Source organism: Trichocoleus sp. FACHB-6 (genome assembly GCF_014695815.1).
GTDB lineage: Bacteria > Cyanobacteriota > Cyanobacteriia > Cyanobacteriales > FACHB-T130 > Funiculus > Funiculus sociatus.
This window is the reverse complement of the sequence record NZ_JACJOY010000106.1, coordinates 1-56,289: the sequence shown is the minus strand read 5'-3', so window position 1 is coordinate 56,289 and position 56,289 is coordinate 1. Positions and strand designations below refer to the sequence as shown.

Sequence of the window (56,289 nt, the reverse complement as noted above, 5' to 3'; positions counted from 1 at the left end):
TCGATGTCGCCCAGCTGCGTTATCATCTCGGCATCCACGTTCAGCCGATCTTCTGCACAAAAATCGCCAGCAAACTTGCTAGAACCTATTCCCCCCGCCACGGTCTTAAGGAATTGGTGCAAGAATTAGAAAAGGTGGAACTTGATAAAAGTTCTCAAAGTTCCGACTGGGGTAATGCAGAGAATCTTTCTGAGGATCAGCTGCGCTATGCGGCGAATGATGTGCGTTATCTAGTGAGCGTGCGGCAGAAACTTATTGCTATGCTGCAACGAGAAGAACGTTGGGAAATTGCCCAAGAGTGCTTTAAGTGTTTGCCCACTATAGTAGCTCTAGATTTACTGCAATATAAAGATATTTTTGAACACTGATATAGCAGTGTTCTTTTCTAGTCAGGCTTAAATATCTATAGATAGATTTCTTTCTACTGGATAGCCAACCGCCTTCCAAGCCGCTACACCGCCTCTAAGTTCAGACACATTTTCAAACCCAGCCGCACGCAGTTTTGTCGCTGCTGCTGCTGTTTCATCGTCGGTTTCGCCGTATACATAAATATCGCGATGTAGTTCTAAACTAGATAAGGCGCGGTTTACTAATTCGTTCATCGGTATGGGGATAGCTCCCATGATATGGCTGATGTTGAAAAAGCTGCGATCGCTTACATCAATAATCGTTAGCGCTGGTTCGCCCCAGTCCAGTCGTGCTTTCAGATCAAACACGCGCGACTGGGCGGCGATTGGTGGCGGTGAGGGAATAATTCCGAAAAAGTTACTCATGGCTGGCTGTGACTTTTTATAATATTCTCTGCAATTTAACAAGAACTTTTAAGAATTGCAAATTCTTATAGATAAAATATTTACATCCAGTCCAAGTTATGCCTACTGGTATAGGTGCAATTACTTAAAAAGCATAGGCATCGGGTAGGGATATCCAGTAAGCGATCGTGCGTAGCACAAAATCCCGGTGGGAGCATCCCGATGCGTGCAAATCTAGCAGACGAATTTTATTCGCCGTTTTTACAAGCATTGGCATTCTCCGGTATTAACTATTAGAAATACCAAAGTTAAAATAAAATAAAAAATTTTTAAATTATTGAATATTAAATGTATATAGTTTTTATTTACCTGCAAAATTGGACAAAGCTTTCCATCAGCAAACCAACTTTATCCTTAATGTTTGACATCATTCTTCATCGGGTTTACTCACCCTAAAATTTCTGCCGTGCTAGGATAGCAATCAGATAAATTAGCGTTGGTAGTGTGCTAGAAGATGACCCCGAATGAACTGTTAACGTTAGTGTTGATGCTCACTCCTGGGATTTTACTCTCTGTGTTGATCTTGAGTGCCTTTGCTGCTGGGGGCTGAATTGAAACAGCAAGCGATCGCCTACGTCCACAATAGGGCGATGGCTTTAGTCTAGAAAAAACCCTTGGCGCTAGCTGTTTGTTAGCACCTCAAAAAAAACAGCACCCTTAATCTCGATAGAAGCGCGATCGCTGCTAGATGCTGCTAAAAGCAGCTATTCGCTTGCTATCGCTAATTGATCGGGTTTAATCAGCGGATTTTTCGCCGCCGGAAGATTTCTTAGGCAAGGTAGAAGATCCAGTCAACGTTTCCTCTAACTCCATGCGTTGTTCAATCTGGCGCAAGAAATATCCAGTCATCATCGCTGAGGCCAATAAACCTGCTAAATTTTCTCTGTCGGTGGTAATTTGTACCTGAAAATTTTCTGAAGGTAGCATTCCCACCAGCCCTTGAACGTTCTGGGAGATAATTTGCTTAATTTCAGGAGTGACGGATTTAGCAACCCGCGCTAAAACTTCAGGAGGTTGGTGCTGAATATATTTCAGCAACTGATTGACTTGTGTATCTTCAGGTTCGCCATTGAGCAAATCGGGGTTGAATACCATTGGAATTTTCTCAGGATTTCATTGGCTTTTATCTACTTTAAACGATTGTGTTGTTTTGCAACGTCGTACTTTAGCGCGGATTGTCTAAGTCGATGGAGAGATTTTTGGCTCAAAAAAGACGTAGCAACTCTCAGGGGTAGGGTGCTTTACAGTATCCTGGTAGCGCGCCAAAGTATTCAGCAACGACGCATTACTACCGAAATTCGTCATTCTTTACGGCTGTAGGGACATCCAGCTGACTCAGTTGGGGAAGTTGTTCCACTTCAAAATACTGATGAAATTTTTCTGTTACCTGTAGCCAGTAGGAACGCCCATCATCTTGTCGGCGTTTGGTGACAAAACCGAACTCGACGAGTTCCTGAACGTGCTGATATGCTCCCGATCCGCGCAAATCTACTAACTCAGATTGGGTGATGGAACCTTTGAGGGCGATCGCTGCTAATGTCCTCAATGCGCCTATTCCTAAGTCTAGCGGCACTAAAGTCTCGACTAAAGATTGAAAAGGCGATCGCAATTGCAAGGTGTAGCCTTCAGGTGTTTCAACTACTTCCAGGGCGCTGTCACGGTGGGCGTAATCGGTCATCAGCTGAATAATCGAATCTTCAGCATCATCGCGATCGCATCCTGCATACTCGGCAATTTCCGCAATAGAGACGGGTTTACCTTTGAGGTAGAGAATAGCTTCAATTTTCGTAGCGAGGCTAGGCATCATCATTAGTCAATTGTCCGTTGCCAACTGACAAAAAATTAGTCTAGTTGGCGTCCAGTGAGTTCGACAAAAATATCTTCTAAGTTGGAGGGGCGAACCATCATACCAGTTTTGTTGGGTGCGGTGTCAAGGTAGGCGTTAGCTTGTTCTAAGTTGGGGAAGAACTGATATTCTAAGCGATCGCCTACTTGCTTCATCACCAACCCTTCACCATGTTTAGAGCGTAGCTCCTCCAGGGTGCCAAGTTCTATCAGTTTACCAGCATCCATAATCCCAATGCGATCGCATAAATATTCCACCTCATCCATATAATGCGTCGTCAAAAGCATCGTCATCCCCTGCTTATTCAAATCCAGAATAATTTCCCAGAGGCGGCGGCGGGTTTGCGGATCTAGTCCTACCGTTGGTTCATCCAAAAACAAAATCTTCGGTTCATGTAACAGCGACCTCGCAATTTGCAACCGTCGCTTCATCCCGCCAGAGAGGGTTTTTACCAAACTATCTCGCCTTTGGTGCAACTCCACATACTCCAGCCATCGATCGATATCCTGCTGACGCTTCTTGGTGGGGATGTGGTGCATTCGTCCGTGTAGTTTCATATTTTCCCACACGGTTAAATCCATATCCACACTGGTTTGTTGCAACACCACGCCGATATTTTGCTTTACCTGCAACGGTTGGCGCACCACATCATAACCTGCTACTTCAACTCGTCCATCGCTAGGTTTTGTGAGCGTTGTTAGCATCCGAATTGTAGTAGATTTCCCCGCACCATTAGGGCCAAGTAAGCCAAACATTTCTCCAGATTCAATGGTAAAGGAGAGGTCGTTGACGACGGGAACCTTGTTGTAAAATTTGTGGACGTTTTGAAGAGAAACGGCAGTCATAATTACTATTTTTTTTTATTCTGAGTTTTGAGCTAAAAATTAGAACTTAGTAGTAACAACTAAGAATTTTAAATTCTTAACTTCCAATTCCCTAATTTATAACTCAAAAATAAAAGTTAACTCCTCAATACTCTCCCATTATTTCTTCAGTTTCCCTCATTTCGTGTAAGGTTTGCCAACCTGCTTGCCACTCAGAAGGATTTTTCAAAATTTTGGCGTTAGTCCAGAAACGCACATTGGGGTCGCAGGAAGCCACCATTTCGGCAAAGACAAACTTGCCTTGGTTTTTCCGATTAACTACTTGGAAGTGTCTCCAACCCCACGTTTTTTGTTGGGCTGTCCATTTGGAACCGACAAGGTGAGGATATTTCAGCTTTTTCTGCATTTACTATTCAATCAGATATTTCTGGAGGGAAAATACTTGGCATTGCAATCCTCCATTATCTACACATATTGCCAAACGGTCAATTTTTTGCAGCCAGATCCATCTAACCGTGTTGCCAATTTTCTGTTTTTTCTGGATCAGACGTTTTTGTACCGCTTCATTAGGGCAAAGAATTTGGAAAGTGACTACCCCGCCTTCTTCTATTTCTCGAAATAGACAATCCCGAAACTTAGCACGGATGCTGCTGTCGAATTGACTGTGAAATTTCCGTAGCTTACCAGTCCATGTTGTCTCGCGACGGTGGGGGGGTATGAGGCGGAAATCATCTTGATCTTCTTCGTCGGGATACAGAGGAGACATAATCTTCCTGTGCTGGTTGGGGAGAAAAGATTTTATTTTACATATTATGTTAATAAAATTGTGAGTTAGAAGCGCGTTTTTCTTCAAATTTAGTAGGGTGGGATGAAAACCCACCGTACTGCTTTTTAATCGTCTATGTTATTGGGAATTTCAGCTAAGTAAGCACGCTCAAGAGATTCTATGCTAATTTGGGGCGGCTCGTCTCCACTTTCTTCTATTTCTTGCTGGAATTCGACAAGTGTCTGAAACAACTGTTCGGTAATTTTGAAAATTGGTTCGTCTGTCATAGTGTCCCCTCTCAATGCCAATAGACTCACTATTCATTTTTACAAATTAGCGATCGCTATTGGTTCTACCGGATGGGCTAACTCAAACCCAAAGACGCGGGAATAAAAGTAAAACTCTCCATCGATGACACGTTTGATATTCTCGGCGCGGCGGAAACCATGCTGTTCGCCCTCGAAAGCGACATAAGCAACGGGTAAACCCTTGGAACGCAACACATCAACCATCATCTCTGCTTGGTTGGGCGGGACAACTTTATCCTCAAGCCCTTGGAAGAAAATAATTGGACACGATAACTTATCTGTGAAGTGGATAGGCGATCGCTCGTGATAAATATCTTGCCGTTCTGGGTATGGCCCAATCAAGCGATCGAAGTAGCGCGATTCAAATTTGTGGGTATCTCTTAAGAGTGCTTCTAAGTCGCTGACACCGTAATAACTCGCACCCGCCTTGAAGACATCGCGGAAAGTTAAGGCGCAAAGTGTAGTGTAACCCCCAGCGCTACCGCCGGCGATCGCCATCCGATTTTCATCCACCAAACCTTTTTCGGAAAGATATTTCGCCCCATTGACGCAATCATCCACATCCACAACACCCCATAGCCCATCTAAACGCTGATGATAAGCCCTTCCATAGCCAGTGCTACCACCATAATTTACATCCAGGTATGCAAAGCCGCGACTTGTCCAGTATTGAATCCGTAAATTTAACTGGCTAGAAGTTGCTGCTGTCGGGCCACCGTGACTTTTCACCACTAAGGGCGGTAATTCGCCCTCTGGTGCCATAAAGTCGTGGTTTTGGGGCGCATAGTAGAAACCGTATGCTGTTAACCCATTTTCCGTCGGAAATTCAATCGGTTGTGCAATAGACAAATACCCAGTATCAATTTCCAACTTACTCGAACGCCGCAACACCGACCTCTGCCCAGTAGTCAAATCCAGCTGAACAATGGAACTAAATTCTGTTGGGGAACCAGCAATGAACGCAACACGGCCAGCAACAGCTTTTAAAGAAGTAATCTCAGTGTAAGGCGTTTCAATTTGCTGTAGTTTTCCGGTCGTCGTGTCGAGACTCGCTAAATGCCAAATTCCCTGCTGGGTGTAAGTACAGATGATGCGATTAGCAGATTCAAAAGCATAAGTGGACATCCCAAAAATCCACTGAGGAAGTCCAAATTCCGCCTCCATTTCGCACAAAGGTTCAGTTAACCCCAACCCTTCGCCTTCAACGGGAGGGGCTTTTTTGTAAAGATTCCACCAGCCACTGCGATCGCTAACAAAGTGTAAAATGCCATCTGGCGACCACTCTGGCTGAAAAATCGATTCATCTGCACCACCAGCCACCAATTGAGATTCCCCCAAGGAACCATCTGGATTAATTTGGGCTACCCATAATTCAGTACCATCCCAAGGCATATTCGGGTGGTTCCAAGTTAACCAAACAAGTTGAGAACCATCTGGTTTCAGGCGCGGCGACGAGTAAAAATCATTGCCAGAAACCAACACCCGAACATCTTCGCCATTTTCCAAATTGATGCTAACTAAGGTGTTGACAGCTTCTTGACCCTCGCCCGTGTGGTCTTCTCGCACAGCATACAGACGGTTTCGCTGTCGGTCAATTATTGCATCCGCATAGCTCATTTTAGCCTCCGGTGTCAGAGGTTGCGGTTGGGAACCGGGAATCAGGCGATAAAGGCGCTGATCCGCGAAGTTGGAAAAATACACGATACCATCAGCGACGCAGTAAGCACCGCCGCCGTACTCGTTGACACGGGTGCGGACATTAAAGGGAGGTGGCGCAATATCAATGGTTTGTCCGTCGGGGGTACTTCGCACAATTACAGTCCGCCCAGCTTCCGCAGGTCGCCCCTCAATCCAGTACACATCTTCGCCATCTATGGCAATTTGCCCCAATCCTATCGTTTCCGAAACCATCAAGTCTGAGGTGATGGGAGATTTCCAAGAACCATAGGGTTTTACTTGCTGCGTCATGTTTTTGTCAGTTGTTTATTGTCAGGCTAATAACTATCTTGGAGGAAATTGCTGCTCATTCACAATGACAAATTCAGCAGAAACCAAACCATAGGAGCGAACTTGGTCAAGAATTTTTAATAATTCTTTGGAATTGGTATTGGTGGAAATTTTCTGACGCGATCGCTTAGTCAAATCAACTACCTCAATCGGCCCCGGTTCGCTGGTATTCTCGCAGGCAAAAACAACTTCTGAAGAAGAAATAAATCCTAAATAGGAATTACTTTCAAATCCGTTGCAATTAGAAAATGCTAAAACATTATAATTGTTGAGCGTATCCAATATTATATGATTAACCCATGATTTATTTAAACCATCAAAAACATCTAGCCGGACAATCAAATATCTGTTATCAGGTGAAAAAGAAATAGGATTGGCTACAACATAGTAATTTTGCAATCTTTCTGACAGTCCCAAAGCCGCAGTCAGCTTTCTTTGAACTGAGCCATTGGCGTTTTCAATTACTAATTCTTCGGCAATCTTTTCTGCAATATTGGAATTACATTTTATTAAAAACTCATTGGTGTTGCGGCTTCTGTACTGACCCACCCTCCTCAAAACCATATTAATATAAACTGATTTCAGACTATCGGGTGATGTTAATATTTGGGATTGATACTTTAGCTGCGTCGAACCCTGACAGTTACCGTTTAATCTGCTAATGGTTTGCTGACTCAATTCCGCAAAAGATTGATTATCTTGAGCAGAAGCTTTATTTATACTGGAAAAAACACTGGTAACGATGGCACAATAAATTAATGATGTTTTTATTGATAAGGCAAGTCTATTTGATTTGGGAAAGCTACCATTTTTGAGGAACCGCCCAAACGCAGAGGAAGAGAGAAAAACAAGGTTCATAAATGAATTTTAATTGCTATATGATTACTACCGATTCCCTACGATATTGGCTCAAAAACCATCTGGGAAACTAGCAGGTAGCCAGCATCTGTTGCCCCTAAACAACCAATGCCTAAAAAGCGTCCATCTTCATCATGAACCCGCAGTGGTTCGCCATCACCAATCGGCGCATCTGGAGGAAAAACCCGTTGCCCTTGGCACCATGCTTTAGCGTCTTTTGCTGTTAAGGTGAGGGTGGAAAGATGGGACAGCGCTGCTACTGCTGGAATCGGGTTAAAGGCTTCTAATTTTAGCTGTGCTTCTAATTCCTCAAAAGTTAGGCTATCTGTTAGATTGAAGCCGCTACTGGAAGTGCGAGTCAAAGCGGCAAGGGTACCGCCGATGTTGAGAGATGTTCCTAAATCGCGAGCGATCGCTCTAATATAAGTTCCAGCACCACACGCGATCGCTACATCCAATTCGGGAAAATCGCCTTCTCGCCATTCCAAAATTTCTATCTTGTAAACTTCAACTTGTCGCGCTGGAACATCTATTATTTCCCCCGTCCTTGCCAAATCGTAAAGTCGTTTTCCATCAATTTGAATCGCACTATAACTGGGTGGTATTTGTTGAATCTTTCCCACAAATTGCCCAAGGGCTGCTTTCACCTGTTCTACGGTTAATTCCTGTACAGGTTCAGCGCTAATAATTTCCCCTTCCAAATCATCAGTCGTCGTCCTCACACCCAGCCGAATCGTTCCCCAATAAGCCTTATCTGTCCGCAAATATTGCAACAGTCGCGTCGCCTTTCCCAGCGCAATTGGTAAAACACCCGTAGCAGCAGGATCTAAAGTTCCCCCATGTCCCACCCGCTTGAGGCGCAAAAGTTTTCGCACCTTAGCAACGCAATCGTGAGAGGTAAATTCAGTTGGTTTGTTTAAATTTAAAAAACCTTGCACAAAATAATCCTATAAAAGTAAAGTACGCGGCGATTAGAAATTGCAATTACACAAACGAAGTCTGCGTAGGCGGACTTTATAACCCGCACAAGCGGGTTTTGTCTGTATAGCCGCGTGGCTCCATTCGCTAGACAATTTATAAATTCTAAGGTGTTGCCTGTGGAGTTGGAGAAACCCTATTTTCTGTTCTCTGTCGCCTGTTAGTTCTCATATTCAACTGTTCTGCCGTCAGCGATTGAAGCAGACTCAAAGGCAACACTTCTTGACTAATAGATTGAGCATATTGAGCATTCAGGTAACGCTGATAATCTGGCTCTCCAGCAACGTATGTTTTAAAAAAGGCAAGGCTCAATAGTTTCATATAGTCAAAAGCTATTTTCGGATCTGGCCCAATAACTGATACCGGAATCGGGATCACACCACCACTGGCAACTGATTCTGCCATAGTAGAAAAGTGGGTTCCTTCTTTGAGCAGAACCAGATACTTGTCTGGTGTAGTCAGCCAAGTAAAGGGAAGAATCTGTTCTGCTAAGGGTGGAGTGACAGTATCATTGCTGCTGGCAACGAACATCACCGGAACTTTGATATCAGCAAGCTCAGATTTTCCAAAGATGGTGCTAGTAACAGGGTTAATAGCGATCGCAGCTTTCACTCGCCCGTCCTGCAAATTATAATCAACTGGCGGCAGCTTGATTGCCCGACACTGAAGCAACAGCGACAGATTCAAAGTCTCATTCAATACCGGACAATCTTTTTGCAGTTGCTCAAAATTAATTTCTGCCCCAGCCAGCGCCAAAGCCGTGTAACCTCCAAAAGACTGACCGATAACGCCCACCTGTTGCAAATTGATTCGCCCTTGATACGTTGCTCCCAGTTGATCCAGCAAATACTTTACATCCAGAGGTCGGTCAACCGCCTCAGAAGGAGGGCCCGCCTCATTAGCCAGCCCGCTAAATAACTCTCGCACTCGTTCAGCATTACTACCTGGATGCTCCGGTACAGCAACCGCAAAGCCATAGGATGCCAAGTGTTCAGCTAAATAAGCAAACGAAGCGCGGTCATTTCCCAATCCGTGGGAAATCACAATTACGGGTGCTGAACGTCCACTCAGTTGGGGTAGGTAAACATCAACCGCGTAAGCGCGAGAGCGGCTAAAGTCATTAAGAAGCAGTGTTTGCTTTTCCCATTTCAAAGGGCCTTGTTGTTGCAAATCCTGTCCTTGGCTGGAATTTAAGGATGTCGCCATTGGTAACGGCGCAGATATCCTCTCATCTGATGGCGTAGTTGATGCTTCAGCGATCGCTTGCTGTTCCACAGATGCGATCGCTACCTGCGTTTCCCGAATCGCATTTGTCAAATCGCCAAGAATCTCAAAGCCACGCTCGGAATTGATCCGAACCCCGTAAGTCGGAAAATTTCGCAGCACATTCAGCAGCGTCAAGCCTTCCGGATCGGCCGCAGCTTGAATCAAAGCCGCTCGAATCGCATAAAAACCCGGTTGAAAAGCTTTCGTTTGGATAACTTCGCCCACCCGTCGCAGTATCACTTCTCCCTGCGGCGTGTAGAGAAATTGTGCCACAGCTACTGGACTTACATCAGCGCGAGTCAGCAAAATATTTCGTAACTGCTCCAGCTGTTCGGGCTTTATATACCTAGCATAAAAAGCTAAATCATCATTAATTTTGCCTTCCCTGGCATACACTTCCAAAGCAGAAACTGGCAGAGTCAACTGCAAAGGGCCTAAGGAAATAAATATTTGCTCAGCTCCCAACACGCGGCTAGGCATCGCCGCAATTATTGCAGGTATTGCTAACGCTAAAGATAAAATAAACTTTCTCGTTCCCAGGCTCTGCTTGGGAATGCCAACCGGGAGACTCCGCCTCGCCTCAAATCGAGGCTGAAACTGCCCTCCCCTGCAAGGCGACAGTCCTACCAAGGACTGTCCCGGCTTAAGTGGATAGCCGTCCCTAAAATTCCTCATCAAAAGGCTCAACCCCGTGCCATCCTTCATCTGTCCCCCGCTTTTGCAATCTTTGACAACGTTTAACATATAATCTAGCCGCTTTATCTTGGTTATTTTGCTGTAAAACATTACTAAAAACTTGCTCAGCTTCAGCAAACTTTTTACTGTAATAAAGATGAATGCCAAATTCAAAATGGCTTCTAGTTCCGCTTTTTACCTCTCTTATTTCCGCAGAATTACTATCAAAAACCTCAAAAACTGGCGATAAATCTTTGCGCCCTTTAATATTAACCCTATCTAAAAACCTATAATTATATTTGGTGGGATCTTCCAAACCAAGCAAAGTCTTTTCACTAATAATAATAGAAGCTCCGTAAACTTTGGTCAAATCTTCTAGGCGAGAAGCCAGATTCACCGCATCGGAAATCACCGTTCCTTCCATACGCTGTTCATCCCCAATCGTACCCAGCATCAAAGTACCGCTATGGATGCCAATGCCGATGGCTATGGGCGGAGAACCGTTTTTTATAAGTTCTACATTATATAGACTCACCTGTTTTTGCATTTCAATAGCTGCTTGCAAAGCGTCTTCAGCACTTTGCGGAAAAAGCGCCATCACTGCATCTCCAATATATTTATCAATAAAGCCGTTATTCTGGCGAATAACCGGGCTAACTCGACTTAAGTAAGAATTGATAAAATTAAAATTTTCTTTGGGCGACATTCCCTCAGAAAGAGTGGTAAAGGCGCGAATATCAGAAAAGAGAATTGTCATTTCTTTCTGTACTTGGTCGCCAAGTTGAACATTAACAATACTGTCTTCTCCCAATAAACTGATAAATTCATGGGGGACAAATCGCCTGTAAGCAATATTAATTTTAGAAAGTTCAATATGAGTTTTAATTCTAGCTAACAACTCATTTTTTGCCACAGGTTTAACCAAATAATCATTAGCGCCAGACTCAAATATTTCAATTACATTTGAAACCGTATTAGCAGATGTAACAATAAAAATCGGCAATTCATTAGCAGGAAAAGTTTTGCGAAGTTTTTTGCAAACTTCAAAACCAGACATTTTTGGCATCATTACATCGAGCAATATCAGGTCAGGCTTCAAACCATTTTCAATTGCTTCTAGTGCTTCTATACCATCGCTAGCTTGAAAAACAGTATAATTTTCTAAAGATAAATAGTTAGTCAGTATCTGAAGATTAACCGGATCGTCCTCCACAATCAGGATGGTAAAATTGCCGGAAGAGACTTTCTTTTTAGGAGAAGAAGCAACAGAAGTTTCACTTTTGGCAGGCAAGGGGCAATAGGGAAAAGGCAAATTTGAAGGATTTTCCCACTCACTAGCTACTTGCCTCAACGCCAGCAATCCTATGGGTATTCCCTTGGCGGTGGTACGCAGTTTGTAGACACTGTTTGCCTCTTGCTGGTAATTTGCTTTGAACGGAGGCGAAGCTCCGTTCAGGGATTCATTCTTGTTTCCTATGCTAAGCTGTTCCTTTGGCTTAGGGTCTAGGTTCTGTGTAGATTGAACTTGAGACAGTGGCAGAGTAAAGGTAAACCGCGAACCTTTCCCTACAGTGGAATCTACGCGAATTGTGCCACTATGCAACTCTACCAGTTGTTTTGTAACGGCAAGGCGGATGCCCGTCCCCAAATAACGTTTATTTGTAGATTCTTCCGCAAATTCAAAAGCATCAAAAATTTTCTCCAGTTTATTTTCTGGGATACCGATACCAGTATCAGAAACTGTAATAGCTAGAATTAGCGGCTGGGGACTGGGGACTGGGGACTGGGGAAGAATCGAACCAATCACCAATCCCCTATCCCCAGCCCTAATGCTAGCTGAAACTTCTATAACACCGGATTCTGTAAATTTAATCGCATTGCAGACTAGGTTATACAAAATTTGCTGCACTCGATTTTCGTCAGCTTCTACCAGTGGGACGGCTGGATCGATTTGATTAATTAACTGCAAAGATTTGTTTGCTGTGAGGGGTTTGGAGAGTGCTAAAACAATATCGGTGACTTCTCGCATTCCCACAGGTTTGATTTTCAGTTCCAGCGTTTTGTGCTTTAGCTTTTCCAAATCAACAATATCATTTACCATGTTTGCCAGCCGCTGACTGCTTTGTACAATCATGTATAAATTTTGCTTTTGGATTTCTGATAGCTGCCCGGCGGCTCCATCTAGCATAGACTCGGCAATGCCGATTATTCCATCTAAAGGTGTTTGCAGTTCGTGAGAAGTATTGATTAGAAACTCATCTTTAAGTTGATTTATTTGTAACAATGTTTTATTTTTTAATTCCAGATTTTGGGCGTAATCGTGGATTTCAGCTACCATCGAATTAAAGGCATCAGCTAGCAGTCCCAACTCGTCTTTGCTTTGAACATCAATAAATATGTCAAAGTTGCGATCGCGTACTTTTTCCGCGCCTTCGCGTAATTTATCAATTGGGTGTCCCAGCCAACGCGCCAGTAAAAATGCTATTAACAGTGAAAGAAGGAAACTAATACTAATAATAGTAATATAGATATAGCGCAATCTTTGTACCTGATTGGCTTCGATTCTCCCGTCGTACTCTAATCCCATAACTGCGATGACTTTCCCATCGTCATCTTTAATGGGAATAGCTGCTGTCAGGAATTGTCCCCATCTATCTGTGTAAAATTTTTTTCCTGCTTGTGGTTTCCCATCAAAAGCTTTTTGCAGTTCTTCTTGCTTAGTTGCGTATAACTGACCAATAATTTTCCCTTTTTTGTCTTGGCTTTCTTCGCGATCGGTATCGGCAATAAACTTTACCACATTACCATTTTGGGATTCACCTACTTTAACTATAAGAGAAGTTGATTTTATTAACGGTATATCAGATGTATCTTCTGTTAATTCCTTAAAAAAGGTCAGAGGATATACTTTTTGACTGCTACTTTTTTGAATGTTTTTCAAGACTTGCATCAGGTCTTGGAAGTCCTGAGACTGCATATATTTTTGAGCAATCTCCGGTGGCAATGATTCGGCAGTCTCTCCTGGTTTTAGCTGGGTAATTATCTCTTCTATGGGAAAAGAATCTCGCTCGATAGCCAAACTTAGCCGCTGAATCTTTTTTTTGTCTTCATCATCAACTAAAAAGGCAGCAGAACGACCTACATCTCTAAGCCGTTCTGCCATTTGATTTAAAACAATCTGTTTGGTTTTAGCATAATAAAAATAGACGCTAGTGCTAGTAACTCCTACCGAAAGAATCGAGATAGCCATTCCTATCTTCAAAGCAAAGGGAAATCTCATAACGCTATCCCATAAAATTTAGAATTATTTGAAAAATATAATTAGTTTTTTAAACTAGCCTGGTATAAGCTGTCACGTATTTTAATTGTCATATTAACCAAGTGTTTTTCTCCTTCGTCCGGGGCTTGTTGTCCGTTGCTACTGACTGAGGACAATAAACCTCTCTCCCTATCCTAGATTTAGTCCTCTTAAATGCACAACCGCTTAGTAAATAAACTGAAATTATTAAAGTGATATATTAAAAATTTTATGCGTAACAGACCTAATCGACAATATTTCAGCTTGTTAATTATTGCAACCATTTTTTTAACCAAGGTAAATAAGCTGAGGATTAGGGCAGTTTTTTGTTGATGGTAGAAACTCAAGCTAATCGCGACTGTAGCAACGCCTTTATTATGGTTAATTTTGTCTTTCTTGTATTTTATATTCCTCAGTCAATCGATTTGGGATTTTGCAGAGGTCGGAATTTTTGGGCATATGCGTCTTCGCTATCAATTTTGGATTGTTTTTCTCGTTACGAGTAAGAGACGGAAAACGCCCGTTAGGGAGGCGATCGCTTCCTCAACAACTAGAAACAGCACCGCTTACACTAACCAATTCTCAGCATTCCCAGCCAGAGACTCATAACCAGAGACTCACAGAACTGATTCGATAAAAATCTGGTAGGGTTTTAAAACGGTATAAATAACACCAAGCTGAGTCAAGACGGCGCGATACGTTGGTACTCACCGAAGCCGGTTCTGCGAGAGCAGAGGCTCCTGCTACGTATTTCACTTTAATCATCGGGTATAAACATGGAAGCATTGAAAGGACGAGATTTACTGAGCCTGGCAGACCTCAGTGCTGAGGAAATTAAGGAACTTTTACATCTGGCAGCTGGGCTGAAGTCCCATACAGTGAATCTGCGATGCAATAAGGTGCTGGGGTTGTTGTTTTACAAGGCTTCTACACGCACTCGCGTCAGCTTTTCGGTGGCGATGTACCAACTAGGCGGTCAGGTGATAGACCTTAATCCTAACGTTACTCAGGTGAGCCGGGGAGAACCGTTGGCGGATACGGCGCGGGTGTTGGATCGATATTTGGATATCCTGGCGATTCGGACGTTTAAGCAGGAGGATCTGCAAGCCTTTGCTAATTATGCCAAGATTCCGATTATTAATGCTTTGTCGGATTTAGAGCATCCCTGTCAGGTTTTGGCTGATTTGTTGACGGTTCAGGAGTGTTTTGGGAGTCTAGCTGGGCTGACTTTGACTTATCTGGGAGATGGCAATAATATGGCTAACTCGCTGCTTTTGGGTGGCGCGCTGGTGGGGATGAATGTAAGAATTGCGACACCACAGCAGTATCAACCGGATGCGACAGTTGTAGAGCAGGCGAAGAAAATTGCAGGCGATCGCGCTGAGGTTACAATTACTAACGACCCCGAAGCAGCAGCTAAAGGCGCTCACGTGCTTTATACCGATGTCTGGGCAAGTATGGGACAAGAGGATGAAGCTAATGCTCGAATTCCAGTTTTTCAACCTTACCAGGTAAACGATGAACTGTTGAGTATTGCCGATCCTAGTGCAATTGTGCTGCACTGTTTACCAGCTCATCGGGGAGAAGAAATTACTGATGAGGTGATGGAAGGTGAAAAGTCGCGGGTTTGGGAGCAGGCGGAAAATCGAATGCACGCTCAAAAAGCTTTGTTAGTCAGTCTCTTGGGAGCAGATTGATTGCGGCTAATGGAATCATTCCTAATTGCTAATTGTGCAAACGCCATTAACTACTAGACAGACGCAAGTTTTAGTAGTACGAATGTTCTATAGGACGTACATTACTAATTCCGTTAGTTTGTTTTATGGAATCTCTCACTTATGCTCAGCAACAACTTTATGATTGGCTGGTGGATTACATTGGTCAACATCAACACGCGCCTTCAATTCGGCAGATGATGCTGGCGATGAAACTAAAGTCGCCAGCGCCAGTTCAGAGTCGCCTGGAACATTTGCGTGCGAAAGGTTATATCGATTGGGCGGAGGGAAAAGCGCGCACAATTAGGATTGTTCGCTCTGGTGGGAATGGAGTGCCAGTTTTGGGAGCGATCGCTGCTGGCGGTCTTGTAGAACCCTTCACCGACACTGTAGAGCATCTGGATATATCTGACTTATTCCGTCAGCCAGATTATTTTGCTCTCCGCGTGGTGGGAGACAGCATGATAGAAGACCAAATTGCCGAAGGTGATATGGTCATTATGCGACCCGTACCAGAGCCAGATCGGGTAAAAAATGGCACCATTGTCGCGGCGCGCGTGGAAGGAGTCGGCACAACGTTAAAACGCTATCACCGCCAGGGAGAGCAGATTACGCTTAAACCAGCTAATCCCAAATACGACCCGATTAAGGTGAAGGCAACTAGCGTTCAGGTGCAGGGTGTGTTAGTGGGTGTCTGGCGCGGCTGTGAAGCTACTACGAAATCGACATCTCGAAGGCGATCGCATTAACCAAGGCGCTACTTTTCCGGAAAAGGCTTCTCTCTATGGGATGATGACACAATACAAAAGAGTCATAACTCATTAGTTTTAAGTTCTTAGTCATTAGTCCGTTGGAGTTGGAAAGTTGGAAAGTTGTTATAAGCTGACAACGTTTCAAGCTTTAAACTTGACAGCTTTTTTCTGACTAATGACTAGAGACTAATGACTAATAACTAATCAGATTGTGAGGAGCCTTTTTCAGTCGTGAAAGAAACCCAATCTTTTTTAAAAGTTTTTCAAAGCCGCAAGATGGCAGCGCTATTTTTTTTGGGCTTTTCATCAGGCTTGCCTTTGTTTTTAACGAGTAAGACGTTGCAAGCCTGGATGACCGTTGAAAACGTGAATTTGGGCGCGATTGGGTTGTTTAGCTTGGTCGGTTTGCCCTACTCGCTCAAGTTTATTTGGTCGCCCTTACTTGACCGCTTTATACCACCTTTTTTGGGGCGGCGTCGTGGCTGGCTGGTACTGACTCAAGGGGCGTTGTTGGTAGCGATCGCAGCAATGGCTCTGCAAAAGCCATCACAAGCCCTGGAACTGTTAGCCATTAATGCTTTGCTCATTGCCTTCTTCAGTGCAACCCAAGACATCGCCGCTGATGCCTATCGCACTGATGTTCTGGAAAAACCAGAAATGGGCGCTGGTGCGGCAATTTTCGTTTTAGGGTATCGCGTTGCGTTGCTCATCACTGGTGGTTTGGCGCTGATTCTGGCGGATAAAATTCCTTGGCCAGCGGTTTACTTGTTGATGGCACTTTTGATGGCAGTTGGGCTAGTGAGTGCGATTTTGGCACCGGAACCAATAGAGCGCGAAGCAAGACCAGATTCTTTATCAGAAGCGGTGAGTTTGCCGTTTATTGAATTCTTTCAACGTAATGGTCAGCTGCATGGACTTTTAATTTTGCTTTTTATCATCCTCTATAAATTGGGTGATGCTCTGGTTAATAATATGTCCACGCCCTTTTTGTTGGAGAAGACAGGCTTAAATTTCTCTCCAGCAGAAGTGGGCGCAATCCAGGGAGGTTTGGGACTGCTGGCAAGTATTGTTGGCATTCTTGCCGGGGGTGCAATTCTCAGCAAAATTGGTATTAATCGCTCCCTTTGGGTATTTGGCGGTTTGCAAGCGGTGAGCAATTTAGCTTATTTGATACTCGCACAAGTTGGTAAAAACTATCAGTTATTGGTACTTACCATCAACATTGAAAACTTTTGTGCTGGACTGGGAAATGCCGCTTTTGTTGCATTTTTGATGAGTCTTTGTAATCAGCGCTTCTCAGCAACTCAGTATGCTTTACTCTCAAGTTTGATGGCAGTCAGCCGTGATATTTTGGTTGCCCCAGCAGGTAGGTTAGCAGAAGTCACTGGTTGGCCTTTGTTTTTCCTGATTAGTATCGCCGCTGCCTTGCCTGGATTAGTCCTTTTGCCAGTGTTTGCCCCCTGGAATCCTCGTTCCATTCCAGATATGTCAATACCGGGACTCGACGAGCAAGACGATGAACCTTATTAGTTGTAGGATAGAATGAGAAAGCTTAACAATTCTTCAACTTAGTTTTCGGAAAATTCCCGCTCCTACAGCTACAAATATGGCTATCATTCGCGAATACATTGCCCCATTCCTAGCAATATTTATCTTTTTGATTGCACTGGTAGCAGTCAGCGCCAGGATATTTTTACCATCAGATATGGCAGCACCGGCACCGATTGAGGAAGTAAATCCTCAGCCGGAGAAAGCCCAGTTGCCACCAGCAATCAGCTTTTTGCTGCCAAGCGACTCCTAAACTTAAATGCTGCCTCCAGGTTACGGGTTGCGTGAAGGGTCAGGGCTAGATCGCGCAAAGCTGCTGAAGTTTATGCAGCTGACTTACCACGAACTTTTCCCAGAACAGCAAGATTTTTCTCATCTAGCTGAGACTGTTGAAAGTTACTTCTCTAGCAAAACGCCTCTGTGGTGGGTTGAACCTAAAGAGGATCGTCCTTCCCCTGTAGCTTGTCTGTGGCTGGGAAATGCCGTAGATCAGGTTACAGGCGATCGCCATGCTCACATTTTTTTGCTCTACGTCTTGCCAGAACACCGTCGTCGTGGTATAGGGAAAGCTTTGGTAGATAGTGCCGAAAACTGGGCAAGAGCAAGGGGCGATCGCCAAATGGGTTTACAAGTCTTTCAAACCAACCAACCTGCTGTAAATCTTTACCGCCAGCTTGGGTACCAAACCCAGTCTCTGTGGATGCTCAAACCACTTTAAAGAAGATACTCTAAAAAGAAAAATTCCTCGTTCCCAGGCTGAGCCTGGGAACCCTTAGATAGAGGCTCTGCCTACTCACACCAAATTAGCATTAACTTTTCGGGCGGCCGAAGCCTTTTGCCTGTTTCTTCCCTTTTTTAGCCTGAGAAACTTTTCCTGAAGATGGCTGATCAGATTTCACAGAAGATGCCTGCGGCTGCTGTGGCTCAACAGAATCAGAAGGCATAAACTGCTTACCACACTCTTTGCAAACGTACCTTTGCTTTTCCTTGTAATGCCCATTTTTCCTGATCTCAGTGGCTCCGCATTTAGGACAGGTAATCTGAGACATCTCACTTTCCGCGGCTTTCTGGTCGGCTGCGGGTGAGGGTGCGACAGCAGACTGGTTCTGGTCGGCGGCTGGGTGGAAAATAGAGGTAACTGCCTCAATTGCCGATGCCGCCTTGTCTAAAAGAGTAGGCTGTTGGGTTGCTTCGGGTTCATCTGAGGGCGTTTTAGGCACCTCCTGAACAACAGCATCCGCAGCAGTAGCCTCCTGAGTCGGTTCCTCTGACGCTGGAGATACAGAGGCAGGTATTTCGGCTTCCACCTTGGTCGGCGAGGATTCTACAGTAGCATCAGACTGGTTCTGGTCGGTTTCTGGCTTCTGGAAAACAGATAAAACTGCCTCAATTGCCGATGCCGCTTTGTCTAAAAGAGTAGGCTGTTGGGTTGCTTCGGGTTCATCTGAGGACGTTTCAGGCATTTCCTCAACAACAGCATCCGCAGCAGTAGTCTCCTCTGTTGATTGGTCTGATACTGGATCAGCCGCAGGTGTTTCGGCTTCGACCGGGGAAACTTCAACTTTTGGTGTTTCCTCAACACCAACAGAATCTGGTGTTTCGGCTTCAACCGGGGAAAGTGCGATCGCATTTTCCTCAACACCCACAGCCGCAGGTGTTTCAGCTTCGACTGGGGAAACTTCAACTTTTGGTGTTTCCTCAACACCCACAGCCGCAGGTGTTTCGGCTTCAACCGGGGAAACTTCAACGTTTGCTGTTTCCTCAACTTCAACAGGTGCAGAGAAAGCCTGATGGCTGAGGTCTTCTGGCTTTTGCCAATCAGACACTGTAGTAGCAGGCTTCCAGTTGGGGTCAGGTTGGGGAATTTTGAATGCTATAATTTCCGGCGATCGCTTCTTTTTAGAAGTAGTCATGCGGCTAATGCGATCGCCTATATTTTCTGCGATCGCATAGGTGACTGGAAGCACCGTTGGTTTCGAGACAGCCTCCCGCACCAAGGCAGCAACGTGTTCAGATGGATCGGGGGCTGCTTCCCGTAAAGGTGGCACCGTAGATGGCACCGACGACGAAAAGTTGAGCGGCGGCGGCGATGGCATCTGTGACTGGTGCGATTCGTATTTTCGCCCAAGTGCGGGTACAAACCGCATGGAACGAACCATGCGTCGATATGGCTCTAGGTGTTCTGTCACATTCCTCCCCCTGTTATCTAGCATTAAAATTAAAGGTTCTTGGTGTCGTGTACTATACCAAATTCAACTTTTTGATCGGGGTAACAAACTCATAATGTTAGTTTTCTTAACTTTCGTGCGTCTCCAGAGCAGGTAATGCTGATAGAGACTAGAGGAATTTAGATCGGTAGTGATACTTTATAGAGTTATGTATGAAGACGATGATGACCTAAGCTTACTCGATCCAGAAACTGAGCTAGAAAGCCCTCTGGACAAAATAGAGCCGCTTGATGCCCTGGAAGAAGCTAAGCCAGATCCAGAGGCGATGCTGGCGCTGCTGGAGGCACCGGGAACGCAGCAACGGATGCTGGCGGCGCGAGCTTTTTGCGAACTTCAGGATGAACGAGCTATTCCCCATTTGATTCGCCTGTTGAGTGACCCCTGTCCGTTGGTGCGGGTGAGTGCGGCTTATGGCTTGGGGCGCAATCCCAGTCCCAGCGCCGTAGAGCCATTAATTTCTCGGCTATCCCTTGATTGGAACGGCTATGTCCGCAAAGGCGTAGTCTGGGCTTTGGGAAATTGCCGCGATCGCCGTTCCTTAGCACCCCTCACCGATGCCTTAAAAACCGATATTTCCGCCGTCCGTCTGTGGGCAGCTAGTGGCCTAGCTCAAATGGCTGGGTTGGGCTATGAGGCTATTGTGGCATCAATTCCATCCCTAATTGAAGCCTTAAGGCAAGACCCGATCGCCGCAGTTCGCAGCAACTGTGCCTGGTCTTTGGGACAACTGTGCCGGGAAATGCCTTCTAATGCTGTCTACGGTACTACCATTGATGCCTTGATTGAGGCATTCGCAGAAGATGAAGAAATGGGTGTCCGAGAAGATGCCAAAGCCGCACTTTTGAGAGTCGGCGATCCACGAGGTCTTCAGCTGATTGAAACGATAGAACTGGAAGGGTTATTGTAGGGGATTGGGAACTTGGGAACTTGGGAACTTGGGACTACTGACCAATTAGCTGCAAATACTCTGACACAGATCGTTCTATGCTAAAGTCTTGCGATCGCTTCCTCAACTGGGGCGCATCAATTGGATTTTCTAGAGCAAGTTGCATCGCTTGAGCTAATGCAGTAACATCTCCCACTGGCACCAAACGACCATATTTTCCCTCTGCCAAAATCTCACTAGGGCCATTCGGACAGTCTGTGGAAACCACCTGACAACCACAAGCGATCGCTTCAATCAAAACTGTCGGCAAACCTTCCCAACGAGACGACAGCACAAAAGCAGCCGCCCGACTCATATAAGCATAAGGATTTTTCACAAATCCCGGCAGAGAAACATCGTTTTCTAAACCCAACTCGACAACCAAAGCTTGTAACTTTTTTCGCAACTCGCCTTCTCCTAAAATTAACAACCGCACCTTTTGTTGTAACCGCAAACGAGCAAAAGAATGAAGCAAAGTTGGAAAATCTTTTTGTGTTGTTAGTCGTCCAACAGCTAATAGCACAGGTGGTTGATTTGCTTGAAACCAAGGATGCTCTAAAGGTGCTTGTGCATCTAGAAATAGATTGGGATCTACAACTGGGTTGTAAATCGCCTGCACTGTCCCCGGTTTCATGCTTAAATATGTTTCAAGCTCTTGCGCCATCCCTTTTGATACAGCTATAACTGCATCCGCTTGCGCGTAAAGCGATCGCCTGAATATCCTTAGCAGGGAACTGCTACTATTGGCTAGGGGCAGGTGTTCCACTAATGCTAAGCATACCGGAACGAAGGCTAAATTCCGCGCGATCGCCACAACTACATTAGTAAACACTAAGTGAGAAATTAATAAATCCGGCTTTTCTTCCCTTAAATAACGTACTAAAGGAGGTACAAGTTTTATCGCACTTTGCGTTTTGTAAGCAATTTTAGTTTTTAAATCAACTATTCTTACCTGCTTTGGAACATCTTTTATGTATGGTTTATCCAGGGCAAAATCTAATACTAAATCTGGCACATATCCTCGTATAACCAGCCCTTTTAACAAATTTATTACTACCTTTGTCATCCCCCCACCGCCAGCCGGATTCGCCAGAATAGCTATACGTACAGGTTTAGAAATAACAGCATTCATAATTTAATTATTAGCTATCTAGTATAACCCTAATCTTTTGTAGCCTCTTGTAGGCTGGATTTCCCTATGGCTCAGCCGAATCTTAGTATCTCCTGCAATTGAAAATAGCTATAACATCCCTCTCGGAAATAGTTCCATAACCTCTTTTGCAGTAGATTTTATTTCTCCTGGTTCTTTAACAAATCTGCAAAAAGGAATAAGTTTAGTCCAACTCTCATAAAATCCTTCATTTTTGTAATAAGAATTAGGCAAAAATATATGAGGAATGCCTAATAGAATACAAAGAATATGACCGTGCAAGCGATTGGTAATAATTAGACGATGTTGATAAAATTGATAAATTCCACTATGGATAAAACTCCACGATTTGCGGTGAATAGCAGAATTATACATCCCGTTGAATTTCGCGATATATGGATGGGATTGTTGCCATTTTTGCCGGGATATCCAGTCGTCAGGAGTTTTTAAACCTCTTTGCCAGAATTCTCGAACAAGTGTAGCTATACTTTGATTAAATTTAGAGTCTGGATGTCCATACACCCACTTGAATGAAACCCAGTCTTGTACAACTAAATTTGGTATAGCGATCGCATCTGGAGAAAATTTCTCATTCAGCTCTCTGTCTTGTCTGTAGAGATATAATATTGAGTCTTTAGGTTTATAATTTAATTGTAACCCAGGCATTCCCAGCATTTCAAATGCCATGTCAGGCGCTTTAATTACCTGAGCGTTACAGAAATTTTCAATAGCGATTTTATGGCTATAATTATCGCGAGTAAATAAAATTAAATTTGGATGCTGGTTAATTACTTCCGCTGACCTTTTTAAGTTATCTGGATTAGCAAAGTATATGCTTTGAGGTAAAATTATAATTGGTTTATCTTTGTATTGAGTAATTATTTTTTCTCGAAACTTTTGTATATTAGGCCAGAGATCGCCAAAATTACCGCCACCACTGAGGAAAATAGGAGCATTTTCAACCTCTTTTTCCATTGCTTCTCCAGAAAAATTTGTGAGATTGGCGACGTATTTAATTTTTGTCTTTAAAATATCATTTAAGTAAAGTATAGTCCCCATCCATATGAGATGGTCGCCTAGATTTAAGTAGTTAGGATAGTCTAGTAAGGCACACTCTTCAAATCTTTCTAGTTTAGCCAAGGATTTATGCAGAATATCTCTAAGGTTTTCAGGAGGGGAAACATTCATATATGTGTGATTTTTGTTGAGGCACTACGTTTTGATATCGCTGTCAGGCAGGCTGGCACTTATTGTAGATGGTTTTGGTTTGCTGACTAACGAATAATATAAACCAATAAAACTTAAGTAAAAAATATATTTAATTTTTTGAATTAAAAAGATATTACTTTTAGCTAAGTAGGCAGGATTGATAGTTAACAGATTATAATATAGTAGAGTTCAGAAAGCTTTGTATCGTGTAATTCCCGTTAAACAACAGTTATTTTTTCATAATGGTTGACTTTACGGTAGCAATCTGTACTCACAACGGAGAAAATCGGTTACCAGAAGTTTTGGAAAGACTGCGATCGCAAATTCATACAGAGCAGATTTCCTGGGAAATTCTTGTAATCGACAACAACAGTACTGATCGTACAGCAAAAGTTGTTCAAGACTACCAATCTAACTGGTCTTCAGCGTATCCAATAGCCTACAGTTTTGAACCTCAAAAAGGACTGGCATTTGCCAGACAACGAGCCGTTACCGAAGCTAAAGGCAGATTCATCGGGTTTCTCGATGACGATAACTTACCGAACCCTGAATGGGTTGCAGTAGCTTATAGTTTTGGTCAGGAGCATCCAAAAGCTGGAGCCTACAACGGTTGCATCAAGGGTGACTTTGAGGTTAATCCTCCTGAAGATTTTGAAAAAGTAGCCTGCTTCCTAGCAATTGTAGATCGCGGCTCAAAAGCATTTATATATGAACGTTATAACAAAATGTTGCCTCCTGGTTCAGGATTAGTCGTCCGCCAGCAAGCATGGCTTGAAAATGTACCTAGCCAACTTATTCTCAAGGGGAGAGTGGGGGAATCCATGTTAGCTAGTGAAGACTTAGAAGCACTCTCATATATTCAGAATGCTGGTTGGGAGATTTGGTACAACCCACAGATGCAGATTGCTCATAAAATTCCCCATTGGCGAATGGAGCGAAACTACTTAATCTCTGTTGTACGCGGGATTGGCTTAGCTCGACACCATATCCGCATGATTCGGCTAAAAGTTTGGCAGAGACCTTTTGCTTTTCCCATCTATATCATTAACGATTTGCGGAAATTCATCTACCTGTTCGTCAAGTATCAAGTAGTTCAGAAAGCAGATATTGCTGCTGCTTGTGACATGGAGTTTTCACTGAGTAGTTTAATCAGTCCTTTTTACCTGTGGAGTCAATCTTTGAAGACAAGAAAGTAGGGTGGTTTCTTCCCACCCTACTTTCGCTGGTTGAGTGATGAATCAAAGATAGCTCTTGCCCAAACCGCCCTCACCCCAGCCCTCTTTTACAGGGAGAGGGGACAAGATTCGGATTGACTCCCCTCTCCCTGAGGGATAGGGATTGGGGGTGAGGGCGATAGAGTTTTGTCAATCAATCACCCTACATTAGATTCGCTTGCTTGAGAAATAATCTCAAAAAAACAGGGCAAGAAACATACTTCTGCTTCTTACCCCAATTATATTTAATTTGCTTGAGAATTCAAAACTAGCTAGCTTGGCTACGTTTGCGACGACGAGAAGCAACTAACAACCCACCTACAAGTCCCAGACCAGCAAGAGTTGTTGGTTCAGGAACGGAAGCTGAAGCTGTTTTGGCTCCTGCTAGAGCAAAGTCACTGTATCTGTAACTTCTTCCAGCTTCCTGGGGAGATGTCAATACAATGCTGGAAACTGCTGTATTTCCGAAAGGATTCACAATACTGTACAAGCCGCCGCCAGACTTATTAGAGGGGCTTAATGCGGTGACTAACTGCTCTATACCGTTCCAGTTCCACTGAGCCTGAGTAGCACTAAGAACCTTTAGGGTTCCAGTAAACCCACCTGCTGTAACTTGAGCAACTTCATTGAGGAAGTCGCCGAACTCGCCTTTCTGGTACAGGAAAGACAAATCGAGGGATTCAAATATTGTAGGTTTCTCAACCGATAAGGTGAGGGTTTCGCCGAAGTCAGTTTCTTGCTGACTTCCAAGATTTGCTTTGCTGGAATCGTTGTATACACCTACACCCTTGACCCCATTAACTTCTTTCTTGGTCAGTTTCGCACCACCGGAAACCGGGTTAGTTGCACCAGCTGTAAGTGTAATCCCGTCAGCAGTGGTGCATGAAGTAGGACCAGCAGAAGCCGTATTGTTACCGAGATTCTCCAGGGGAACAGCCGCGCAGGTTCCCAAATCAGCACCGGAATTAAAGTTAAATGCTTGGGCGGGAGCTACGGAGAGCGCGAGGGCGCTGCTAGCGAGTAAACCAACGATAGTTGAAGCTTGTTTGAGTTTCATGAGGTTCTGTTTGAGGATCGAGGTGGTTTTCAAGATTTCAATCTCCGCCTATTTAGCGTTTGAGTTGAGTGACTATTTTTTAGTAGAACCGGACAAGTTGCTTGAGTGTTAAGGATGATTGTGTTGGAAACTACTTAAGCACCTGATGGACGAAACTCAGTTATCTAAGGGATCACTCTAGCTTTGAATTCTCAACTCAGTAGGTCGCGTAAATAAGCTTGATTGCTTTGGTTATTCTCACTATAGGGGTTACTACTAGAGGTTGGCAAGAATGCGGAGGTAACTTCACTTACTCTTCAAGATGTTTCGTACTTCGGGGAGATTTTTATAAAGTTGGGGTAAAAGGAAGATGAAATAAGTCAATATTTAATTATTTCAATTTTCCTTGTTTGGGAATAAATAAAATTAATAAAAATATCCGTCAAATTACTGATGCTCAAATCATATTTTTTCGGAGAATACTGAGATATTTGCTCAACGAGTAACTGTAATTAAAAATTTCTATGGGAAAATACTTAATTAGATAGCTGCAAAAACAGGCGAAGCACTTGTACCCAAGTTTGGAGATTAAGCTCTGGTTAACTTGGTAAATGCTTCGCCCTAGCTGTGAAAATAAACTTTTTTAGGTTAGTATACGCTTGCTCAAATCGGTGCGCTCGGCAACACTACAAATGCTATTAGACAGGCTAAGAGACGGAGTTTAAAGAAGTTTTAGCTTCTTCGGCTACTTGCTCGACTTGATCATTTGCCAAAGCTTCTAATGTAGAGCGTGCCTCTGATCCGCCTAGCCTGTGGAGCGCCTGTACTACTCGGTAGCGGATTTGCCAGTCTGGATGGGTAGCATAGGGAACGATGAGGGAAACTGCTCGCGGATCTCCCAGTTCTCCTAGTGAGGAGATAGCAGCTGTTTGTACCAGGTCATTATCGGAGGTGAGGGCTTCTTGTAACAGGTCAAAAGCTCGCTCGTCGCCCATTTCTCCCAAGGCGGCAATAATGCTGAATTTGACGAGCCATTCAGGGCTTTGTTGGTAAACTTGCTGCAAGTCTAAGAAGGCATCTTTTAGCTTCAGCGCTCCCAGTGCATCAGCAGCAGCAGCTTGTACGTCGGCTTCAGGGTCGTTGAAGAGGCGATCGCGTAATATTGTTAAACTTTTTTGTAAATCTTGGTGTCCCAGCGTATCCATCTGGCTGACAGCTGCATATCGAACTCTGGTATTGCTGTCAGTAACAACAGGTTGAATTAGTTCAAATGCGATCGCCACTTCTAACTGGCGCAACTGGTTAACCGCACGGATGCGATCGCCAAAATTATCTGAACCCAGCAATTCTTTAACAGACTCAGGGGTAATGCTCATTATTATTTGTTGTTAGTTGTCGTCGATGTTTGAAGGTTGGATTAAAACGTTGGGTAGGGATTTTACTTTCCTACTCTTAGGGTGAGTAATGACTATAGGTACTACATTTCTGCCGCCATTGCCCGCACAATATCCCCACGAGTGAGGATGCCAATCACTTGCTCTGATTGATCAATCACTGGCAAACGGCGCACATTTCGCTCGTGCATTAGTGCGGCGGCTTCCCGCAAAAATTTATCAGGTGCAATTGTAATTGCATCAGAGGTCATTACTTCCCCGACTGTTTGCCCCAGCGCCTTATGCAGTTCTCGTTCGTAAGTGCCTGGGTTTTGCAGATAAATCACACTGTCTAGAAACATGATGTAAGCGGGGGGAGTCACCCCTGTTTCTTGCCACATCAAGTCGGTTTCTGAGAGTACCCCCACCAATTTTCCATTCTCATCCACCACTGGCAGACCGCTGATGCGTCGTTCTGCCAGGATTTGGATAGCCTCTTTGAGAGGCGTGTCAGTCCGCACCAAAATGGGGTCGCGGCTCATAACGTCGGCTACAGTTTTCGACATACGTGGCTAACATCTGTCACAGGATGGCTAGCTTCATTGTAGGTAATTGCGGGGATCAATAGCTATTGGCAAATTCTGTTTCGCAGTAGGCGCAAAGGATATGGGTGCAGTTAGCGATCGCTCCCAAATGAGCAATCTCGTAACCGTGCGTGTTTTGCGTCGCAAAGGAGAGACAAGCTGCACGAGCAACATGACCGAACTTCATCGCAATTGAGGCATCGCTGCCAAAACCACTCAACGTCGCCAATTGCACCGGAATAAACAACTTTTGCGCTACTTGCCGTATCTGCCAATTCAGCGTTTCATCATAGATGCCATAGCCATCCTGAGAAAGCAATACTGGCGCTACTCCGTCTGCAACTGGGTATTCCGGCGACAATGGGCAGATTTCCAAGGCAATCAAAGCATCTACGTGCTGCTTCTGGGTAAAGTACATCGCGCCAATTGCGCCAACTTCTTCTTTAGCAGAAGCCACCAAATAAACATCAACTGCTGGCTTTTTTACAGTTTCCGCCAGCGCCAACAAAATCGCCACAGATGCCTTATTATCCAGCGTATAACTGGCAATCCAATCCTTCATTCTGACCGGGCGCTTGCGATGCTTCCCGACTACCATTCGGGTTCCCGGTCGAATTCCTGCTACTTCTAGTTCTGGGAGAGTGCATTTAGTTTCCACCCAGGCATCTTCCCAACGCACCGGAGTATCTTCTTGCTGGGACTTTTGGGGGGATTCGTGGGAAATGTGACGCGATCCAAAAGAGAGAATTCCGGTAATCGTTTGCTCGTCTCCGAGTAAGTCTACAGCGCCTTCGCCATAAACCCAAGGAAACGCGCCTCCAAGACGGCGAACTTCTACCCGTCCCTCCTTGCCAACTTGTTTGACGATGCCACCAATTTCGTCTTTGTGGGCGGTGATAGCGATCGCTTTTTGTGGATTTTGTCCCGCAATCTTGGCAATTACATTACCTGCACTATCCTGCCAAACTTCCACGCCAGCCGTCTGAAATCGCCTGATTAACAGCTGGTCAATTTCTCCCTCAGCGCCGCTGGGAGAATGGTGCAGCACTAATTCTTCAATCGTTTGGAAAAGATTGTCGTAATCCAACAAAGTCATGCTTACAAGTAAAAACGCCTGACAACTAAAGTTAAGGGCGAACAAACAAAGCCTAGACGGTGCGTCGGCTTTATTCTAGCCGTTGCGTTGACAGGCTTTGTTTTTGGAGCATCGCGTTGCCAAAAATGGGATGCTTCTACCCATTTAACATTTATACTTCAGTCGCACCTACTCTGACTTTTTTCTGTTTACCTTTCAACACCGAACCCGCACCTAAAGCACCAAAAGCTAATATACCCAGCGCCGAAGCCGGTTCTGGAACGCTCTTTCCAGGTTCGGTTGGTGCTGTCAACCTTGAATAGGCTAATTCTCCCAGTATCTTATGAGTCGCAGTTGAAGGATGGATCTGATCCCAAAACAAATACTCGTTAGGATTCGTACATTGAGGGTTGAATAAACAACGGTCAGTGACATTCGTGAAATTATATTTTGCTGGATTAGCGATCGCGTCATTAAATGCCGAATTAAAATCCAGGGAAATTAGGTTAACATCGGGCGCTAAATCGTCACTCAAATTATCCAGAGTTTTGAACAAACTGGAGTTATGTTTTTTGGTTAAAGCGTTGAGCCTATCAGCATCCGGAGTTCCGGAGGTTAGTGGCAGTTTGCCCAAATCTGGCAAGTTAACTACCATAATATTTTTAGCTTCCAGTGCAGCCAGGGATCTAACCGCAGAGGTTATGTTTTCGATGGTTTTGTCAGGTTCTGTATAAGGCTTAAAACTGCTTTGTGTAGGCAAGTAATCATTAGCCCCAGCCAAGACTATATAAAGAGCATTTTTGTCAGCAGTCTGAGAAGCTGGTATCAGATTGTCAAAAAATCCAATCTGTTGCTGCAATCCTGGTAAAAGAGGAAAAATAGTGTTATCAGTTCCTGTAGTAGCACCACTGAAAGCAAAGTTTATGCCTTGAATTGGCTGAGTACCCAAAGTGGGATCGGTGTACGGAGTCAGGCTTAAACCTAAATCTTGGGCGAGATAATCTACCCATACCGGGCCATTGGAAAAACGTCCATTAGAGTAGAAAAGGCTAGGAGGAATGATTGGGAAATTGGGATTGCTGGCGTTTAGAGCCGTGGACACATTGAAAACATTACCTGTGTCCGAGATACTGTCACCAAATATGTAAAGCCCGCTAAATAATGTTGCTGCCGTTGCCTTCAGCGGCAACATGAAAGATAAGAGGAAAAATCCTGCGGCGAGAATTTGTTTTTGCATGGTCATTTATCCTTCCTTTATTTTCTGCTGGTCTTTAACTCTAAAACTTTTTCTGTGTATTTGCACACAGTAAATACATAGTTAGTGTGAATTCTCTGTAAAGTTTTTACTAATTTCAGAAAAAACCGGGGTAGCGAAAAGATTACGGAGATCGGTCACGCCTGAGCTTTTAAAACGAAACCCAGCGCACTTATTGGGTAAAGCTATAGCAGTCCTAGATGTTTCGTGAAGGCGAGATAGCCGACTTCGTAAGAGAAGTCGGCTATCTGAAGGGCTGGCTCAAAACTCTGCCGAGGATTGCTATATAACGCCTAAACAAGTTGTGAAATATATCTTCTTTTGTAGCGCTTCCGCGTCACGAGAGCGACAGGCTATGAGAGCCTATCCTACAGGTTACATAAGAAGGGTTGATTATACTGGGACTAATTTATTTAGAAATAAGTTGCTCTTGGGAATTAACATTTAAGACAAATGGTACAATTATTAACTAATTGTGATTAGCAACCATTACCGACAAGATAACTATTTAATTGGATTTGATAATATGGCTTCGATGCCCAACTACCGCCCTAAACAAATGTCCTTGGGGCCTTTGGAAAGAGAGATTTTGAGTATCATTTGGGAACTTGGTTCTGCCACCGTTAAGGACGTACACGAACGCATTTTGGCAGATCCTGAGCGAGAGTTAGCTTATACTTCAGTCACAACGGTACTGCGTCGCTTGACTGAGAAAGGTTGGCTTGCGTGTGATAAAAAAGAACGAACATTTTCTTGGCGAGCTTTAGTTTCTCGCTCCCAGGCGCAGGTAATAGAAGCTCACGATCAGTTACACAAATTTTTGGCAGTGGGAAACCCCGATGTCGTCGCCGCCTTCGCAGATAGTCTCGACTCTGCCAGTTTAGAACAAATAGAAGCGATCGCGCTTCGTCTGGCGGCTGCACGTCAAGCTAGAGAGGAGTAAAAGTAATGCACTTAGTGATGATTCTTTTTGCGCTCTTGTTGGTTTGGTTTCTGAGATGGCGATGGTCTTATCCTGTAGGAAATTGGCAAGAACGTTGGCAAACAGCGCTTTGGTCATTTCTGTTTGGGCCACTGTTACTAATCATGACAGCGATCGCGCTGCTGTGCATGGGTGCCAACGGACAAATGGGAGGGTTGCAAACCGGATGGTTCAGCTATTCTCTGGCTCTAAGCTTTCTAGGGTATGCTGTCGTTTTATGCCTCAAATTAGCAATTGAGGGATGGCGTTCTGTGCGACAAACACGCACTTATCCCCAAATCGAACTTGACGGCACAGTTCGTTTTCTCGACGCGAACGTTCTATTTAGCGCCCAGGTTGGTTTCTGGGAACCGGAATTAGTCGTTAGCCGGGGATTATTGGAAATGTTGGATACGGAGCATCTCGATGCTGTAATTGCCCACGAGCAAGGGCATCATTATTATCGGGATACCTTTTGGTTTTTCTGGCTCGGATGGATGCGATCGCTTACATCTTTTCTACCGAATACAGAAAGTTTGTGGCAGGAACTTTTGCTTTTGCGCGAACTACGAGCCGATAGATGGGCGGCACAAAAGGTAGATTCTTTAGTGTTAGCTGAATCTCTGCTTTGGGTGGGAAGCTGTCCACCGATTCAATCAGATAATTTCTGTGCTGCTTTCAGTTCTGTGGCACCACCAAATCGGTTGACGGAGCGCATAGAAGCGCTTCTCTCACAAGAACCATTGCCACGATGCCCTAATAATATGTGGTCTTGGAAGTGGTTAGTTTTGGCGTTTCTGCCTCTGGTTAGTTTGCCATTTCACACATAATTTGTAGGTCGAAATATAAGAACCTCTCCTCGCCTGCGGCTGTGGCTCCCCGGTTAGCAGCAGGGTGGTTTCATACAACCCTTAGAAAATATCGAAAATTGCGACATTTTGTAGGGGCATGGCATTGCCATGCCCCTACCGCCAACCAAAATCAACTGCCTCCTCGCAAGCGAGGTGGGGTTCCGGGTTCCAGAAAATTACGGGTAATCAACCAGACTTGATATCAATTGTCAATTTGTCAAGTTGAAACGTTCAAACGTCATTTAATAATGACTAACTAATTGACGACGCGAGGAATACAACACCAATTGAAGATATAACTAAACCAGCGAGTTGCAGAAAGGATAAACGTTGAGTGTTAAATTTCTGGGTCGCCGCACTACCAAACCGGAAAGCAGCAAAAGCAACGCCATACTGAATTAAAGTAAAACCCAGTAAGTAGGCAAATAACTCAGTCATCCCAGCACCGATAATCGCCTCACCATAAGCGTAACCGTGAAACAAACCCGCGATCGCACCCAAAACCATCTGTAAAATCCAGTTAGGTTTATTTTGTTTTACCAGCATCGCCCCAAATGCGATCGCGCTTACAGCAATAATTATCTCTGCTACTGGTAAATCAACGCTCAGTAAATGAATCCCAGTTCCTACCATTGCTGCTAGAACAAATCCCGCTGGTATCAGTGCGCCCTGCACTTGTCCAACCGCCAGTAACCCAATAGCAATCACAAAAGCAAAATGATCCAAGCCAATCAGCGGGTGCGCCAGCCCTGAGAGGAACCCTTCAAAGAAATTAGAAGGTACGTTACCGCCCATAGAATGGTGAGCATAAGCAGGCTTTTGGGCAATTAAACAGCCAACCCCGATTAAAGCAGCGACGCTTGTGTATCTTGGCAGTAGCTTGAAGAAATTAAAGTGTTTAATTTTAGTCATAATCTGTACCTCGCAGATGTATCAAATTCTTTACTGTTGATTGGTAATTAGGAATTGGGAATTTTCCCCAGTCCCTTTATCTCCCATCGGTGGGCATTCTGACTTAGAGGCTGTAACTAATGCCTCATCACAGCTGCGGGACAGCGCCGGACTTGCACCGAACTTTCCCCTTAACTCTGGTGGCTGCTCCTCACCAGAACCGATTGAGCAGAGCAATCATATCACTTCAGGGTTGGCATTTGAAAAAATGTCTGTAAAATTAACTGCAAAGACCGCAAAACCGCCAGAGAGAACGAACTTTATTTGAGGAGTGAGCGAATATGTGCGTAACTTGTCTTGTTACTTCCGCTTTAATGTTCTTTACACCAAGTGTTTCTGACGTGCCTTCATTGGCAGGGAATCAAGTTGCATTAGCTCAAAAAACCCAAGCCGCCATCACTCAGCTAGTTAAAAATCTGCCTAATTCCTCAGAAATTAGCCTACTTCGAGATGGATTAGAAGTGTTACAAGTAAAATTAGCTAAAGCCAAAAATGATGTGGAAGCTCAAGCCATCCTTGATACTGAGTTGGATGTTTTAAATAAGCGCATTAATGCCGATCCCAACTCTTGGAAAATCAATGAGGCGCTGGAGGAAATTCTGATAATTGATGACAACGATCAACTTATTAAAAGTTTAAAATTGCCTACAAGTAAAACTAAAAATTTGCAACCTGTGCCTAAATCTCAAGGCATGAATTGGGGTTGGTTGCGTTAGAAGGTAACTGAAAGGGGAGCGCACCTCAATGAAAGAGGTGGCTCCCCAACCTACATCACTATTTACTGCTGATTTGGAGAACTTAAAGGTGTAGGTGATGGCTGGCTTTGTTGACGCTGACTCTGCAAAGCATCTTGAGCTGATATTCCTTCACCTTCAGCGCCAAAGTACCACAGAGCCGCCGCCGCCTCAGCACGAGTTACAGGTTTTTTCGGCTGAAACAACGTCGTATACCCAAAAACTCGCCGGATATTCGCTAAATCTCCATTCTGGAAATCTGCCAACACCGCCCGTAAAGCCTTGGGTTCAGTTTTCCCTGCATCCTGAAATCCCCACGTTTGCTTTACCGCGTCAACTGAAGCTGTGGGTAAAGAAGAGCGCGTATCTAGAGGCACTTTCCAGAGAATCAGATTTTCGCGGGTTAGAGGTGCATCCGGGCGAAATAAAACAGCAGTAGCATCACCTGTCAATCGACTGGGAATTAACCCCGACTCCGCTAAACCTTGAATAGCTGAAAAATCTGGGTTATTTCGGGGAATATCTTGAAAAGCTGGTTGAGCGCTATCTGATGCCAAACGGATTTGTTTGCCTGGATTATTGGCATGAATTTGATTATTAACTGCAACCAGCCACCGCGCAAATTGTCGGCGGGTGATAGTTTTATTCGGTTCAAACTGTCCGCTGGCAGTTGGGTTATTTTTGGAGCCAACCGACTCTTGAGTAAGTACCCCCAATGCTGCTAAGTCTTCTACGTACTGACGTAATTCTTGGGGTGCTTTATTTATATCAGTGAATACTGATGAGCTAGTTGAGGGCGCGGGATTTTCACTAGCTGGCTGAGTGAAAATATCTTTTAAATTACTTCCCTGCGGTATTGTGGCAACGCTGGCATCGCGGCTATAGCTGATTGTAAATTCTGTGGCTATGTCTGAATTGTTACCAACAGCGGATTGAGTGGGCGTAGGCGTGGGGTTGCTAGTGCCAGAAACTGACTGGACGGACACCGTAACTTGCAGGTTATTCTGACGAGCGACCAATGTGTTTTCGATGCCACCTGTTTCGGACTCGCTGACCAAATCCCAGTTATTAGATTGAAACTGTTGCTGGTAAAAGCTTAGAACTGAGTTACTGGGGGCATCGGTTGTAAAACGGGCTGTCTGACCTTGACCAGAGTCAGGTGTCGCTGGTCTGACTTCTTGCACCTGAGCATCTGAATAAATGGGTATTTCTGCGGGAAAACCTGCCAGTTTATCGTTCTGAGGATTGTTGGAAGCAGGCGTTCCCAGAGTAATAGGGTTTTCTTTAAGTTTAGGGTCTGCTGCGAGCGATCGCTCAAGCGCTTCCCGATTAGCACTGTTGGCGCAAGCACTTAAGGAAATCAACAAGCAACCGATTAACCCGACACGTATAGCAAGACGTTTATGAAGCAACACAGCACACTAGAAAACAACTCTTTCTTCCTACGCTAACGCATATCGTAAAGCTGGTTTCCTCTGTGTGTGTTTAAGGGCAGATAAGTCAAATGCCAAAAACCGGGTAACTTTTAATTTACCGGGTTTCTAGGTTTTCGGTTTCTTAAGAAGCTTAATTTACACTCACCCTCACCCGGCGACGCTTGCGTAGTTGAGAGCCACCCACAACTAAACCTACTACAGCAAGACCTCCAAGCCCAGTTGGTTCTGGCACATCTTTAAGTTCTCCCGCCAGTGCAACGCCATCATTAGCACACTCTACAAACACATGAGCTAAGTAGTCACCGCTATCAAAGAGAGATTTACTAAACTGGAAACCAATGGTTTCAGTGCCGCTAGCAGCGAAGTGGGCAAAGTCAAGTCCAGCAGCAGTCAAAGCCCCGGCGGTGAGCATAGTAATATCGCCCACTTTTGTACCTGAGCCAATTACATTGAGAACTGAGCCTTGACCGAGATATCCATAGGCATCAGCTTTGGTTGGCAAATCGGTGCCTAGAGTATTGGTTTTATACCATCCAGCATCATTGTATTGCTGCAAACTGCTGTATCCATTATTGATTCCAGTAACGCTAGTTGCCTGGACATTTTTGTAAACGCCAGTGCTGGAAGCATTAGAATCGTTTGTCCCTGCAAAGCGAATCCCAAACAAACTTTTTGCATCACTAGCAGTTTGAAAATTATTACCCGTAAAGTTGAAGAACAAGTCGCCCCAGCCGATGTTTTTGTCAACAGCAGCACTGGCGTAAGTGCCTGTCAATGGCATACCACCAGTCAGCGCTACAAAAATGCTGTCAGCGGTTTCCTTAACTGCTATGCTTTTGATGTCATAAGCCGAGCCACCAGAGCCATCATTGAAAGCATCAATACTATAGTTCCAATTTTGATATAACGTTCCCGCATTAGCTTGTTGTCCAGTTATAGAAATCAGTCCTAGACTCGCAGCCATACCAGCAATTAAAGTAGCAATATTCCGTAGTTTCATAGAATAGACAAACCTTTGTTTGGGTTAAATTTATCTAATTAAATTTATAACCTTAATTTATTAATTAATCCATAAAGATTAAATCAAGATTGGCTAATGTTGAACTAAGGAATTACTAAAAAATAAACTGTATTTATACGTAAGTAACAAAAAAGAATATCAAGATATTTTGGGAATTTTTACTGGGGCTTGGGCAATACTGGAGGGATAGAAGCTTAAAATATTAAATTTTGCCTACGTTGAGGCACCTCAACCCAACTTACAATTATTTCTAACCCTCTCGTACTTGGCTTAAGTGAAGATTGACATACTCCCCGACCGTAAACGGTCGGGGATTCTAATTCCTGGTTCACAGAAATCCGCTTACTGTAGAAGGTTTCCCTTCTGCAATAGAGGCGGTCTTCTCCCCAGGCTTTCCCTCTTGTGAGGCAGATCCCTTTTGCCCAAAGGTACTGTTTTGCCATTCTATGCCTAGAATCCCCATACCCTTTTTGAGGATATTTATTGCTGCATTTCTATCACGGCAAATCTCAATACTACATGAGGGACATGAATGAGTTCTGGTACTTAATGACTTTTTCACTCTCCAGCCACAATTAGAACAATCTTGAGATGTATAGTGGGGTGAAACTGCCACTACCGCTTTATCCCAGATTCTCCCGTAGTAGTCTAACCATTGAGTGAACTGATACCAACTAGCATCCTGAATTGATTTAGCCAAGCGATGATTCTTGACCATGTTGGCAATCTTCAAATCCTCATAGACAATCACATCGTTAAAGTGAACTACGCATCGGGCAAGCTTTATCGCCCAATCTTTACGCTGCCTGGAGGTTTTAAGATGAACTCTACCTAGTCGTTCTCGTGCTTTATGGTAGTTGTTTGATTGCGGTTTTGCACCTTTTACAAACTTTTTACTTAACCGTCTTTGAGCTTTTTTTAGTCGGCGCTCAGACTTTCTCAAAAACTGGGGATAGATAACAGCATTATCGTTCTGGTCTTTGGTGAAGTATTTTAACCCCAGATCCAAGCCGACAACATTGCCTGTGTATTCCCCTGATTCTTTCCGGTCAGCATCAAAGCAGAATTGAGCATAATACCCATCTGCCCTACGCACAACACGCACGCGGTTAATTTTAAGGGTGTGAAGGTCAATCCTTGTTGCTTTATTGCAGTATAGAGATAAAGTCCCAATGTCGAAGCCATCCGTGAAGTTAATACTTTCACAATCTTGGGCTAGCTTCCATCCGGAGACTTTGTATTCTACAGAACGACCATGTTTTTTAAATTGGGGATAACCTTTCTTTTTATCGCCCTTTTTACATCGGGAGTAGAAGTTAGAAATAGAAGCCCAAGCACGTTCCGCACTGGCTTGTCTGGCGGCTGAGTTTAACTTTTTGGCGAAAGGAAACTTGGCGGCTAAATTTTTGCACAGTGAGTACAAATCGGCTTTACTTACACCTCGGTTATCCATCCAGTACCGGATTGCCTTGTTTCTAATGAATTGGGCGGTACGAACAGCATCATCAAGAGCTAAGTATTGCTCTTTTGTTCCGTTTTTTAACTTGGCTTCTCTAACTAACATGATGTGATTTTACGGCACAATATTGCAGATAAAACATTAAGATAAATAAAAGCCGCCTTGAAAGTGCGGGGCTTTAAACCCATTATTTTGGTAAAACAAAAAGAGTATTTGAAGGTTGAGAAATATTACAGCCTGCTGTAATCCAATGGATCTAAACCAGAGGTCGCGTGGTATGTTGGCTTTTGACCAAAATCGGTCAGACTGTTTTTATGGCTCTTAACGCCAAATATTTTTAGCTGAAACTTCTATGACATCTGAGGAAAAAGATTTTGCTACATCGAGTGCGGCGGAAGTGGAGCTTCCGGCTGTAGCTAAGGGGGATGCTGCTGCTGATGATGGAGTCAATGTGAAGCTAAGGGAATCGAACCTTGTTAAAGCAGTAGACTCGAAGGGTGTAATGCCCGGCGGAAATACGGGTAAGACTTCGCTAAAGTTGCGGATATGGCAGCAAGTGGCGGAAAACCTGCAAATTTTGCTGATTGCCCTTTGTTTGGCGCTGTTGATTCGGACGTTTGTGGCAGAACCTCGCTATATTCCTTCTGATTCTATGCTGCCGACGTTGCAAGTGGGCGATCGCTTGGTGGTAGAAAAAATCTCTTACCGTTTTCACGCACCTAACCAAGGTGATATTGTCGTCTTTGACCCTCCCCAAAAATTACAAATTCAAGGCTACGCCAAAGACCAAGCCTTCATTAAACGAGTGATTGGCACGCCCGGTCACGTTGTTAAAGTTAAAAATGGCAAGGTCTACCTGGATAACTCTCCGCTACAGGAAGACTACATCGCAGAACCTCCAGAATATAACTGGGGGCCAGGGGTGGTGCCTGAAGGCCAGCTGTTTGTCATGGGAGATAATCGTAATAACAGCAATGACTCCCATGTTTGGGGATTTTTGCCTCAGAAAAATGTCATTGGTCGCGCCTTTTTCCGTTTCTGGCCCGCCGGCCGCATTAGTCGTGCTTGATGGTCAGGCCAAAATACCCGACGGCTGTTGGCGGAGCCTGCGTGTTAGCGCTTAGTCGCGGCTACACAAACAAAGCCTGCTCTCGTCACGCTTTGTTTGTAAAGCGCCATTTAGTCAATAGCAAAAGTGCGCGCACTTTTGCTATTGACTAAAACCTCAAATAGTGCATTAACTGCGCTGTCATCTGTCCAGGGAGTGATAGCCTAGTTTGAAAATCAGCCAGGTTGCGGTAAGCTCCGGCGGCGCGACGATTTGAAAAGATTGCTCTGGCAAGAATCAAGTCAACACCTGGAAGAAGCATTAGCTGCTCGATAGATGCTGTGTTAGGGTTCACCAGTTGCGGTGTGGAGGGACAATCGTCGTAGTAACAAAACCTCAAGAGTGGCTCCAGAGGTTTTAATCGCAATATCGGCATACTTAGTGCCGCAGCAATATCTTCTATACAGAGAAATTGTACTCCAGACTGGGCTAAGGAAACGAGCGATCGCGCTTGATGAATTGATAGCCCAGGTAGTCTCAGCCAGTCATCCACACTTGCCTGATTCACATCAATTTTGAGACCAAGACTGACTGCGATCGCAATTTCTTCAGTAGATTGCAGCCGATAGTAAGGATCTCCCAAAATCCGCGCCCGGATTGACTGTCGGTTTGAGTTTATCTCTGGGCGCAGCCGAGTCGCCAATGGTAGCCAATCAAAAAGTGCCATTTTTTGGTAAATTTAGCGATCGCACCCAATATTTTAAAATTTTTCTCGCCTACTGACTTCTTTTTACCGCATTCGATCCAGACATTGGCGGCGCTTTTGCTCAAATTCATACTCTGAGATTAGCCCTTCTTGGCGTAGACTATCCAGTTGACGCAAAGCATCAGCGATCGCACTCACTGAGTTAGTCGCCACTCCAACTGACTCAGGGAGTGATTCTACACCTAAATTAAAATTCCGGTCAAATTCATCCCCATCTTGGAATAAATACCATATCCCTTCAATAGCGCTGGCAATTCGAGCGATAGGTGTTCCCCACGACAACAGTAAATAAACTGCTCCCCAAAGCGGCTGTCCCAGATAAAACTTGTGAAAGCCAGCAAACGGGATTATCGCTCCGGTAAATGCCAAAAGTGCAGCAACTTTTCGATTTTTTTGTGTCAACATTTTGAGGTAAACTCCTCTTTCCTCAAAAGACATAGCGATGCGCCTATAGCGCTACCGCAACGCTTCCCATCCAATTCCATGATAGGGATTTTCTTACTTTGGAGCATGAGCGATCGCGATCGCGCTTTCAAGATGCCACCAGAGAACAAATCCGCCCATAATACGGAAAACCGAATATATCGTAAAGTTTGCACTGCATTAAAATGATACTCAAAGCAGTAAAACTTCCCCTGACTGGGGAAGCCCATTGACGGGAAGATAAAAAGGCTATGGGATTTTTTGACTCCGAAATTGTTCAACAAGAAGCCAAGCAGCTGTTTGAAGATTATCAATCCCTAATACAACTGGGAAGCCACTACGGTAAATTTGACCGCGAAGGTAAAAAGATTTTTATTGAGAAAATGGAAGCCATGATGGATCGCTATCGCATCTTTATGAAGCGATTCGAGCTATCTGATGACTTCATGGCTCAAATGACAGTCGAACAGCTTAACACTCAGCTTGGTCAATTTGGCATTACCCCGACTCAAATGTTCGACCAAATGAACCTCACCTTAGAGCGGATGAAATCCGAATTAGAAAAGCAAACATAAAGATTTTGGATGCCAGAATTTTACTTTTTTCTGCCTCCTAAATTTCTCATTTTGTAGGTTGGGTTTTAGCTTGCTTCCGCCTAGCGGTGGGAAAGTGGAACCCAACACTAACAATTTTGGATGCAAGGATACAAGAATTTTAAGACTTTAGATTAAATCCAAAATTATCGGAGGCTGGGAAACTCCTTCGCCCCCGTAAAATCTAAAATTCTTATCTAGGGCGTGGAAACTTGTTAGGCGAGGGGAAGTAATTCACAGGAACACCACTCATAGCACTTGACATAAAATCGCGCCAGATAGGAGCCGCATATTCGCCACCCGTTACACCACCGCCTAAACTCCGGTTATTATCCTTCCCAATCCAGACAGCCGTAGAAAGTTGCGGGACATAGCCCACAAACCAAACATCTTTCTCCGAGGAAGTCGTACCAGTCTTACCAGCTGCGGGTCGTCCTATCTGTGCGTTTTTCCCAGTACCGCCAGTCACTACCCCTTGCAGCACGCTTGTCAGCGAAGCACTAGCCCACGGGTCTAAAACCAATCGGCGTTTAGGAGTATTATCGAGCAACACATTGCCACTACTATCCGTGACCCGGACAATAACGGTTGGGGGAGAGTACCAACCATTACTAGCAAAAGTGGCATAACCGCCCGCCATTTCCAAAGGCGTAACACCAATCGCTCCCAAAGGCAAAGAAATTACAGGTTCAATCGGACTCTTAAAGCCAATAGTTCGGCAAATTTCAATCACCTTATCCAGTCCCACAGCCCGCCCAAGCTTCACAGCCGGAACGTTAGCGGAAACCATGAGCGCTTGGCGAATGCTCATCGCCCCAGAGTAACCACCACCGTAGTTTCGGGGAGAGTAATAGCCGCCACCATCTCGATAACTAACTGGCGTATCGTAGACGGTGGAGTAGGGCGAATACTTACCCGTAGCAAAAGCCGCGTAGTAAACAAATGGCTTAAAGGCAGATCCCGGCTGTCGGCGGGATTGGATAGCACGATTGAACTGGCTTTTATCGTAACTAACCCCGCCCACCATTGCTTTTACAAAGTGCGTCCGAGGATCGACTGATACCAGAGCAATTTGGTTGTTATAAAGCCCGTAACCCTGAAGTCTTCTATGCCAACGACTCACCTTTTGTTCCGCCATACGTTGGAACTTGTAGTCGATGGTCGTCTGGATTCGCATACCGCCTTTTAGCACCGCATCCCGACCGAAGCGCTCATTTAACTCCGCAACAACCGCTTCTGTGATATAAGGCAGTTCGCTGGTTTGCCACGAGGTTAGCTGACCCCGTTTAATTTCTTGCTTAACAGCGGCTGCTCTCTCTTGCTCAGTAATCCATCCCAACTCGCGCATCCGACCCAAAACCTGTGTTTGGCGCTGTTTTGCCTGCTTGTAGTTCCCGAAAAGACTGTAATCTTCCGGAGCCTGAATCATTCCTGCCAACATTGCCGCCTCAGCCAAGTTTAGATCGGCAGCTTTCTTGTTAAAGTAGCTTTCAGATGCTGTTTGAACACCATAGTTGTTGTGACCCCAATACACCTGATTGAGGTACATTTCTAAAATTTGATCTTTCTTAAAGATTTGTTCTAACCGAATTGCTAGCACCGCTTCGGCAATTTTGCGGCTCATTGTCCGCTTGCGAGACAAGAAAAGGTTTTTCACCAACTGCATGGTGATTGTCGAGCCACCCTCGACAACGTTGCCTTTTTCCCAGTTAGCTTTTAAGGCGCGACCAACGCTGTTGGGGTTAATGCCTTGGTGCAAATAGAAGTGGCTATCTTCAATCGCTAGAACCGCCCGCTTGAGTTCAGGGGAAATTTTATCAAGGGGTACGACTTCCCGATTGGCTTCTCCGTGGAGCGAAGCTAGGTGCTTACCTTGAATGTCGTAAATGTAAGAAGTTTCTGTGGGGATGTAGCTACGAAGAACCCGCACATCCGGTAGGTTACGGAAGCTGATAGCTAAACCAACCAGTCCCCCAGCGACAACCGAACTGGTCAGCATGGTGATGCCCAGGAGGGTTCCGCCTGTTGCTTTACCGACTCCCTGCATGAACTGAACTATCGGGGCTGATGGCTCTCTTCTCGGTTGTTTATCTTGAATAGTGCTAGACGACACGGTGATTTCACTTCCTCACTAAAAAAATGTGGGACTTAGATGATTGGGCGACTGGTATGGCTTTGCTTATCTAGATTACAGAACTTTCCACTCGCGGCAGGATGGTGGGGACAATTTTAGCAGTGACTGGGAAGGTGGTAAGCATTTGCGGTGGTCGCAAAACAACATCGCTTTTGTAAGTGTGACAAAAAAATCCTACTTTTTAGCATCATAAGTGCAGCCCATTACTAAATTTTGTCCAGTTGGCATGGAGACTTTATACAATTTTTGCAAATTATAATAAACTGGTTTACCCTTGGATTTGCATAAAATACAAATATAAGGGTCGATTTCCACATCCGATTTAGTTTGGCGCATCATGACCGCTAGTGTATCCTCAAAAACGCCCCAAAACCTCACTTGGTTATATCGTGGGGTTAGTGAAATTTTCCCCGACCAGCCTGATTCTGATGACGCTGCTCTTTCTTTGGCTCAAAGATTAGCGCAAACTGACCGACCTTTGCGGGTGAAGTTGGGAATCGATCCGACCGGATCTGATATCCACTTGGGTCATAGTATCCCAGTACGGAAGCTGCGTGCTTTTCAGGATGCCGGACATACAGCTGTTTTAATTATTGGGGATTTTACGGCTCGGATTGGCGACCCTACCGGAAAATCTGAGGTACGCCGTCAGTTAACATCTGAGGAAGTGGCGCAAAATGCTCAAACTTATCTGGATCAGGTGCGTCCAATTCTAGATTTTGACACGCCGGGACGGTTGGAAGTTCGCTACAACTCCGAATGGCTTTCAAAGCTTGATTTGTCAAAAATTTCAGAGTTGTTGTCTACGATGACGGTAGGGCAAATGCTGGCGAAGGAGGGGTTTGCCGAACGTTATGAGAAGGAAAATCCGATTTTTCTGCACGAGTTCCTTTACCCGTTGATGCAAGGCTACGATTCTGTGGCGGTGCAAGCTGATGTGGAGTTGGGTGGGACGGATCAGAAGTTTAATATTGCTGTTGGGCGCGATTTACAACGCCATTTCGGTCAGATGCCTCAGTTTGGTTTGCTGATGCCGATTTTAATCGGGACGGATGGTGAAAAGAAAATGTCGAAGTCGCTGGGCAATTATGTGGGATTATCGGAAGATCCGCTCTGGATGTATCAGAAGTTGGAAAAAACGCCGGATCATCTGTTAGAGCAGTATTTTGAATTGTTGACAAATTTGCCGCTGGATGGCTTGCCAGAACAACCACGCGATCGCCAAAAACTTCTGGCTTTCGATATTGTCTCTCAATACTACGGGAAAGATGCAGCAGAACTTGCTGTGCGCGACGCACAGGCAATTACAGCAGGAAACACAAATTCCGCTAAAGCTGTACCAGAATTTTACCTAAAAGAGGTGAATTTTCCGGCTAAATTGTTCTTTATTCTGGGAAAGAGCGGCTTGTGCAGCAGCGGGACGGAAGCGCGGCGACAAATTCAGGGAGGAGGGGTAAAGTTAGATGGAGATCGCGTGTCTGACGTGAATCTCACTTTTGAATCTCCCTCTGAGTTGGACGGACGAGTTTTGCAGGTGGGGAAAAATAAGTCTGTGCGATTAATTGGGTAATGGGGATTGGGGATTGGGGATTGGGGATTGGGAAAAAGTCTTACCTAGTCCCTACGCCTCAGTCCCCAGTCCTTTGTCCCCAGTTCCTAGTCCCCAATCCCCAATCCCTAGTCCCTAGTCCCCAGCCCCCAGCCCCTACAAAATAATGTCAAACAGCGAGAAAATTATTGTTGCTTTGGATGTTCCGAGTTTAGGGGAAGCGATCGCTTTAATTGACAAGTTGCCGGAAGTAACTTTCTTTAAAGTTGGTTTAGAACTATTTGTCAGCACTGGTGCTGACATTCTCACACTGCTGAAAGACAGACAAAAGCGAATTTTTCTGGATCTGAAATTTCACGATATCCCTAACACTGTTGCCGGGGCTTGTCGCGCTGCTGCGAGTTATGGCGTAGATTTGCTCACAATCCATGCTACGTGTGGTAAAAGTGCGCTACAAGCAGCAGCAGCAGCCCTACAGGAGGGCGCAGAAGCCGCAGGGTGTCCGCCACCCAAGTTAATTGCCATAACGCTGCTGACAAGTATCACATCGCGGCAATTGGCATTTGAGCTAAAAATTCCGCTGGAATTGCCAGAATATGCTTTACATATGGCTTTGTTAGCAAAAGAGGCGGGACTGGATGGGGCGGTTTGTTCGCCGCAGGAGGTGGAACAACTGCGACAGACTTGTGGCGATGATTTTCTGTTTGTTTGTCCGGGAGTGCGCCCTAGTTGGGCAGAAGCGGGAGATCAGAAGCGAAGTCTCACTCCAGCCCAAGCTTTCTCTTCTGGAGCTGATTATCTCGTGATTGGGCGACCGATTACTGCCGCCGCCGATCCTGCTGCTGCTTGGGCGAGAATTTGCGATGAGTTATAGAAGTCACAATAAGTTATGTAGAGAGGCGAAATTTCGCATCGCTACATTTTGCCTTTGCATGATTGGCTTTTGCTTTGAAAGAGCGATCGCGCAAACGCCCCCACAGAAATCGAGTTGTCCCACCGATGTAGAAAACTTAACAAGTTTACTAATTCGAGATTTACCCAGCTATGCCAATCGCGTCAGTCAACGCTCTCGACGACTAAACAGAAAACCAGCTCTCTCCAGTTCTGTAATCATTGCCGGACGACCAGAATTTGCGCCCCTCACCCTAGGCCCTGGCCCCTATACCTCAGATCCTGGTGCAGACATAACTACAACAGCTCCTAAACAAGTATTTATCACCACTTTAGAACGAGGATACACAGCCCGAAAGCCAATTCAATTACAGCAATATCACTGGCTGTTTCTAACTCAAACTGAGGACGGCTGGAGGTTGGCAACAATGTTTTCCCGTACTGGCTCCTATCCCGAAGGAGATCCGCCCTCGCCGCCGCGAGATAGCAGTAATGGCATCATTGGCCAAGCTGTTCGCAATTGGCTGCAAGACTGCCGCGTTGGGAAAATTAATTAATTGTTGTTGCTAATTTCATCTAATTTGGCACGAACAGCCTGAATATCCTGCCACATTAACCATTTAGGACTGCCTTGTTCCCGCGAAGCATTGCGAAGTAGATAGGATGGGTGGAAAATCGGCATACACAAGCGTCCCTCCCACTCGATCCAAGTGCCGCGAATTTTGGTAATGCCTCGTTTATCGCCAGTTAAACCTTTTAAAGCTGTAGCACCCGTCAAAAGAATGATTTTCGGGTCTACCATGCGAATTTGTTCTAACAAATAAGGCTTACAAGCTGCCATTTCTTCAGTTGTGGGCGGGCGATTGTTTGGTGGACGGCACTTGTTGACATTACAGATGTATACATCCTGTTCGGTGTCCAGCTTCACAGCGGCTAAAATTTTCTCCAGCAGTTGCCCAGATTTCCCGACAAATGGCAACCCGGTTTCATCTTCATTTTGTCCTGGTGCTTCGCCCACAATCATAATTGGTGCTTGAAGATTGCCGCGTCCAACTACAGCGTGAGTGCGGTTTTCTCCCAGTCCGCAGCGGTGGCATTGGTTACAATGCTGTGCGATTTGCGCCATTGTTTGATAGGTGCTGGGAGGAATGGGGACTTTGGCACTTGTGGGAATTAATGCTTGATTTTGCGGTGTGGCAGATGCACCGAGGTCTGAGGAGTCAAAAAGGCTAAGTTGCTCGTCGCTGGACATGAATCTGTGGCTATATCGTGCTTTCACGAAATTATCCTAACAATACTCGCTCAAGGCGGAAACTTGTTTCACGCTTAAGAATTGATAGTTCTTACTTTTGACGGAGTAGGGATGAGCTGCGAGAAGAGCCAAAATCAGCCATCATAGGAGGCGAGCGCAGTACCGAATTCTGGAGGGTGCCATGTCATCTGCCCCCATGTTTCGCGATCGCATCCACGCCGGAGAGCAGCTAGCTCAGTCCGTTATGGCTGAGTTTACCCAGCTCAAGACGCGGGGAGTTAATAGCCAACCTATCATTTACGCGCTGCCTCGCGGCGGTATCCCTGTGGCTGTACCAGTGGCACACAGTTTGGGTTGTCCTGTGGATATTCTTGTCGCCAAAAAAATTACTTTTCCGGAAAACCCGGAACTTGCCATCGGTGCTGTCACGTCAGATGGACACGTACTATGGTGTCAGCCAAAGCGATTTCGCAGAAACCAGCAGAGTGCGCTGGAAGCGGCGTTGCGGCAAGCCCAAGATAAAGCTATTGCCCTACAGAGTAAGCTTTCTTCCAGTCGCTTGCCTGTTAGCGCTCAGGGTGCGATCGCTATTTTGGTTGATGATGGTATTGCCACTGGCATGACAATAGCAGTTGCCGCCTCTGCCGTGAAAGCCCAAAATCCTGCCGAAATTTGGGTTTGTTCGCCAGTAGCGCCACAGGGTTTGAGCGAGTGGCTGCTCCAATGGTGCGATCGCGCTATTATCCTAGAAACGCCCGAACCTTTTCTCAGTGTCAGTCGCTTCTATGAAGAGTTTCCCCAAGTGGATACTCAAGAAGCCTTATTCTACTTGCAGCAGCACAATCAGCAAATATTACCTAATAACCAATCGCCAGATGCGCCTATGAGTAGATAGCAAACGTTAAAACTTTCAGGTATGGTAATGGCTAGTTGCTAATTGCCATTACCCCTAACCAATAACTAATAAGTAATAATTAAAATATGAGAATTTGGCAATCTTGGTGGCGAGCTTTAGTTTTTTCTAGCCAGTACAGTCCACCGCGATTTATTGAGCTAATCATGTTAACTGTTGCCACGGTTTTAATCATGACTTGGGAGATAAATCAGGAGTGGCCTTACTTGGTGCTGGGTTTGAGCTATATGGTGGGAGCGGCGGCATCAATTTTAGTGCGAGAAGCACTCACGCCATCTCATCATCCGCGAGTTTCTCAGGTGATGGCAGTGCTAATGTTAATTGTGAGTTTTTACTGCTTTGCTGACTTAACTCACCACCTATAATTTATTAGTGGGATTGGTGCAAAATCAAGCGATTATCATCTGGATCGTAAGCGTAGATTTCTCTACCGTGTGATGCAGTTAAGATTTCGCCGGGTGGCGGGAAACCCAGAGCAGTAATATGAGCGATCGCATCTTCCAAGTCAATTACTTCTAAACACAAACTCATTCCGCTTTTTACCGATACAAATTCCTCGGATTGGGTGAGTTTCGGTTTGAAAATTCCCAAACGTAAGCCAGGAAACTGAAACTCTGCATAAACATTTGGGATATATGGATGCGGCTGTTTATCCAGTAAATTTGTATAAAAACTTACTAATTTCTCAAGATTAACAGTTGCGACAGTAATAAAGGCGGCGGTGCATGGGAAAACCATATTAGGGTGTAGGGGCGAAAGTTATGTCATTTAAAAAATAAAATAACCTGTCTAAAGATAGGTGAAATTAAAGTAACAAAAAAACTAACACTGAAGCAAAACTGGGTGAACTTAAGCAGGATAACTCAATGGCAGATCGACGTGACGATCAATCAGGGGAAAATCGACACCGAGAGGCACAAAGCTGGAAACGCAGACAGTTTCTGCAACGCCTCGGAGTTCTCGGCGCAGGAGTAGCGATCGCAGATCGGATCTTGCTACACCCAGATGCACAAGTCAATGCTGGCGAACCCGACGAGACAATTTCACTCCAAGCTGGGGAAATTCCGCGCCGCAAACTCGGACGCACAGGTGTCGAAGTTTCGGCGCTGACACTAGGCGGCTTTCACATCGGCGTTCCCAAAGACGAACAAGAAGCCATCCGCATTATTCAAGAAGCACTCGATGCTGGCGTGACCTTTCTAGACAACGCCTGGGAGTATAACGAAGGCGTGAGTGAAGAACGGATGGGTAAGGCGCTGCAAGGTAGGCGAGACAAAGCATTTCTGATGACAAAAGTTTGCACGCACGGACGCGATCGCAAAGTCGCTATGCAACAACTTGAGCAATCTTTGCGGCGACTCAAGACAGATTATATCGACTTGTGGCAAGTTCACGAAGTTGTTTATGACAACGACCCAGAAAGACATTTCGCCAAAGGTGGAGTTATCGAGGCTTTAGACGAAGCCAAGCGTCAGGGAAAAGTTCGTTTTGTCGGTTTCACAGGTCACAAAGATCCGGCAATTCATCTGAAAATGCTTTCTTATAATTATCCGTTCGATGCCGTTCAACTACCACTGAATTGTTTTGACTCCTCTTTTCGCAGCTTTGAGAAGCAAGTGCTACCCCTCCTCAATAAACGCGGTATTGCTGCAATTGGGATGAAAAGTTTGGGTGGTAGTGGCGAACCAGTTAAAGCAGGTGTTGTCACCGTGCAAGAAGCGCTACGCTATGCAATGAGCCTTCCGGTTGCTACTACCGTCAGCGGTATTGACTCTCTACAAGTGCTGCGCCAGAACTTGAATATTGCGCGGAGTTTCACGCCAATGAAAGAAGCGGAAATGCAAGCTATGCGATCGCGTTATGCTAGTTATGCTGCTGATGGACGCTTTGAACTCTACAAAACGTCAAAAAAATACGATGGATCTCCGGGCAGAGAGCAGCACGGATTTCCCTCGCAAGAGGAGTTAGAAGCTTGAAGTGTTACCCTAATTTGTAAGCTATTCGACGTTTAACTTGCAGATGGTTATTAGTCAAAATTCCTACCAAAACAGAGTTTCATTCTTTTAACTTTTGACTTGCTTAATAGGTAGGTAGGTATGCACTGCCCAGCAAAACAAATTTTTGAGGAAAACTGCTATGACCGCTACACTATCTGTACCTAATTCCCTAGAGTCTGTACTAGGAAAAGAAGCAGAAGACCTTCTCAGTTTTAAGGCAAAAGTTTCCAAAGATATGCTGCACCTGCCGGGGCCGGACTTTGTAGACCGGATTTTTGCAGCCAGCGATCGCAACCCCCAAGTATTGCGTAGTCTTCAGCAACTGTATTCTGCCGGACGTTTAGCTAATACCGGATATCTCTCCATTCTCCCAGTAGACCAAGGAATTGAACACTCCGCAGGGGCATCCTTTGCACCAAACCCGATCTATTTCGATCCCGAAAATATCATTAAACTGGCGATCGAATCTGGTTGTAATGCTGTTGCTACCACCCTTGGCGTTTTGGGCATGGTTTCTCGCAAATATGCCCACAAAATCCCCTTCATTTTGAAATTAAATCATAATGAATTGCTGACTTACCCCAATCAATTCGACCAGATAATGTTCGCCTCTGTCGAACAAGCTTGGAATTTAGGGGCGGTCGCTGTCGGGGCAACTATTTACTTTGGTTCAGAACAATCAACTCGCCAAATTCAAGAAGTCAGCGAAGCCTTTGAACGCGCCCACGAATTGGGTATGGCAACCATTCTGTGGTGCTATCTCCGCAACAATGCTTTCAAACAAGACAAAGACTATCACTTAGCAGGCGACCTCACAGGTCAAGCAAACCATCTGGGCGTGACAATTAAAGCCGACATCATCAAACAAAAGCTCCCCGAATACAATTACGGGTATGCTGCTGTTGCTAAAGCTACTGGTGAAAGTTACGGCAAAACTAACGACCGAGTATACACCGACTTGTTGACCGATCACCCAATTGACCTCACCCGCTACCAGGTACTAAATTGCTACTGCGGTCGCGCTGGGTTGATTAACTCTGGTGGTGCATCTAGTAAAAATGACTTTGCCGAAGCCGTCCGCACCGCCGTAATTAACAAACGCGCTGGTGGTTGTGGTTTAATCTCCGGTCGCAAAACTTTCCAGCGTCCTTTTGAGGAAGGGGTGAAGCTATTTAACGCCATTCAGGATGTCTATCTCTCACCTGATGTAACTATCGCTTGATGAAGCCATAGGTGCTTCTGATCGGCTTCGCGGGTAGCAGGGGCGTAGTCCCCTACTACCCTAAAAAAAGATTACCAAATGCGGCTAGAAGGCAAAAAGCCAGAGTATCACCCCTTACCCGTGGAGGCAAAAGAAAAGTAAAATTTATGATTCGGCAGGTATTTGATTTTTATATAGCTATAAAAAATGTCATATATCTCATTTTTAAGATTAAAAAGTAAAAAAAATGCCAATCTGAAGCCTGATTGGGGGATACTCTGAAAGACTATAGAGTTGCTGGGGTAGCGATCGCTTCCTTGCGTATTGCCCAAAAGCAACGTATCGCTAAGTTAGTCTGGAAAGTGGGGTAAGCATGAAGCTGGCAGCACGAGTTGGTCAGGTAACGCCTTCTATAACGTTGGCGATCGCAGCCAAAGCCAAGGCGATGAAGGCAGAGGGTATAGATGTTTGTAGTTTCAGTGCTGGGGAACCAGATTTTGACACCCCAGAACATATCAAAGCTGCTGCCAAAAAAGCTTTGGACGAGGGTAAAACCAAATACGGGCCAGCTACTGGAGAACCAAAATTAAGGGAAGCGATCGCCCGGAAGCTACAAAAGGACAATAACCTGGGTTTCGCAGCTGAAAACGTTATCGTCACCAACGGCGGTAAGCATTCCTTGTATAACCTGATGATGGCGCTGCTGAATGGTGGGGATGAGGTGATTATCCCATCTCCCTACTGGCTCTCGTATCCGGAAATGGTGATTTTGGCAGGCGGTACCCCGATAATTGTGCCGACAGACGCTTCCACGGGTTATAAAATTACGCCAGAGCAACTTCGCTCATCTATCACACCAAGAACCAAGCTTTTTGTCCTCAATTCCCCTTGTAATCCCACTGGTGTTGTTTATACGCCAGCTGAGATTAAAGCTTTAGGAGAAGTGGTGGTGGAAAAAGATATTCTCGTTGTCTCCGATGAGATTTACGAAAAGATTATCTACGACGACGCGCAGCACTTGAGTATCGGCGCTGTGAGTCCCGAAGTCTTTGACAGGACAATTATCAGCAGTGGTTTTGCTAAAGCTTACTCAATGACGGGTTGGCGAATTGGTTATTTAGCAGCACCAGTTGAGTTGGTTAAAGCTGTTTCCACCATTCAAGGTCACAGTACCTCGAATGTGTGTACTTTTGCACAGTTCGGCGCGATCGCAGCTTTAGAAGGTTCTCAAGATTGTGTGGAACAAATGCGCCTCGCTTTTGCCGAACGTCGGCAGATAATGTTGCAAAGACTTAACGCTATTCCCGGTTTATCCTGTGCCAAACCAGACGGCGCTTTTTATCTGTTTGTTAACATCAGCAAATCTGGTTTAAATTCTCTAGAATTCTGCGACAAACTGTTAGAAAATAAGCGAGTTGCGGCGATTCCTGCGATTGCTTTTGGTGCAGATGATCACATCCGGCTATCTTATGCAACAGATATGACTTCGATTGAGAAGGGGATGGATAGGTTAGATAAATTTGTGCGATCTCTTGTTTAGTTTAAGTCAGTCGCTCTAATAATTCACCAACTGACAAAATCGGCAAAATAGCGCCCGCGATACTCAAGGTTTCGCGGGTGATAATTGCATCAAGATTGTTAGCGATCGCGCAAGCTAACTGTACTGCATCTTCAAAATCTTTCAAGTTTGAGGCAAATGCAGCTGCAAGAACGTCGCTATTAACGGTACAAATTTCCATAGCTGTTAGTGTTGTTGAGACAGCAACTCTTGCGCGTTCAATACTCCGCGTCTGTCTTCTGACAATGTAAAAGATATCAGTTACGGTGGTTGCTGTAACATACCCCTCAATCTGCCCAGAGTAAATAGCCTAAAATAAAGCTTCAGCATCCTCCCTAAAAGGTTCGCGCTCTAGCAAAAAATCCAGAATAACGTTGGTATCTATTAATACCATCATTTCATGTATTTCTCCACTAGGCGTTCTTCTAACATTGCTTCAACTTCAGCATCAGTCGGGGCTGGCGCATCGGTTTTCGCGAGTCCCCGCATCCGATCTATTGCAGCTTTTCGATCGGGTTGGGGTCTGAGTTCGCGCCTAAGCGACTCGACAATCGCGTTCACCAAGTCTAAGCGATCGCTTACCGATAACTTGTATGCTTGATTTTTTAATTCTTGCAAAGACATATTTTATACTTCCTCAAAAACTATTCCCTGACTTTATTTTAGGCGATCGCTTTCTCAGGGATAGCGGCAGCGATCGCTAATTTTTAACCTTCTGCAAGATAATTTTATTGTGACTGCTGTCACTCCCTAAATTGTTAAATATCACATTTACTAGCTGATTGTCAGCACTCAATATGCTGATACTTGTCACATTTTTTTTAATTAGTCATCACTTATCCCGATAGGATTCCTGAGTGATAGTAGTAGGAAAGATACAGAATCTAATAAACCGGGAGTTATAATGTTAACTACTTCTAATTTTTTATATCCTCAACCTCGCTACTACGGTGATGTAAACCCAGAAAATTTAGTATTTAATGCTAATTTACAGGAATTTGCTCAACGGGTGAGTTTGATTAGTGGTTTGGCAACCAATGGAAAAATTTCCATTGAACAGGCTTTTCAAAACATCGAGACGCTTTGGCACCAGTTGGAAGCAACGAAAAAGCAGCTAGGTGTGGGTGAAAATCCTTTCCAGTCGGATGAAAATCGATAATTTGAGGTTAAGCGATCGCGTTCGTACCAGCAGCAGAGACGCGAGAGTGCTTCGCGATCGCGCTTCACCAGATAACAAGATATTTATTAGCAGCAGATTTGGTAACATATTTACTAAATAAATTGTTTCCTCGTCTCTAATCTTTGTAATACGCAGGCACTCTATAATCTTTAAGATTAGTGCTGCTATAGGTCAAGTTGTGCAAAAGCTATTTGTCAATCCCGAAGCCTTACCTAATTGGCCGGACTTTTTCACCAATATCGTCACGGTGGAAGGAAATGGTGTAAAGACTATTTACCTAGCGGGTCAAGTGGGTGTAGATGCTACGAAAAACCTTTTGGAAAAAGGCAATCTCAAGACGCAGGCGGTACAGTCATTTGAAAACGTGTCTACGGCATTGGCTACGGTGGGCGCGACAACTGCTGATATCGTAAAAATTACAATCTATGTCGTAAACTATAAACCTGAGGATGCGATGGTGATTGGAGAAGTAATTGGTAAATATTTTCCTCATCAAAAGCCAGCCTGTTCCCTGATCGGTGTCCAGTCATTGGCAGAAGACGGGTTTCTGATCGAGGTTGAAGCGATCGCTGTCAAGGATATGGATGAGTAGCTGTGCTTTGAACTCAGACTTTGCACCTGAATACTCCCAGGTGTTCCATACAGTGGTTTTGCTTTGAGTCCAACACGGCTTAACCACAAAATCTTTAACCACAGCAAATCATTTCGTTAGTAGTTAGCTTAGTTTATTCAAAGTTTGTTTCACTACAATTTTTGATGAGATTAAAGTTTATATATAACTTTATAGTAATCCTATTTGAGTTGTGACTACCTTTGAAACCTCCCACCCAGGCGCGGCCGGGCGCAGAGGAGGAGGAAAGGGAGAAGTTCATAAATGAGTTAGGATTGCTATATTAAAAGCTAATATAGGGTTTCTCAGTTGGGTGGAGTATATCGCAATTCTGACCTTCGGGCGACCTTGGTAGGGACATGGCATTGCCATGTCCCTACAGATGTATAGCTCCCAAGCCTTTAATTGCTATAGTAACAAATACAATAAATTTTATGTTTAAAAAAACTCACGGTGTGATTGCTGCTGGACATGAACAAACTGCCGAAGCAGGGATTGAAATGCTTCGCTTAGGTGGGAACGCCTTTGATGCGGCGGCGGCGGCAATGTTAGCTTCTTTTGTTACTGAGGCTGCGCTTACATCGGCGGCTGGTAGCGGGTTTCTTTTAGCCCATACTAAAGATAATCAAAATACTTTATTTGACTTTTTCTCGCAAACGCCACGCCACAAAAAGAGCCAGGATAATCTTGATTTTTATCCAGTTAAAATTAACTTTGGCGGTGCCTTACAAGAGTTTCACATTGGTCTTGGATCAATGGCTGTACCAGGAAATATCGCTGGAGTTTTCCACGTTCACCAGCAACTAGGTAGATTGCCTTTTAAAGTTGTTGCTGAACCAGCAATTCGCTATGCAAACACTGGAGTAAAAATCAATGATTATTCATATTACTGCTTGACAATTCTCAAGCCCATAATGCTTTTTTCTACAGAAATGCAACAAGTTTTTACTCCTGGCGGGGAGCTTGTTCGGTCTGGAGAAACAGTATATATGAGAAATTTGGCTGATACTTTAACTTATCTAGCTGAAAATGGGATTAGAGAATTTTATGAGGGTGAAATTGCACAACGCTTAGTTAAAGATTGTCAAGATTCTGGCGGTTATTTAACATTAGAAGACCTAAAGAATTATCGGGTTATTGAGAGACAACCTTTAGTTATCAATTACCGCGATAATACATTTTTGACTAATCCTCCCCCTAGTTCTGGAGGAATACTCATTGCTTTCGCTTTAGAACTACTTTCAAAAGTTAATTTAGCTGGCATTAATTTTGGCAGTTGTGGTCATTTACAGATACTGGCTAATGTGATGCGTTTAACTAATGATGCCAGGAAAGATAGATACAATGCTAATACTCATCAAGAAGATGTTGTCCAAAGTTTTTTATCTAATGAGCATATTGCTATCTACGAACCTCAATTAACCGAAATTGTCAATAAATGGGGAAGCACTACTCATATCAGCGTTGTTGACAGCGAAGGAAATGCGGCTAGTGTTACTACTACCCACGGTGAAGGATCTTCTTATGTGATTCCGGGAACTGGCATCATGGTTAATAATATGCTGGGAGAAGCAGATTTGAATCCGCATGGTTTCCATGAATGGGCAGAAAATACCCGGATTTCATCCATGATGGCACCAACTATGGTACTTAAAAATAGTCAGCCAGAAATTGTTCTGGGTTCTGGTGGTTCTAACAGGATTAGAACGGCAATATTACAAGTTATTTCCAATATTATTGATTTTCAAATGGATGTTGGTGCGGCGGTGAATAGTCCCCGCGTTCATTGGGAAAACAATATTTTTAATATTGAACCAGGATTCAGCCAGGAGGAAATAAAGAAACTGGCGCTTCCCTCTAGCAATGAATTAGTTTTATGGGAAAAGAAAAATATGTTTTTTGGTGGCGTTCATACGGTTATGGAAAATTCAGAAGGATTGATTGAAGGCGCAGGCGATCGCCGTCGCAGTGGAGCGATCGCTACCTGTTAGAATCTTACCTATCGCCTCATTTCAAACCCGCGCAATCTTTCCGGTGTCTCATACTCAACCGCCACATCTTTAACTACAGCAGCTGATGGCCCCTGGTGACACCAACGAATCATTTCCTCGACAATATCCTGCGTTCCTTCAAAAACGGCTTCTACCCGCCCGTCGGGGAGATTTCGCACCCAACCGCTGACCCCCAAATACTTAGCTTGTTGTGCTGTTGAGTATCGATAACCAACTCCCTGAACGATTCCAGAAACGAAAACGTGGGCGCGGATCTCTTCCGCTGGCGCTGATGGGTTCTGCATCAATTTGTCCCTGTCTATGACAGCTTTCCAAATTAAAAGTTTTGTCTTGGTTCATTTTAAGCAGAAATGGCGTCAGCTATTGAGCTAACGCCATTCAATTCATTTCCACAGTTATTAATCCAAGCCAAGAGATTTAATCGTCGTCGTCATCGTCATCGTGTTTACGGTGATGTCCGTGCTTACGATCGTCATCATCGTCATCATCATCGCTATCGCGATATTCACCGCGATGTTTGTACTCGCGATCGCCATCGTCATCATCATCATTATCGCGATGTTTGTACTCGCGATCGCCATCGTCATCATCATTATCGCGATCGCGATATTCCCTATCATCATTACGATAGCGATCGCTTTCTCTATATTCTTTTTCATTATCGCGATATTCCCTGCCATCATTACGATAGCGATCGCGTTCTCTATCTTCCCTGTCGCGATCGCCTCGTTCCTGGTTCACACCAGGTATTTTTCTAAATAGATCGCCTATTCCCATAATCTCCCCCCTAAAATCGCTTTCTTGAATCTTTCCTACTCAAACGATTTCAACTCTACTTAGTAGTTTGTCATAGCATTTTTACCGATATCTCTTCCAACAGATATAGATTCCCATCTAGAGGAATCTTTGCAACTTTGCTCAACAATATGAATAATAGGCGATGTGCAACTTTTCAAATATGAAAATCCCACTGTATGCTTCTGATCATCAATTGCCGAGAAGCATACGGTGGGACAAATGTTTTCTACTGAAGAGTTTATCATTGCC

General features: G+C 44.6%; 60 protein-coding genes, 1 pseudogene and 1 riboswitch (1 of these 62 only partly in view). Of the genes and pseudogenes, 25 read left to right on the top strand and 36 right to left on the bottom strand.

Going from position 1 to position 56,289, the window contains the following annotated elements:
- A protein-coding gene (locus tag H6F66_RS21540) for a ribonuclease H-like domain-containing protein (protein WP_190425199.1) crosses the window boundary here: on the top strand, positions 1 to 368 show its 3' portion. 256 nt of this gene lie to the left of the window's left edge; the window shows 368 of its 624 coding nt (coding positions 257-624); the start codon falls outside the window, past its left edge; the stop codon is at positions 366 to 368.
- Positions 369 to 395: 27 nt separating this feature from the next.
- Here the strand turns inward: H6F66_RS21540 and H6F66_RS21535 are convergent, their stop codons facing one another.
- The 13 genes from H6F66_RS21535 to H6F66_RS21480 form a co-directional block, all read right to left on the bottom strand.
- Positions 396 to 773, bottom strand: a complete 378-nt coding sequence (locus tag H6F66_RS21535; protein ID WP_190425195.1) for a rhodanese-like domain-containing protein — start codon at positions 771 to 773, stop codon at positions 396 to 398.
- 124 nt (positions 774 to 897) lie between these two features.
- Positions 898 to 1,023, bottom strand: a complete 126-nt coding sequence (locus H6F66_RS29080; RefSeq protein WP_277873949.1) for a hypothetical protein — start codon at positions 1,021 to 1,023, stop codon at positions 898 to 900.
- A gap of 524 nt (positions 1,024 to 1,547) precedes the next feature.
- Positions 1,548 to 1,907: a DUF760 domain-containing protein gene (locus H6F66_RS21530; RefSeq protein ID WP_190425192.1), complete on the bottom strand. Its 360-nt coding sequence runs from the start codon at positions 1,905 to 1,907 to the stop codon at positions 1,548 to 1,550.
- Between the two features lie 193 nt (positions 1,908 to 2,100).
- The gene (gene scpB, locus H6F66_RS21525) at positions 2,101 to 2,616 is read right to left on the bottom strand and encodes an SMC-Scp complex subunit ScpB (protein WP_190425267.1); all 516 of its coding nucleotides are present in this window, start codon (positions 2,614 to 2,616) and stop codon (positions 2,101 to 2,103) included.
- A 38-nt stretch (positions 2,617 to 2,654) separates the two neighbouring features.
- Complete coding sequence (locus tag H6F66_RS21520) at positions 2,655 to 3,506, bottom strand: ATP-binding cassette domain-containing protein (protein WP_190425265.1); 852 nt, start codon at positions 3,504 to 3,506, stop codon at positions 2,655 to 2,657.
- 121 nt (positions 3,507 to 3,627) lie between these two features.
- A complete protein-coding gene (locus H6F66_RS21515) occupies positions 3,628 to 3,888 on the bottom strand; it encodes a TIGR02450 family Trp-rich protein (RefSeq protein WP_190425189.1) in 261 nt (86 codons plus the stop codon).
- 3 nt (positions 3,889 to 3,891) lie between these two features.
- Positions 3,892 to 4,248 carry a hypothetical protein gene (locus H6F66_RS21510; RefSeq protein ID WP_190425186.1) on the bottom strand — a complete coding sequence of 119 codons (357 nt, stop codon included), beginning with the start codon at positions 4,246 to 4,248 and terminating at the stop codon, positions 3,892 to 3,894.
- A gap of 125 nt (positions 4,249 to 4,373) precedes the next feature.
- Positions 4,374 to 4,535: a hypothetical protein gene (locus H6F66_RS21505; RefSeq protein WP_190425183.1), complete on the bottom strand. Its 162-nt coding sequence runs from the start codon at positions 4,533 to 4,535 to the stop codon at positions 4,374 to 4,376.
- A gap of 39 nt (positions 4,536 to 4,574) precedes the next feature.
- Positions 4,575 to 6,524 (bottom strand): S9 family peptidase, encoded by a 1,950-nt coding sequence (locus H6F66_RS21500; RefSeq protein ID WP_190425181.1) that lies wholly within the window; start codon positions 6,522 to 6,524, stop codon positions 4,575 to 4,577.
- 33 nt (positions 6,525 to 6,557) lie between these two features.
- Positions 6,558 to 7,421 (bottom strand): hypothetical protein, encoded by an 864-nt coding sequence (locus H6F66_RS21495; protein WP_190425178.1) that lies wholly within the window; start codon positions 7,419 to 7,421, stop codon positions 6,558 to 6,560.
- A 38-nt stretch (positions 7,422 to 7,459) separates the two neighbouring features.
- On the bottom strand, positions 7,460 to 8,359 hold the full coding sequence (gene truB, locus H6F66_RS21490; RefSeq protein ID WP_190425175.1) for a tRNA pseudouridine(55) synthase TruB: 900 nt from the start codon (positions 8,357 to 8,359) through the stop codon (positions 7,460 to 7,462).
- A gap of 145 nt (positions 8,360 to 8,504) precedes the next feature.
- Complete coding sequence (locus tag H6F66_RS21485; protein WP_242019271.1) at positions 8,505 to 10,409, bottom strand: alpha/beta hydrolase; 1,905 nt, start codon at positions 10,407 to 10,409, stop codon at positions 8,505 to 8,507.
- Positions 10,327 to 13,620, bottom strand: coding sequence for a response regulator (locus H6F66_RS21480; protein ID WP_190425171.1), 3,294 nt, complete (start codon positions 13,618 to 13,620; stop codon positions 10,327 to 10,329). The genes H6F66_RS21485 and H6F66_RS21480 overlap by 83 nt, the downstream gene beginning before the upstream one ends.
- A gap of 794 nt (positions 13,621 to 14,414) precedes the next feature.
- Between H6F66_RS21480 and argF the strand changes: the two genes are divergently transcribed.
- From argF to H6F66_RS21455, 5 genes are all read left to right on the top strand, one after another.
- Positions 14,415 to 15,335, top strand: a complete 921-nt coding sequence (argF, locus tag H6F66_RS21475) for an ornithine carbamoyltransferase (RefSeq protein ID WP_190425169.1) — start codon at positions 14,415 to 14,417, stop codon at positions 15,333 to 15,335.
- Between the two features lie 125 nt (positions 15,336 to 15,460).
- The gene (gene lexA / locus H6F66_RS21470) at positions 15,461 to 16,102 is read left to right on the top strand and encodes a transcriptional repressor LexA (protein ID WP_190425166.1); all 642 of its coding nucleotides are present in this window, start codon (positions 15,461 to 15,463) and stop codon (positions 16,100 to 16,102) included.
- A 234-nt stretch (positions 16,103 to 16,336) separates the two neighbouring features.
- Positions 16,337 to 17,635: an MFS transporter gene (locus H6F66_RS21465; RefSeq protein ID WP_190425163.1), complete on the top strand. Its 1,299-nt coding sequence runs from the start codon at positions 16,337 to 16,339 to the stop codon at positions 17,633 to 17,635.
- Between the two features lie 76 nt (positions 17,636 to 17,711).
- Complete coding sequence (locus H6F66_RS21460; protein WP_190425160.1) at positions 17,712 to 17,906, top strand: hypothetical protein; 195 nt, start codon at positions 17,712 to 17,714, stop codon at positions 17,904 to 17,906.
- Between the two features lie 6 nt (positions 17,907 to 17,912).
- Positions 17,913 to 18,371 (top strand): GNAT family N-acetyltransferase, encoded by a 459-nt coding sequence (locus H6F66_RS21455; protein WP_190425157.1) that lies wholly within the window; start codon positions 17,913 to 17,915, stop codon positions 18,369 to 18,371.
- Positions 18,372 to 18,462: 91 nt separating this feature from the next.
- Here H6F66_RS21455 and H6F66_RS21450 read toward each other — a convergent pair whose 3' ends face one another.
- On the bottom strand, positions 18,463 to 19,842 hold the full coding sequence (locus H6F66_RS21450; protein ID WP_190425155.1) for a hypothetical protein: 1,380 nt from the start codon (positions 19,840 to 19,842) through the stop codon (positions 18,463 to 18,465).
- Positions 19,843 to 20,029: 187 nt separating this feature from the next.
- On the opposite strand from H6F66_RS21450, the gene H6F66_RS21445 reads away from it, so the two are divergent.
- Positions 20,030 to 20,788 (top strand): HEAT repeat domain-containing protein, encoded by a 759-nt coding sequence (locus H6F66_RS21445; RefSeq protein ID WP_190425152.1) that lies wholly within the window; start codon positions 20,030 to 20,032, stop codon positions 20,786 to 20,788.
- Between the two features lie 34 nt (positions 20,789 to 20,822).
- Here H6F66_RS21445 and H6F66_RS21440 read toward each other — a convergent pair whose 3' ends face one another.
- Positions 20,823 to 21,938, bottom strand: coding sequence for a glycosyltransferase (locus H6F66_RS21440; RefSeq protein ID WP_190425149.1), 1,116 nt, complete (start codon positions 21,936 to 21,938; stop codon positions 20,823 to 20,825).
- 108 nt (positions 21,939 to 22,046) lie between these two features.
- Positions 22,047 to 23,144 carry a polysaccharide pyruvyl transferase family protein gene (locus H6F66_RS21435; RefSeq protein WP_190425147.1) on the bottom strand — a complete coding sequence of 366 codons (1,098 nt, stop codon included), beginning with the start codon at positions 23,142 to 23,144 and terminating at the stop codon, positions 22,047 to 22,049.
- A 263-nt stretch (positions 23,145 to 23,407) separates the two neighbouring features.
- Here H6F66_RS21435 and hpsE point away from each other — a divergent pair, with 263 nt between their 5' ends.
- Complete coding sequence (gene hpsE, locus H6F66_RS21430) at positions 23,408 to 24,361, top strand: hormogonium polysaccharide biosynthesis glycosyltransferase HpsE (protein ID WP_190425145.1); 954 nt, start codon at positions 23,408 to 23,410, stop codon at positions 24,359 to 24,361.
- 286 nt (positions 24,362 to 24,647) lie between these two features.
- On the opposite strand, the gene H6F66_RS21425 is transcribed toward hpsE, so the two are convergent.
- From H6F66_RS21425 to H6F66_RS21405, 5 genes are all read right to left on the bottom strand, one after another.
- Positions 24,648 to 25,469, bottom strand: coding sequence for a PEP-CTERM sorting domain-containing protein (locus H6F66_RS21425; protein WP_242023801.1), 822 nt, complete (start codon positions 25,467 to 25,469; stop codon positions 24,648 to 24,650).
- Between the two features lie 653 nt (positions 25,470 to 26,122).
- On the bottom strand, positions 26,123 to 26,791 hold the full coding sequence (gene nblB, locus H6F66_RS21420) for a phycobilisome degradation protein NblB (protein ID WP_190425143.1): 669 nt from the start codon (positions 26,789 to 26,791) through the stop codon (positions 26,123 to 26,125).
- A gap of 101 nt (positions 26,792 to 26,892) precedes the next feature.
- Positions 26,893 to 27,354: a CBS domain-containing protein gene (locus H6F66_RS21415; RefSeq protein ID WP_190425140.1), complete on the bottom strand. Its 462-nt coding sequence runs from the start codon at positions 27,352 to 27,354 to the stop codon at positions 26,893 to 26,895.
- 55 nt (positions 27,355 to 27,409) lie between these two features.
- Positions 27,410 to 28,468 carry a M20/M25/M40 family metallo-hydrolase gene (locus H6F66_RS21410; protein ID WP_190425138.1) on the bottom strand — a complete coding sequence of 353 codons (1,059 nt, stop codon included), beginning with the start codon at positions 28,466 to 28,468 and terminating at the stop codon, positions 27,410 to 27,412.
- 151 nt (positions 28,469 to 28,619) lie between these two features.
- Complete coding sequence (locus H6F66_RS21405) at positions 28,620 to 29,690, bottom strand: SGNH/GDSL hydrolase family protein (protein ID WP_199295364.1); 1,071 nt, start codon at positions 29,688 to 29,690, stop codon at positions 28,620 to 28,622.
- Positions 29,691 to 30,228: 538 nt separating this feature from the next.
- On the opposite strand from H6F66_RS21405, the gene H6F66_RS21400 reads away from it, so the two are divergent.
- Positions 30,229 to 30,645 carry a BlaI/MecI/CopY family transcriptional regulator gene (locus H6F66_RS21400; protein WP_190425258.1) on the top strand — a complete coding sequence of 139 codons (417 nt, stop codon included), beginning with the start codon at positions 30,229 to 30,231 and terminating at the stop codon, positions 30,643 to 30,645.
- A gap of 5 nt (positions 30,646 to 30,650) precedes the next feature.
- Positions 30,651 to 31,493, top strand: a complete 843-nt coding sequence (locus H6F66_RS21395) for a M56 family metallopeptidase (RefSeq protein ID WP_190425134.1) — start codon at positions 30,651 to 30,653, stop codon at positions 31,491 to 31,493.
- A 273-nt stretch (positions 31,494 to 31,766) separates the two neighbouring features.
- Here the strand turns inward: H6F66_RS21395 and H6F66_RS21390 are convergent, their stop codons facing one another.
- Positions 31,767 to 32,426, bottom strand: a complete 660-nt coding sequence (locus H6F66_RS21390; RefSeq protein WP_190425131.1) for a HupE/UreJ family protein — start codon at positions 32,424 to 32,426, stop codon at positions 31,767 to 31,769.
- A 70-nt stretch (positions 32,427 to 32,496) separates the two neighbouring features.
- Positions 32,497 to 32,645, bottom strand: a riboswitch (cobalamin riboswitch).
- A 101-nt stretch (positions 32,646 to 32,746) separates the two neighbouring features.
- Between H6F66_RS21390 and H6F66_RS21385 the strand changes: the two genes are divergently transcribed.
- Positions 32,747 to 33,181, top strand: coding sequence for a hypothetical protein (locus H6F66_RS21385; protein WP_190425128.1), 435 nt, complete (start codon positions 32,747 to 32,749; stop codon positions 33,179 to 33,181).
- Positions 33,182 to 33,243: 62 nt separating this feature from the next.
- Here the strand turns inward: H6F66_RS21385 and H6F66_RS21380 are convergent, their stop codons facing one another.
- The 3 genes from H6F66_RS21380 to H6F66_RS21370 form a co-directional block, all read right to left on the bottom strand.
- Entirely contained in the window at positions 33,244 to 34,614 is a 1,371-nt protein-coding gene (locus H6F66_RS21380) for an S-layer homology domain-containing protein (protein WP_190425125.1), read from the bottom strand.
- A gap of 151 nt (positions 34,615 to 34,765) precedes the next feature.
- Positions 34,766 to 35,635: an XDD3 family exosortase-dependent surface protein gene (locus tag H6F66_RS21375; RefSeq protein ID WP_199295363.1), complete on the bottom strand. Its 870-nt coding sequence runs from the start codon at positions 35,633 to 35,635 to the stop codon at positions 34,766 to 34,768.
- 349 nt (positions 35,636 to 35,984) lie between these two features.
- On the bottom strand, positions 35,985 to 37,220 hold the full coding sequence (locus H6F66_RS21370; RefSeq protein ID WP_190425123.1) for an RNA-guided endonuclease TnpB family protein: 1,236 nt from the start codon (positions 37,218 to 37,220) through the stop codon (positions 35,985 to 35,987).
- 397 nt (positions 37,221 to 37,617) lie between these two features.
- Between H6F66_RS21370 and lepB the strand changes: the two genes are divergently transcribed.
- Positions 37,618 to 38,184 (top strand): signal peptidase I, encoded by a 567-nt coding sequence (lepB, locus tag H6F66_RS21365; RefSeq protein ID WP_199295371.1) that lies wholly within the window; start codon positions 37,618 to 37,620, stop codon positions 38,182 to 38,184.
- 148 nt (positions 38,185 to 38,332) lie between these two features.
- Here lepB and H6F66_RS21360 read toward each other — a convergent pair whose 3' ends face one another.
- From H6F66_RS21360 to H6F66_RS21350, 3 genes are all read right to left on the bottom strand, one after another.
- On the bottom strand, positions 38,333 to 38,890 hold the full coding sequence (locus tag H6F66_RS21360) for a ComEA family DNA-binding protein (RefSeq protein ID WP_190425117.1): 558 nt from the start codon (positions 38,888 to 38,890) through the stop codon (positions 38,333 to 38,335).
- A gap of 63 nt (positions 38,891 to 38,953) precedes the next feature.
- The gene (locus H6F66_RS21355; RefSeq protein ID WP_190425114.1) at positions 38,954 to 39,334 is read right to left on the bottom strand and encodes an NINE protein; all 381 of its coding nucleotides are present in this window, start codon (positions 39,332 to 39,334) and stop codon (positions 38,954 to 38,956) included.
- A complete protein-coding gene (locus tag H6F66_RS21350) occupies positions 39,328 to 39,528 on the bottom strand; it encodes a hypothetical protein (RefSeq protein WP_190425111.1) in 201 nt (66 codons plus the stop codon). Before H6F66_RS21350 ends, H6F66_RS21355 begins: the two co-directional genes overlap by 7 nt.
- A gap of 75 nt (positions 39,529 to 39,603) precedes the next feature.
- On the opposite strand from H6F66_RS21350, the gene H6F66_RS21345 reads away from it, so the two are divergent.
- Positions 39,604 to 39,927: a DUF1825 family protein gene (locus tag H6F66_RS21345; protein WP_190425108.1), complete on the top strand. Its 324-nt coding sequence runs from the start codon at positions 39,604 to 39,606 to the stop codon at positions 39,925 to 39,927.
- 211 nt (positions 39,928 to 40,138) lie between these two features.
- Here H6F66_RS21345 and H6F66_RS21340 read toward each other — a convergent pair whose 3' ends face one another.
- Entirely contained in the window at positions 40,139 to 42,058 is a 1,920-nt protein-coding gene (locus H6F66_RS21340; RefSeq protein WP_190425105.1) for a PBP1A family penicillin-binding protein, read from the bottom strand.
- Between the two features lie 358 nt (positions 42,059 to 42,416).
- Here H6F66_RS21340 and tyrS point away from each other — a divergent pair, with 358 nt between their 5' ends.
- The 3 genes from tyrS (at position 42,417) to H6F66_RS21325 (ending at position 45,076) form a co-directional block, all read left to right on the top strand.
- Positions 42,417 to 43,649 carry a tyrosine--tRNA ligase gene (gene tyrS / locus H6F66_RS21335; protein WP_190425102.1) on the top strand — a complete coding sequence of 411 codons (1,233 nt, stop codon included), beginning with the start codon at positions 42,417 to 42,419 and terminating at the stop codon, positions 43,647 to 43,649.
- A 145-nt stretch (positions 43,650 to 43,794) separates the two neighbouring features.
- On the top strand, positions 43,795 to 44,502 hold the full coding sequence (gene pyrF, locus H6F66_RS21330; RefSeq protein WP_190425099.1) for an orotidine-5'-phosphate decarboxylase: 708 nt from the start codon (positions 43,795 to 43,797) through the stop codon (positions 44,500 to 44,502).
- Positions 44,492 to 45,076, top strand: a complete 585-nt coding sequence (locus H6F66_RS21325; RefSeq protein ID WP_199295362.1) for a hypothetical protein — start codon at positions 44,492 to 44,494, stop codon at positions 45,074 to 45,076. Before pyrF ends, H6F66_RS21325 begins: the two co-directional genes overlap by 11 nt.
- Here the strand turns inward: H6F66_RS21325 and H6F66_RS21320 are convergent.
- On the bottom strand, positions 45,073 to 45,771 hold the full coding sequence (locus H6F66_RS21320; RefSeq protein ID WP_190425251.1) for a uracil-DNA glycosylase: 699 nt from the start codon (positions 45,769 to 45,771) through the stop codon (positions 45,073 to 45,075). The two genes, H6F66_RS21325 and H6F66_RS21320, sit on opposite strands and share 4 nt — an antisense overlap.
- A 181-nt stretch (positions 45,772 to 45,952) precedes the next feature.
- Here H6F66_RS21320 and H6F66_RS21315 point away from each other — a divergent pair, with 181 nt between their 5' ends.
- Positions 45,953 to 46,666, top strand: coding sequence for a phosphoribosyltransferase family protein (locus H6F66_RS21315; protein ID WP_190425096.1), 714 nt, complete (start codon positions 45,953 to 45,955; stop codon positions 46,664 to 46,666).
- 86 nt (positions 46,667 to 46,752) lie between these two features.
- Positions 46,753 to 47,049 (top strand): hypothetical protein, encoded by a 297-nt coding sequence (locus H6F66_RS21310; protein WP_190425093.1) that lies wholly within the window; start codon positions 46,753 to 46,755, stop codon positions 47,047 to 47,049.
- Positions 47,050 to 47,053: 4 nt separating this feature from the next.
- On the opposite strand, the gene H6F66_RS21305 is transcribed toward H6F66_RS21310, so the two are convergent.
- Complete coding sequence (locus tag H6F66_RS21305; protein ID WP_190425091.1) at positions 47,054 to 47,422, bottom strand: hypothetical protein; 369 nt, start codon at positions 47,420 to 47,422, stop codon at positions 47,054 to 47,056.
- A 128-nt stretch (positions 47,423 to 47,550) separates the two neighbouring features.
- On the opposite strand from H6F66_RS21305, the gene H6F66_RS21300 reads away from it, so the two are divergent.
- From H6F66_RS21300 to H6F66_RS21290, 3 genes are all read left to right on the top strand, one after another.
- Positions 47,551 to 48,660, top strand: coding sequence for an aldo/keto reductase (locus tag H6F66_RS21300; protein WP_190425088.1), 1,110 nt, complete (start codon positions 47,551 to 47,553; stop codon positions 48,658 to 48,660).
- 160 nt (positions 48,661 to 48,820) lie between these two features.
- Positions 48,821 to 49,903: a class I fructose-bisphosphate aldolase gene (locus H6F66_RS21295; protein ID WP_190425085.1), complete on the top strand. Its 1,083-nt coding sequence runs from the start codon at positions 48,821 to 48,823 to the stop codon at positions 49,901 to 49,903.
- Between the two features lie 352 nt (positions 49,904 to 50,255).
- Entirely contained in the window at positions 50,256 to 51,422 is a 1,167-nt protein-coding gene (locus H6F66_RS21290) for a pyridoxal phosphate-dependent aminotransferase (RefSeq protein ID WP_190425082.1), read from the top strand.
- Position 51,423: 1 nt separating this feature from the next.
- Here H6F66_RS21290 and H6F66_RS28565 read toward each other — a convergent pair whose 3' ends face one another.
- A complete protein-coding gene (locus tag H6F66_RS28565) occupies positions 51,424 to 51,747 on the bottom strand; it encodes a PIN domain-containing protein (protein WP_347269416.1) in 324 nt (107 codons plus the stop codon).
- Positions 51,748 to 51,833: 86 nt separating this feature from the next.
- Positions 51,834 to 52,064, bottom strand: a complete 231-nt coding sequence (locus H6F66_RS21280) for a hypothetical protein (RefSeq protein ID WP_190425080.1) — start codon at positions 52,062 to 52,064, stop codon at positions 51,834 to 51,836.
- A 280-nt stretch (positions 52,065 to 52,344) separates the two neighbouring features.
- On the opposite strand from H6F66_RS21280, the gene H6F66_RS21275 reads away from it, so the two are divergent.
- The 4 genes from H6F66_RS21275 (at position 52,345) to ggt (ending at position 55,221) form a co-directional block, all read left to right on the top strand.
- The gene (locus H6F66_RS21275) at positions 52,345 to 52,599 is read left to right on the top strand and encodes a hypothetical protein (RefSeq protein ID WP_190425077.1); all 255 of its coding nucleotides are present in this window, start codon (positions 52,345 to 52,347) and stop codon (positions 52,597 to 52,599) included.
- A complete protein-coding gene (locus H6F66_RS29075; protein WP_277873948.1) occupies positions 52,586 to 52,720 on the top strand; it encodes a hypothetical protein in 135 nt (44 codons plus the stop codon). The genes H6F66_RS21275 and H6F66_RS29075 overlap by 14 nt, the downstream gene beginning before the upstream one ends.
- A gap of 78 nt (positions 52,721 to 52,798) precedes the next feature.
- The gene (locus H6F66_RS21270) at positions 52,799 to 53,212 is read left to right on the top strand and encodes a RidA family protein (RefSeq protein WP_199295361.1); all 414 of its coding nucleotides are present in this window, start codon (positions 52,799 to 52,801) and stop codon (positions 53,210 to 53,212) included.
- Positions 53,213 to 53,664: 452 nt separating this feature from the next.
- Positions 53,665 to 55,221, top strand: a complete 1,557-nt coding sequence (gene ggt, locus H6F66_RS21265; RefSeq protein WP_190425074.1) for a gamma-glutamyltransferase — start codon at positions 53,665 to 53,667, stop codon at positions 55,219 to 55,221.
- A gap of 8 nt (positions 55,222 to 55,229) precedes the next feature.
- On the opposite strand, the gene H6F66_RS21260 is transcribed toward ggt, so the two are convergent.
- The 3 genes and pseudogenes from H6F66_RS21260 to H6F66_RS28090 all read right to left on the bottom strand — a co-directional run.
- Positions 55,230 to 55,526, bottom strand: a complete 297-nt coding sequence (locus H6F66_RS21260) for an acylphosphatase (protein WP_190425071.1) — start codon at positions 55,524 to 55,526, stop codon at positions 55,230 to 55,232.
- 133 nt (positions 55,527 to 55,659) lie between these two features.
- The gene (locus tag H6F66_RS21255; protein ID WP_190425068.1) at positions 55,660 to 56,019 is read right to left on the bottom strand and encodes a polyribonucleotide nucleotidyltransferase; all 360 of its coding nucleotides are present in this window, start codon (positions 56,017 to 56,019) and stop codon (positions 55,660 to 55,662) included.
- Between the two features lie 59 nt (positions 56,020 to 56,078).
- A pseudogene (locus H6F66_RS28090) lies at positions 56,079 to 56,289 on the bottom strand (hypothetical protein); the annotation flags it as partial.

Bases quoted from the DNA above. Each gene is read 5' to 3' on its own strand.
- H6F66_RS21535 (WP_190425195.1), bottom strand. From the start codon at position 773: ATGAGTAACTTTTTCGGAATTATTCCCTCACCGCCACCAATCGCCGCC.
- H6F66_RS29080 (WP_277873949.1), bottom strand. From the start codon at position 1,023: ATGCTTGTAAAAACGGCGAATAAAATTCGTCTGCTAGATTTGCACGCA.
- H6F66_RS21530 (WP_190425192.1), bottom strand. From the start codon at position 1,907: ATGGTATTCAACCCCGATTTGCTCAATGGCGAACCTGAAGATACACAA.
- scpB (WP_190425267.1), bottom strand. From the start codon at position 2,616: ATGCCTAGCCTCGCTACGAAAATTGAAGCTATTCTCTACCTCAAAGGT.
- H6F66_RS21515 (WP_190425189.1), bottom strand. From the start codon at position 3,888: ATGCAGAAAAAGCTGAAATATCCTCACCTTGTCGGTTCCAAATGGACA.
- H6F66_RS21510 (WP_190425186.1), bottom strand. From the start codon at position 4,248: ATGTCTCCTCTGTATCCCGACGAAGAAGATCAAGATGATTTCCGCCTC.
- H6F66_RS21505 (WP_190425183.1), bottom strand. From the start codon at position 4,535: ATGACAGACGAACCAATTTTCAAAATTACCGAACAGTTGTTTCAGACA.
- H6F66_RS21500 (WP_190425181.1), bottom strand. From the start codon at position 6,524: ATGACGCAGCAAGTAAAACCCTATGGTTCTTGGAAATCTCCCATCACC.
- H6F66_RS21495 (WP_190425178.1), bottom strand. From the start codon at position 7,421: ATGAACCTTGTTTTTCTCTCTTCCTCTGCGTTTGGGCGGTTCCTCAAA.
- H6F66_RS21485 (WP_242019271.1), bottom strand. From the start codon at position 10,409: ATGTTAAACGTTGTCAAAGATTGCAAAAGCGGGGGACAGATGAAGGAT.
- H6F66_RS21480 (WP_190425171.1), bottom strand. From the start codon at position 13,620: ATGAGATTTCCCTTTGCTTTGAAGATAGGAATGGCTATCTCGATTCTT.
- argF (WP_190425169.1), top strand. From the start codon at position 14,415: ATGGAAGCATTGAAAGGACGAGATTTACTGAGCCTGGCAGACCTCAGT.
- lexA (WP_190425166.1), top strand. From the start codon at position 15,461: ATGGAATCTCTCACTTATGCTCAGCAACAACTTTATGATTGGCTGGTG.
- H6F66_RS21460 (WP_190425160.1), top strand. From the start codon at position 17,712: ATGGCTATCATTCGCGAATACATTGCCCCATTCCTAGCAATATTTATC.
- H6F66_RS21455 (WP_190425157.1), top strand. From the start codon at position 17,913: ATGCTGCCTCCAGGTTACGGGTTGCGTGAAGGGTCAGGGCTAGATCGC.
- H6F66_RS21445 (WP_190425152.1), top strand. From the start codon at position 20,030: ATGTATGAAGACGATGATGACCTAAGCTTACTCGATCCAGAAACTGAG.
- H6F66_RS21440 (WP_190425149.1), bottom strand. From the start codon at position 21,938: ATGAATGCTGTTATTTCTAAACCTGTACGTATAGCTATTCTGGCGAAT.
- H6F66_RS21435 (WP_190425147.1), bottom strand. From the start codon at position 23,144: ATGAATGTTTCCCCTCCTGAAAACCTTAGAGATATTCTGCATAAATCC.
- hpsE (WP_190425145.1), top strand. From the start codon at position 23,408: ATGGTTGACTTTACGGTAGCAATCTGTACTCACAACGGAGAAAATCGG.
- nblB (WP_190425143.1), bottom strand. From the start codon at position 26,791: ATGAGCATTACCCCTGAGTCTGTTAAAGAATTGCTGGGTTCAGATAAT.
- H6F66_RS21415 (WP_190425140.1), bottom strand. From the start codon at position 27,354: ATGTCGAAAACTGTAGCCGACGTTATGAGCCGCGACCCCATTTTGGTG.
- H6F66_RS21410 (WP_190425138.1), bottom strand. From the start codon at position 28,468: ATGACTTTGTTGGATTACGACAATCTTTTCCAAACGATTGAAGAATTA.
- H6F66_RS21405 (WP_199295364.1), bottom strand. From the start codon at position 29,690: ATGACCATGCAAAAACAAATTCTCGCCGCAGGATTTTTCCTCTTATCT.
- H6F66_RS21400 (WP_190425258.1), top strand. From the start codon at position 30,229: ATGGCTTCGATGCCCAACTACCGCCCTAAACAAATGTCCTTGGGGCCT.
- H6F66_RS21395 (WP_190425134.1), top strand. From the start codon at position 30,651: ATGCACTTAGTGATGATTCTTTTTGCGCTCTTGTTGGTTTGGTTTCTG.
- H6F66_RS21390 (WP_190425131.1), bottom strand. From the start codon at position 32,426: ATGACTAAAATTAAACACTTTAATTTCTTCAAGCTACTGCCAAGATAC.
- H6F66_RS21385 (WP_190425128.1), top strand. From the start codon at position 32,747: ATGTGCGTAACTTGTCTTGTTACTTCCGCTTTAATGTTCTTTACACCA.
- H6F66_RS21375 (WP_199295363.1), bottom strand. From the start codon at position 35,635: ATGAAACTACGGAATATTGCTACTTTAATTGCTGGTATGGCTGCGAGT.
- H6F66_RS21370 (WP_190425123.1), bottom strand. From the start codon at position 37,220: ATGTTAGTTAGAGAAGCCAAGTTAAAAAACGGAACAAAAGAGCAATAC.
- lepB (WP_199295371.1), top strand. From the start codon at position 37,618: ATGCCCGGCGGAAATACGGGTAAGACTTCGCTAAAGTTGCGGATATGG.
- H6F66_RS21360 (WP_190425117.1), bottom strand. From the start codon at position 38,890: ATGGCACTTTTTGATTGGCTACCATTGGCGACTCGGCTGCGCCCAGAG.
- H6F66_RS21355 (WP_190425114.1), bottom strand. From the start codon at position 39,334: ATGTTGACACAAAAAAATCGAAAAGTTGCTGCACTTTTGGCATTTACC.
- H6F66_RS21345 (WP_190425108.1), top strand. From the start codon at position 39,604: ATGGGATTTTTTGACTCCGAAATTGTTCAACAAGAAGCCAAGCAGCTG.
- tyrS (WP_190425102.1), top strand. From the start codon at position 42,417: ATGACCGCTAGTGTATCCTCAAAAACGCCCCAAAACCTCACTTGGTTA.
- pyrF (WP_190425099.1), top strand. From the start codon at position 43,795: ATGTCAAACAGCGAGAAAATTATTGTTGCTTTGGATGTTCCGAGTTTA.
- H6F66_RS21325 (WP_199295362.1), top strand. From the start codon at position 44,492: ATGAGTTATAGAAGTCACAATAAGTTATGTAGAGAGGCGAAATTTCGC.
- H6F66_RS21320 (WP_190425251.1), bottom strand. From the start codon at position 45,771: ATGTCCAGCGACGAGCAACTTAGCCTTTTTGACTCCTCAGACCTCGGT.
- H6F66_RS21315 (WP_190425096.1), top strand. From the start codon at position 45,953: ATGTCATCTGCCCCCATGTTTCGCGATCGCATCCACGCCGGAGAGCAG.
- H6F66_RS21310 (WP_190425093.1), top strand. From the start codon at position 46,753: ATGAGAATTTGGCAATCTTGGTGGCGAGCTTTAGTTTTTTCTAGCCAG.
- H6F66_RS21305 (WP_190425091.1), bottom strand. From the start codon at position 47,422: ATGGTTTTCCCATGCACCGCCGCCTTTATTACTGTCGCAACTGTTAAT.
- H6F66_RS21300 (WP_190425088.1), top strand. From the start codon at position 47,551: ATGGCAGATCGACGTGACGATCAATCAGGGGAAAATCGACACCGAGAG.
- H6F66_RS21295 (WP_190425085.1), top strand. From the start codon at position 48,821: ATGACCGCTACACTATCTGTACCTAATTCCCTAGAGTCTGTACTAGGA.
- H6F66_RS21290 (WP_190425082.1), top strand. From the start codon at position 50,256: ATGAAGCTGGCAGCACGAGTTGGTCAGGTAACGCCTTCTATAACGTTG.
- H6F66_RS21280 (WP_190425080.1), bottom strand. From the start codon at position 52,064: ATGTCTTTGCAAGAATTAAAAAATCAAGCATACAAGTTATCGGTAAGC.
- H6F66_RS21275 (WP_190425077.1), top strand. From the start codon at position 52,345: ATGTTAACTACTTCTAATTTTTTATATCCTCAACCTCGCTACTACGGT.
- H6F66_RS29075 (WP_277873948.1), top strand. From the start codon at position 52,586: ATGAAAATCGATAATTTGAGGTTAAGCGATCGCGTTCGTACCAGCAGC.
- ggt (WP_190425074.1), top strand. From the start codon at position 53,665: ATGTTTAAAAAAACTCACGGTGTGATTGCTGCTGGACATGAACAAACT.
- H6F66_RS21260 (WP_190425071.1), bottom strand. From the start codon at position 55,526: ATGCAGAACCCATCAGCGCCAGCGGAAGAGATCCGCGCCCACGTTTTC.
- H6F66_RS21255 (WP_190425068.1), bottom strand. From the start codon at position 56,019: ATGGGAATAGGCGATCTATTTAGAAAAATACCTGGTGTGAACCAGGAA.